Consider the following 56372-nt stretch of genomic DNA (forward strand, 5'->3'; position numbering starts at 1 on the left):
CTCCCGCGTGAACCCGCCCGGCAATACCGCACCGCCGTGCCGGCGGTCGAGGAGTCCTTCTGCCTCCAGTGCGCGCACGTCCCGCCGTACGGTCACTTCGGAGGTCTGGACGACGCGGGCGAGCTCACGGAGCGACACGGCTCCATTTGCTCGCACCATTTCGAGGATCAATTGGCGACGTTCTGCAGCGAACACGAAACTGACAGTAACCCCAACGACCGTCTGCTTTCAGCAGTTTGCGCCGAATAACAGAAGTTGTTCGCATGGCAGGTCGCGGAGTGGTATACGCGCCTAATCACACCGACTATGCCGCACGAATGGGCAATGACTCGGGGTGACCGGAGCCCGCACCGCGGGCCCGGCGCTCCCCGTGACCAGCGGCGAACCGCGGTCGCCCTCAGGCCCCGTCGGCCGTCTTGCGGGTGTGCAGCTGACGCGCCACCTCGGCGATCGAGCCCGACAGGGACGGGTACACGGTGAAGGCGTTCGCGATCTGTTCGACGGTCAGATTGTTGTCGACGGCGAGCGAGATGGGGTGGATGAGCTCCGAGGCACGCGGCGCGACGACGACCCCGCCCACGACGATCCCGGTGCCCGGGCGGCAGAAGATCTTGACGAAGCCGTCACGGATGCCCTGCATCTTGGCGCGCGGGTTGCGCAGCAGGGGCAGTTTCACGACCCGGGCGTCGATGACGCCGCCGTCGACGTCCGACTGCGAGTAACCGACGGTGGCGATCTCGGGGTCGGTGAAGACGTTCGACGACACCGTCTTCAGGTCGAGCGGGGCGACCGCGTCACCGAGGAAGTGGTACATGGCGATCCGGCCCTGCATCGCCGCCACGGAGGCGAGCGCGAAGATCCCGGTGACGTCACCGGCGGCGTACACGCCGGGGGCCGTGGTCCTGGAGACCCTGTCGGTCCAGATGTGCCCGGACTCCCGGACCTTGACCCCGGCCTCCTCCAGACCCATGCCCGCACTGTTCGGGATGGCGCCGACGGCCATCAGACAGTGCGAGCCGGTGATGACACGGCCGTCGGAGAGCGTCACCTCGACGCGGTCCCCGACGCGCTTGGCGGACTGGGCGCGCGACCGCGCCATGACGTTCATGCCGCGCCGCCGGAACACGTCCTCCAGCACGGCCGCCGCGTCCGGGTCCTCGCCCGGCAGCACGCGGTCGCGGCTGGAGACCAGCGTGACCCGCGACCCGAGCGCCTGGTAGGCGCCGGCGAACTCGGCGCCGGTGACGCCGGACCCGACCACGATGAGTTCGTCCGGGAGCTCGTCCAGGTCGTAGACCTGCGTCCAGTTCAGGATCCGCTCGCCGTCCGGCTGCGCGTCGGGCAGCTCGCGGGGGTGTCCGCCGGTGGCGATGAGCACGGCGTCGGCGACGAGGGTCTCCTCGCTGCCGTCCGCGGCCCGCACGACGACCTTGCGCGAACCGTCCGTGTCCTGCTGCCCGTCGAGCCGTCCGCGACCCCGCAGCACCCGTGCCCCGGCACGCGTCACGGAGGCCGTGATGTCGTGGGACTGGGCGAGCGCGAGCCGCTTCACCCGGCGGTTGACCTTGCCGAGGTCGACACCGACGACGCGCGCGGGCTGGTCGATGTGAGGGGTGTCGTCGGCGACGATGATCCCCAGCTCCTCGTACGACGAGTCGAAGGTGGTCATCACCTCGGCCGTCGCGATCAGGGTCTTCGACGGGACGCAGTCGGTGAGCACCGACGCCCCGCCCAGACCGTCGCAGTCGACGACGGTCACCTCCGCGCCGAGCTGGGCGGCCACGAGGGCCGCCTCGTATCCGCCGGGTCCGCCGCCAATGATCACGATCCGAGTCACGTACTCCATTGTCCCGCACGGCTCCCGGTGCTTCCGCCCGGGGGCTCCGTCCGGGGGTCGTGGACACGTGTGACGGGTGTGCGTCGCGGGGCCGCCGACACGGGAGAGGCACACGCGTCGCTGCCGTACCCTCGGTCCCATGTCGCTCTACGCCGCGTACGCCGGCAATCTCGACCCGCGGCTCATGACGCGCCGCGCCCCCCACTCGCCGCTGCGCGCCACGGGGTGGCTCAACGGCTGGCGGCTGACGTTCGGCGGCGAGCACATGGGGTGGGAGGGCGCGCTGGCGACCATCGTCGAGGCCCCGCGGTCGCAGGTCTTCGTGGCCCTGTACGACATCGCGCCCCCGGACGAGGAGTCCATGGACCGCTGGGAGGGTGTCGGCCTCGACGTCTACCGGCGGATGCGCGTACGGGTCCACACGCTGGAGGGCGAGGAGTCGGCGTGGCTGTACGTCCTCAACGGGTACGAAGGAGGGCTCCCCTCGGCCCGCTACCTCGGCGAGCTGGCGGACGCGGCGGAGTCGGCGGGCGCCCCGCACGACTACGTGATGGAACTGCGCAAGCGCCCCTGCTGACCCACGGGACACGCCGGAGGGGAGCGCCGGCGGCACTCCCCGCGGCGGTCCCCGGCGGAAACGACAAGACAACGATCGCCAACCCGTGACCACCGGCATCTACGCGCGTAGGCCCGGACCGGCTACCCTCGTGCGCGTGAACGCATCTCTTCTTCCGGACGACATCCAGGGCGACCCCTACGCCGCCGCCGACGCCGCCGCCGCGCGCCTGCGGGAACTCTCGGGCGCCGATACCCACGACGTCGCCCTGGTGATGGGCTCCGGCTGGGCGCCGGCCGTGGACGCCCTCGGCGCTCCCGAAGCCGAGTTCCAGGTCACCGATCTGCCCGGTTTCCCGCCGCCCGCGGTCCAGGGTCACAGCAGCAAGGTCCGCTCGTACCGGACCGGCGACAAGCGCGCGCTCGTCTTCCTCGGCCGCACCCACTACTACGAGGGCCGCGGGGTCGCCGCCGTCGCGCACGGCGTCCGGACGGCCGTCGCCGCCGGCTGCAAGACCATCGTGCTGACCAACGGCTGCGGTGGTCTGCGCGAGGGCATGCGCCCCGGGCAGCCGGTCCTGATCAGCGACCACATCAACCTGACGGCGACGTCCCCGATCGTCGGCGCGAACTTCGTCGACCTGACGGATCTGTACTCGCCCCGGCTGCGTGCCCTGTGCAAGGAGATCGACCCGACGCTCGAAGAGGGTGTGTACGCGCAGTTCCCCGGCCCGCACTACGAGACGCCGGCGGAGATCCGGATGGCCCGCGTCATCGGGGCGGACCTCGTCGGCATGTCGACCACGCTGGAGGCGATCGCCGCGCGGGAGGCGGGGGCCGAGGTGCTGGGCATCTCCCTCGTCACCAACCTCGCCGCGGGGATGACCGGGGAGCCGCTGAACCACGAGGAGGTGCTCCAGGCGGGCCGGGACTCGGCCACGCACATGGGAGCGCTCCTCACCCGGGTCCTGGACCGGCTGTAGTTTCCTCGCCCCCGCCGCCCCTACCCCTTCCCGTCACTACTCGGGGGCTCCGCCCCCGAACCCCCGGTCCTCAAACTCCCCCAGCTACCGCTGGGAGGTGCCCCCGGACGGGCTGGATTTTCCAGCCCGTCCGGCGTTTGAGGACGAGCGCGAAGCGCGATTGCGGGGGTCTGGGGGCGGCAGCCCCCGGGGTCGGGACGGGAAGGGGCGGCGGGGGCGAAGGAATGGCGGGCCGGGGTACACACACACGTACGACGAACGAAAAGAGGTCGACCCTCGTGCTGCAGGACGAACTCATCGCGCGGGCCAAGGCATGGCTGGCCGAGGACCCCGACACGGACACCCGCGAGGAACTCGCCAAGCTCATCGACGCCGAGGACACCGCGGAGCTCACCGCACGCTTCACCGGCACCCTCCAGTTCGGCACGGCGGGCCTGCGGGGCGAACTGGGCGCCGGCCCGATGCGCATGAACCGCTCGGTCGTCATCCGCGCCGCCGCCGGCCTCGCCGCGTACCTGAAGGCGCGGGGGCAGGCGGACGGCCTCGTCGTCATCGGCTACGACGCCCGCCACAAGTCCGCCGACTTCGCCCGCGACACCGCCGCGGTCATGACGGGCGCCGGGCTGCGGGCCGCCGTACTGCCCCGCCCCCTCCCCACCCCGGTCCTCGCGTACGCCATAAGGCATCTGGGCGCGGTGGCGGGCGTGGAGGTCACGGCCAGCCACAACCCCCCGCGGGACAACGGCTACAAGGTGTACCTCGGTGACGGCTCCCAGATCGTCCCGCCGGCGGACACGGAGATCGCCGCCGAGATCGCCGCGGTCGCGAGCCTGGCGGACGTCCCCCGCCCGGACTCGGGCTGGGAGATCCTCGACGAGGGAGTCCTGGACGCCTACCTGGAGCGCACGGACGCGGTACTGACCGCGGGCTCGCCGCGAACCGCCCGCACGGTCTACACCGCGATGCACGGCGTCGGCAAGGAGACCCTCCTGGCGGCGTTCGCGCGGGCCGGCTTCCCCGCCCCCGAACTCGTCGCCGAGCAGGCCGAACCGGACCCGGACTTCCCCACGGTCGCGTTCCCGAACCCGGAGGAGCCGGGCGCGATGGACCTGGCCTTCGCGAAGGCCCGGGCGACGGACCCCGATCTGATCATCGCGAACGACCCGGACGCGGACCGCTGCGCCGCGGCCGTCAAGGACGGCGGCGACTGGCGCATGCTGCGCGGCGACGAGGTCGGCGCGCTGCTCGCGGCGCACCTGGTCCGCCGGGGCGCGCGCGGCACCTTCGCGGAGTCGATCGTCTCGTCCTCCCTCCTCGGCCGCATCGCCGAGACGGCGGGGCTGCCGTACGAGGAGACCCTGACGGGCTTCAAGTGGATCGCCCGGGTGGAGGGCCTGCGGTACGGGTACGAGGAGGCGCTGGGCTACTGCGTCGACCCGGACGGCGTACGGGACAAGGACGGCATCACGGCCGCCCTCGCCGTCACCGAGCTGGCCTCGGAGCTGAAGGAGGAGGGCCGCACGCTCCCCGACCTGCTGGACGACCTCGCCGTCGAGCACGGCCTGCACGCCACGGACCAGCTCTCCGTCCGGGTGGACGACCTCTCCCTCATCACGGACGCGATGCGCCGGCTGCGCGAGCGGCCCCCGACGCGCCTCGCGGGCCTCGCCGTCACCCGGGCCGAGGACCTGACCCTCGGCACGGACCGGCTGCCGCCCACGGACGGCCTGCGCTACACGCTGGACGGCGCCAGGGTCGTCGTCCGCCCCAGCGGTACGGAGCCGAAGCTGAAGTGCTACCTGGAGGTCGTGGTGCCGGTCGGCACCCACGACGGTCTCCCGGCGGCCCGCGCGACGGCGGCGGAACTGCTGTCGGCGATCAAGCGGGACCTGTCGGCGGCCGCGGGTATCTGAGGGGCCCGGCGATCCCGATGGTCCGGTGGGGCCCGCACGTGTGCGGGCCCCACCGGGCCGCCTCGCCCGATGCGTCCCTCAGCCCCACAGCACCAGCGCCGCCGCCCACGCCAGGGCCAGCACGACGGCCAGGGGCCACAGCGGGCGGCCCCGTTCGGGCGCGGTGCTCTCTCCGGTGGGGCGCAGTGCCGGGTCCTTGCGCATGGCCGACAGTTCGGCCGCCAGGGCGTCGTACGGATGGACCAGGCCACGGCGTCGCTCGAACCAGGCCCAGCGCGGCGCCGCGACCGACCAGTCGTCGTCCCGCCAGCGGAGCTTCAGTTCGAAGGACCGGCGGCGTACGGAGCGGATGTCGTCCCAGGGAACGTGGCGCGGGCCGCGCAGCCCGGTGACCCACAGGCCCGAGCGGTCCGCCGTGATGCGCCAGGCGAGTTTCACGGGGACGCGGACGGCTCCGTAGAGGCCGAGGGCCGTGACCAGGCCCAGTTTCCACAGGGACAGGTCGGACTCGGTGAACCCGGTCCAGGAGAGCCAGACGCCCCACTGCACCAGCAGCGCGGCGGCCAGCCAGTCCAGCCACCCGGCCCGCCAGCGGCGCACCGGGGCGGGGGTACGGTCCACGGCCGACTCCCTCGCCCGGGTCTCCAGTTGGCGGTGCCGTTCCTCGCGGGCCTTTGCCCTGGCGATGCGCCGCACACCGGCGCTCGGCGACAGCGGGCGGACGGGTCCCGCCGACCACTCCGTCAGCGGCGGCTGGTCCGGGTCCTCGTCGGCGCTCAGGACGACGACCTCGGCACCGTCGTAGGGGGCGCCGAAGAGGACGGCCTCGCGGACCGGCCCCGGGGTGTCGTCGTCCACCGCGTCGAGGAGCCGCTCCAGTTCCTCGACGGCCTCCGCACGGTCGGCGTCGGACCCGGTGTCGGACCGGGCATCGTTCCCGGTCCCGGCGGGGTCCGGTTCGTCGTCGTCCCCGTCCGTCTCGGCGTCACCGTCGTACGACGTCAGGTCCACCGTGAACAGCGGCCGCAGCGCCGCGAGGTCGTCCGCCGCGTACACCTCCGTGGTGCCCTGCGCGTCGTCGCGCACGAGGACACGCAGTACGGGTGCCGGGGTGCGGCGCAGCGCGACGGAGCGGCGGCGGCCGAGCCAGGCCGAGACCAGGGCGGTCGCGCCCAGCCCGGCCAGGTAGAAGGCCATGACCCAGGAGCCGCGGTGGTCGTCGGCCGTACCCCACAGCTGCGCGGTGGCACCGGTGAGCACGCCGAGCCCGAGCACCGCGAGGCCGAGCGGGATCAGGAATCGGCCGCGGCGCACCGGGGCGTCCGCGTCCGGGGCCCGTGCCGTGCCGTCCCCGGCGGCCTCCAGCGCCCGCTCCAGCTGGGCGCCGCGAGCCCGCAGGCGGACGGCGACGGCGGCCCAGGAGGCGACCACGACGAGCGCCCCGAAGGCCGTCACGGCCCAGGGCAGCGAGGGCGCCTCCACGGCCAGGCCGAGGAGCAGCGCGGGTGCCCCGGCCCAGACCAGCTCGGGCCGCGCGAGCACCCACAGGACGTACACGGCGAAGCCCGCCGCGACGAACGGCCACAGTCCGCCGAGCATCGCGGCCCAGGCGCCCGCGCAGAACGCGAAGGTGGTCACGGCGCCGGCGATCGACCGGCGCACCCGCAGGAAGGTCCAGCGCGGCGGCAGCACGGCCGACCAGCCCGCGGCCCGTCCGGCCGTCCAGTCCCGGCAGTCGTCGGGTATCGCGGCCGCGGGCAGTCTCAGCGGCTCGTCGTACGACACATGCACTCCTGGATCGCGGGGTGACGCCGGTGCCGGCGCGGGCACCGGTGGTGTCAGCGGAGGCCGGAGCACCCGCCCGGTCCGGCGGGCGCCCCGGCCCCCGGTGACAGGTGCCGCCCACTCGTACGGACCGGCGTGTCCATCGCCTCAAGCGGCGCTCGTACCGAGCCCGGTGGTGGTCGGGGTCCGGCTCAGCCGAAGGACAGCAGGATCGCCAGCAGTACGGCGCCGGCGGCCGCCGGGGCCATGACCTCGTAGGCCCACCGCAGCGAGACCTCACCCTGGGCCCGGGGGTCCTTGCCGCGGGCCTCCAGCAGTTCGCGCAGCTCGTCGATGATCTGGTCGCCCTGGGCACGTACGGGGCCTTCGGCGACCGGGGCGGGGTGCGGTGAGCGGGTACGCCGGGCGCCCGGCGCGTCCGCCCTCGCCTCCTTCGCCTCCTTGCGGGCGGCGCGCTTGCGGGCCCGCAGGGAGACCGGCACGGCCCACACCTGGTACTTGGTGCCGGCTGTGTCGAACACCTCGTTGGAGTAGCCGGACCGGAACGTCTCGACCGTTCCCCAGGGCAGCGTGATCACCCGGAAGGGGTTACGGACGCGCAGCCGTTGTTCGTTCGCGTACACGGCCGGGCGCACGGTGAAGGCGGCGACCAGCGGCACCAGGACGAGCAGCGTGGCGAGCGCCACCCAGGGGGTCCGGCCCTCGCCCGTGACCAGGGCGTCGATACCGAGCCAGCCGACGATCGCCAGCAGTAGCACGCCACCCGCGATACCGGAGGGAGACCGGTAGACCCGGTCCTTGTACGCGGGGTCGGGGGCGGGCGGCTGATGGTCCGGGGTCGTCATACGGCAGATTCTGCCTGACCCCCACGGAAACGCTCCGCTCCGGGGGCTCACACGAAAGCCCAGCCCCCACCGCCCTGAAGGGGCGCGAGGAACTGCGCACCCAGCCCCCACCGCCCTGAAGGGGCGCGGGGAACTGCGCGACCAGCCCCCACGCCCCCGCACCCGACAACGACACCCAAGCGGGCACCCCCCAAGGGGCGCGGGGAACTGCGCGACCAGCCCCCACGCCCCCGCACCCGACAACGACACCCAAGCGGGCACCCCCCAAGGGGCGCGGGGAACTGCGCGACCAGCCCCCACGGCCCCGCACCCGACGACGACACACCCTGCGGGCAAGCGTGGGCTGAGCGCGCAGTTCCCCGCGCCCCTGACGGGGCACCACCCCCGCGCCCTCGTCACCCGCAGGCGCGCATGGGCTGAGCACGCAGCCCTCGCGCCCCTGACGGGGCGCAGCCCTCCCAGGGGTGTACAGCCGCTACGCGCGTAGATATGCTCGTCTGGTGACCATGCCCAAAACCGCACCCCCCGCAGCGCACGCGCTCACGGACGTGACCGCGTCGGACAGCTCGCTGCGCCGCTTCCTCCACGGGTTGCCCGGCGTCGACACGGTCGGCCTGGAGGCGCGCGCCGCCTCCCTCGGCACCCGTTCCATCAAGACGACCGCGAAGGCGTACGCGATCGACCTCGCCATCTCGATGGTCGACCTGACGACGCTGGAAGGCGCGGACACCCCCGGCAAGGTCCGGGCGCTCGGCGTCAAGGCCGTCCACCCGGACCCCACGGACCGGACGGCCCCGACGACCGCCGCCGTCTGCGTCTACCCCGACATGGTGGCCACCGCGAAGCAGGCCGTAGCCGGCTCCGGCGTGAAGGTCGCCTCCGTCGCGACCGCCTTCCCGGCCGGCCGCGCCGCGCTCGACGTGAAGCTGGCCGACGTGCGGGACGCCGTCGCCGCGGGCGCCGACGAGATCGACATGGTCATCGACCGCGGCGCGTTCCTCTCGGGCAGGTACCTGAAGGTGTACGAGGAGATCGTCGCCGTGAAGGAGGCTTCCGGCGCCGCCCGCCTGAAGGTCATCTTCGAGACCGGCGAGCTGTCCACGTACGACAACATCCGGCGCGCGAGCTGGCTCGGCATGCTGGCGGGCGCGGACTTCATCAAGACCTCCACGGGCAAGGTCGCCGTCAACGCGACGCCCGCGAACACCCTCCTGATGCTGGAGGCGGTGCGTGACTTCCGCGCGCAGACCGGGGTCCAGGTCGGTGTGAAGCCCGCCGGCGGCATCCGTACCACGAAGGACGCCGTCAAGTTCCTGGTGCTGGTCAACGAGACCGCGGGCGAGGACTGGCTGGACAACCACTGGTTCCGCTTCGGCGCATCCTCGCTCCTCAACGACCTGCTGATGCAGCGTCAGAAGCTGACCACCGGCCGCTACTCCGGCCCCGACTACGTGACGGTGGACTGATCCATCATGGCTTCCGCATTCGAGTACGCACCGGCGCCCGAGTCCCGCTCCGTCGTCGACGTCGCCCCGTCGTACGGGCTCTTCATCGACGGCGAGTTCACCGAGGCCGCCGACGGCAAGGTCTTCAAGACGGTCAGCCCGAGCACCGAGGAGGTCCTCTCCGAGGTCGCCCGGGCGGGCACCGAGGACGTCGACCGCGCGGTGCGGGCCGCCCGCCGGGCCTTCGCGAAGTGGTCCGCGCTGCCCGGCTCCGAGCGCGCCAAGTACCTCTTCCGCATCGCCCGCATCATCCAGGAGCGCAGCCGCGAACTGGCCGTCCTGGAGACGCTGGACAACGGCAAGCCCATCAAGGAGACCCGCGACGCGGACCTCCCCCTGGTGGCCGCGCACTTCTTCTACTACGCGGGCTGGGCGGACAAGCTCGACCACGCCGGTTTCGGCGCGGATCCGCGCCCGCTGGGTGTCGCCGGCCAGGTCATCCCCTGGAACTTCCCGCTGCTGATGCTGGCGTGGAAGATCGCCCCGGCGCTCGCGACGGGCAACACGGTCGTCCTGAAGCCCGCGGAGACCACCCCCCTGTCGGCCCTGTTCTTCGCGGACATCTGCCGTCAGGCGGGCCTGCCCCGGGGCGTCGTCAACATCCTCCCCGGATACGGCGACGCGGGCGCGGCACTCGTCGAACACCCGGACGTGAACAAGGTGGCCTTCACCGGCTCGACCGCGGTCGGCAAGGCCATCGCGCGCCAGGTCGCGGGCACGAAGAAGAAGGTCACGCTCGAACTGGGCGGCAAGGGCGCGAACATCGTCTTCGACGACGCGCCCATCGACCAGGCCGTCGAGGGCATCGTCACGGGCATCTTCTTCAACCAGGGCCAGGTCTGCTGCGCCGGCTCCCGGCTCCTGGTCCAGGAGTCGGTCCAGGACGAGCTGCTGGACTCCCTGAAGCGCAGGCTCTCGACCCTGCGCCTGGGCGACCCGCTCGACAAGAACACCGACATCGGCGCGATCAACTCCGCCGAGCAGCTCTCGCGCATCACCACGCTCGTCGAGCAGGGCGAGGCCGAGGGCGCCGAGCGGTGGTCCCCGTCCTGCGAGCTGCCGTCCGCCGGCTACTGGTTCGCCCCGACGCTCTTCACGAACGTCACGCAGGCCCACACCGTCGCCCGCGACGAGATCTTCGGCCCGGTCCTGTCCGTCCTCAGCTTCCGCACCCCGGACGAGGCGGTCGCGAAGGCCAACAACAGCCAGTACGGCCTCTCCGCGGGCATCTGGACCGAGAAGGGCTCCCGCATCCTGGCGGTCGCGAGCAAGCTGCGCGCGGGCGTCATCTGGTCCAACACGTTCAACAAGTTCGATCCGACCTCGCCGTTCGGCGGCTACAAGGAGTCGGGTCACGGCCGCGAGGGCGGTCGCCACGGCCTGGAGGCGTACCTCGATGTCTGACAAGCCGAAGAAGAACAAGAAGAGCGAGAAGAACGCCGGGGCGGGGAAGGCCGATCGGATCGAGCAGACCGAGCGGACCGAGCGGCAGCGCCTGCGCGTCTTCAAGACCTACAAGCTGTACGTCGGCGGGAAGTTCCCGCGTTCCGAGAGCGGCCGGGTGTACGAGGTGACCGCAGCACCATCAGCCGCTGACGCGGCGGGCAAGGGCACGTGGCTGGCCAACGCGCCGCGCGCGAGCCGCAAGGACGCCCGCGACGCGGTCGTCGCCGCCCGCAAGGCGTTCGGCGGCTGGTCGGGCGCGACCGCGTACAACCGCGGCCAGGTCCTCTACCGCGTCGCGGAGATGCTGGAGGGCCGCAGGCACCAGTTCGTCCACGAGGTCGCCGACGCCGAGGGCCTGTCGAAGTCGAAGGCCGCCGAGCAGGTCGAGGCGACCATCGACCGCTGGGTCTGGTACGCGGGCTGGACCGACAAGATCGCCCAGGTGGTCGGTGGCGGCAACCCGGTGGCGGGCCCGTTCTTCAACCTCTCGACCCCCGAGCCGACGGGTGTGGTGGCGGTCCTGGCCCCGCAGGAGTCGTCGTTCCTCGGGCTGGTCTCGGTGGTGGCCCCGGTGATCGCGACCGGCAACACGGCGGTCGTGATCGCGAGCGAGCGCTCCCCGCTGCCCGCGCTGTCGCTGGGCGAGGTGCTGGCCACCTCCGACCTGCCGGGCGGTGTGGTCAACATCCTCACCGGCGGGACGGCGGAGATCGCGGCCCCGCTGGCGGCGCACCAGGACGTCAACGCGATCGACCTGGCCGGCGCCGACGAGGCGCTGGCCAAGGAGCTGGAGATCGCGGCCGCCGACAACCTCAAGCGCGTCTTCCGTCCACAGCCTGTGGATCATTTCGCCGCGCCGGGCATCGAGCGCCTCACCGCCTTCCTGGAGACGAAGACGGTCTGGCATCCGACCGGCGCACTGGGCGCATCCGGCTCGTCGTACTAGGGCGTACCGCGCCGGCCAGAAGGACGGTTCGGCCCACCGGAGCGGGAGAGCCGCGCTTCCCCACCGTCCGGGGGAGGCGCGGCTCTCTCTCGTCTCCCGCGAGGGGTCCGTGCGCGCGTCCGTACGTCGGCCGGTTCAGGCTCCCAGCAGTTGGGTCGCCTGGCCCACCACCGGGACGGCGCCCAGCGACTGGGCCTGCGCCACCGGCCCCGTGAGCATGGTCGTCGCCAGCGGCGGGAAGTCCGCCACCTGCGTACCGAGGCCGTTGTCGAGCGGGTCCACGCCCGTGCCCGCCAGCGGGTTGGGCTTCAGCCCCGCGACCGGCCCGGTCACGTACCCCACGATCCCCGTCGTCGCCTGGAGCCCGGCCTTCGGGTCGATGTTGCCCAGCGAGGTCGGACGCGTCTGGACCACGTCCCCCACGGGGTCGATGTCCGCCGCTGCCGCCGAGGCCGCCCCCGCTCCCACCGCGATCCCCGCGGTCGTGAGAGCCAGCAACGCGCGCCGGACGGTCGGGTTCTTCGAGGCCGAGTGTCGTGCCATGGCTGCTGCCGCCTTCTGCTGCGCAAGGTAATGAGGTCGACACGTAGGGTAGTTGACGTGTGACGCACACTCCAAAGACGACCCGCGGGCTCGGCCGGCGGCGGATGATGCCGCACACTGGTGTCTCGTGAGTTCCCATCTCCCGAATTCCGTGACAACCGCGCGCGTCGTCCTGCTGTGCGGTCCCTCCGGCTCCGGCAAGTCCCTCCTCGCGGCCCGCTCCGGTCTCCCGGTACTGCGGCTCGACGACTTCTACAAGGAGGGCGACGACCCGACGCTGCCGCAGGTGGCGGGGAGTTCGGACATCGACTGGGACCACCCGCTGTCCTGGGACGCGGACGCGGCGGTCGCGGCGATCGCGCAGCTGTGCGGGACGGGGCGTACGAGTGTTCCCGTGTACGACATCTCCCTGAGCGCCCGTACGGGTTCCGAGACCGTCGACTTCGGGGGGACGCCGGTGTTCATCGCCGAGGGCATCTTCGCGGCGGAGATCGTGCAGCGGTGCCGGGAGGCGGGAGTGCTGGCCGACGCGCTGTGTCTGAGCCGGGGCGCCGTGACCACGTTCCGGCGGCGGTTCCTGCGGGATCTGCGGGAGGGCCGAAAGTCGGTGCCGTTCCTTCTTCGGCGGGGGTGGCGGCTGATGCGGGACGAGCGGGCGATCGTCACCCGGCAGACGGCTCTCGGCGCGTACGCGTGTGATCGCGACGAGGCGCTGGGACGGCTCGCGGCGGCCGCCGTGCACTCCGTGCCGGAGGTGGTGGACGGCCTGCGGGTGCGTGAGGCGTGAGGGCCGGTCACGCGGCTCGCCCGCGCCCCTGAGAGGGCGCTCGCGCGCGAAGAAGCGGGACCGGATGGGCCCCCCGGCCCTTCCGGTCCCGCTTTTCCGTGCTCCCCCGTGTGTTTCCCCCGTGGTCCCCCGTGACCCCGTTGGTTCCCCCGGTGTGGTGCACCCGAGTGGTCCGCCGCCTCCCCCGAAGTGACGGACTTCCCCGAGCTGTCCGCCGCCTCCCCCCGGAGTGACGAACTTTTCCCCCTTGCTGTCCGTCGCCTCCCCCGAAGTGACGGACTTCCCCGTGCCGTCCGCCACCTCCCCCGAAGTGACGGACCGCTTCCCCCCACAGCCTTCAGGCGACGAGCTCCCCGAAGGACTCCTCCTCGTCACGGCCGAAGCTGAGGACGTCGTCCTCGCGCAGCCGGCGGAGTGACCGCCAGATGCTCGACTTCACCGTGCCGACACTGATGTCGAGGATCTCCGCGATCTCCGGGTCCGTGCGGCCCTCGTAGTAACGGAGGACCAGCATCGTGCGCTGGAGTTCGGGCAGCCGGGCGAGCGCCTGCCACAGGACGGCGCGCAGCTCGGTGCCCCGCATCGCGTCCGTGTCGCCGGCCGTCTCCGGCAGCTCCTCGGTCGGATATTCGTTCAGCTTGCGGCGGCGCCACGCGCTGATGTGCAGATTGGTCATGGTGCGGCGGAGGTAGCCCCCCACCGCGGCCTTGTCGCTGATCCGGTCCCACGCCCGGTACGTCGAGAACAGGGCGCTCTGCAGCAGGTCCTCGGCCTCGAAGCGGTCGCCGGTCAGGTGGTAGGCGGTTGCGTACAGGGAGGCGCGGCGCTCCTGGACGTAGGCGGTGAACTCCGCCTCCGACACCGAGCGGCGCTCCCCCGTGACCTCCCCGTACGCTGCCCCCGTTCCCCCGTGGGCGACCCCCGTACCGCTTCCCCCCGTACGTGCGTCAACCACCGTCATGTACGACCCGGTGTGCTGACGCCCGGTGCCGCGAGCGCACCCCCGCCCGCTCACGGCACCGGACTTCTCGGTGCTCCTCGTGACGTCGTGGAGCCGCGTGACAACTGCGCCAGTACTGGTGCTGTGCAGCGTGTTCATCTCGCGCCCCCCGTCGTGGAGTTCCGGTTCTCCGGTACTTCCGATACTTCGCTGTGGTGCTTCCTTGCCCGTGACCAAAAGCTTGCCGGGGTCACTTCATGACGGTGTCCCCCGACTGTCACAGACCTGTCACAGGGGCTCAGGCCGGCCGGTCCACCGACCGATCACGCAGAAGCGTCGTACGGCTACTCATCCGGCACACCAGGCACGCCCTCGGCAGCCTCTCGTACGCGGGACATGTGTGGGAGCGCTCCAACAGTCGATACCCGCCCACGTCATGGGACAGAATGACGTCCGTGCCTTCCCTGTTGCTGATCGAGGACGACGACGCCATCCGGACGGCCCTGGAGCTCTCACTGACGCGCCAGGGACACCGGGTGGCCACCGCTGCCACCGGCGAGGACGGTCTGAAGCTGTTGCGCGAGCAGCGGCCTGATCTGATCGTTCTCGACGTGATGCTGCCAGGCATCGACGGATTCGAGGTGTGCCGGCGTATCCGGCGGACGGATCAGCTGCCGATCATCCTGCTGACCGCCCGCAGCGACGACATCGACGTCGTGGTGGGACTGGAGTCGGGCGCCGACGACTACGTCGTGAAACCCGTGCAGGGGCGGGTGCTCGACGCCCGCATCCGGGCCGTGCTGCGGCGCGGTGAGCGCGAGGCGAACGACTCGGCGACGTTCGGCTCCCTGGTGATCGACCGTGCCGCGATGACCGTGACGAAGAACGGCGAGGACCTGCAGCTCACCCCCACCGAGCTGCGGCTGCTCCTGGAGCTGAGCCGGCGGCCCGGACAGGCGCTGTCGAGACAGCAGTTGCTGCGCCTGGTGTGGGAGCACGACTACCTCGGTGACTCGCGGCTCGTCGACGCGTGTGTGCAGCGGCTGCGCGCGAAGGTGGAGGACGTGCCGTCCTCGCCGACCCTGATCCGTACCGTGCGCGGCGTCGGCTACCGGCTGGACAATCCTCAGTGACCAAACCGCAGGACAAGCTCCGTGGCTGGGCGGCGGCCCGCCGGACCGTCATGGCGGGGCTCCGCTTCACCAGTCTGCGGCTGCGCCTGGTCGTGGTGTTCGGGCTGGTCGCGCTGACCGCCGCGGTGTCGGCGTCCGGGATCGCGTACTGGCTCAACCGCGAGGCCGTGCTGACACGTACCCAGGACGCGGTGCTCGGCGACTTCCAGCAGGCGATGCAGACCCGTGCTAGCACCCTGCGGCAGCATCCCACGCAGGGTGAACTGCAGCGCGCCGCGGGGCAGATGGCGAACAGCAGCCAGCGCTTCAGCGTGCTGCTGATCGCCGAGGACGAGAACGGGAAGACCGTCCGCGGCAACTCCGACCTGGACACCTTCACGCTGGAGGACGTACCGCAGTCCCTCCAGAAGGCGGTGAACAAGGAGCAGAAGATCTCCGCGAACAACAAGTACGCGTACCACCTGTACTGGCAGCGGACCGTGCAGGGCGACAAGCCGTATCTCGTGGGCGGCGCGAAGGTCATCGGCGGCGGGCCGACCGGGTACATGCTGAAGTCCCTGGAGCCGGAGGCCAAGGACCTCAACTCGCTGGCCTGGTCGCTGGGGATCGCGACCGGGCTGGCGCTGATCGGCTCGGCGCTGCTGGCGCAGGCCGCCGCGACGACCGTGCTGAAGCCGGTGCACCGGCTGGGGACGGCGGCGCGGCGGCTCGGCGAGGGCAAGCTCGACACCCGGCTGCGGGTGTCCGGCACGGACGAACTCGCCGATCTGTCGCGGACGTTCAACCGCACCGCGGAGGCGCTGGAGAAGCGGGTCGAGGACATGAGCGCCCGTGAGCAGGCGTCCCGGCGGTTCGTGGCGGACATGTCGCACGAGCTGCGCACGCCGCTGACCGCGATCACCGCCGTGACCGAGGTGCTGGAGGAGGAGCTCGACGCCGAGACCGGCAGCGTCGACCCGATGATCGAGCCCGCCGTACGGCTCGTCGTCAGCGAGACCCGGCGGCTGAACACCCTCGTGGAGAACCTCATGGAGGTCACCCGCTTCGACGCGGGCACCGCCCGGCTCGTCTCCGACACCGTCGACATCGCCGACCAGATCACCGCCTGCATCGACGCGCGCGCCTGGCTGGACGCGGTGGAGCTGGACGCGCCGCGCGGCATCATGGCGCACGTCGACCCGCGCCGCCTGGACGTCATCCTGGCGAACCTGATCGGCAACGCCCTCAAGCACGGTGGTTCCCCGGTGCGGGTGTGCGTGCGCGAGGAGGGCGCCGACCTGGTGATCGAGGTGCAGGACCACGGTCCCGGCATCCCCGAGGACGTCCTGCCGCACGTCTTCGACCGCTTCTACAAGGCGAGTGCCTCCCGGCCGCGCTCGGAGGGCAGCGGCCTCGGCCTGTCCATCGCCCTGGAGAACGCCCATATCCACGGCGGCGAGATCACCGCCGCGAACTCGCCCAAGGGCGGGGCCGTCTTCACCCTGCGGCTGCCGCTCGACGCCTCGGAGCCGAAGGACCCGGAGCACCCGGACCACCCGGACGACCCCGGGGACGGCGACCCGGACCGGCCCGGCACCGACACGGACACGGGCCGCGACGCCGACCGCACCGAGGGGGGCGTGTGATGTCCGCACCGACCGCACGGGGCGCCCGGAACACCCGCGCCGCGCGGGACACCTGGCTCATACGCGGGGCACGGGCGGTCCGTCCGCTGCTCGCCGTGCCGCTGCTCGCCGTGGTGCTGTCCGGGTGCGGTATCCGGGCCACCGAGGTGCCGACCGACTTCGGGCCCGCGCCCTCCCGGGTGCCGTGCGCGCTGACCGGTCCCGACATCGGTACGCAGTCCTCGCGCGGCATCCTCGTCCAGGTCTTCCTCATCTGCTCCTCGCAGCTCGCACCCGTCGACCGGACCGTGCGGATCGCGGCCGGGCCGGCGGAGACGGACCGGGTGCGCGCCGCGCAGGCCCTCCTCGACGAGCTCTCCGAGTCCCCGTCGGCCGCCGAGGAGCAGGCGAACTACGCGACGAACGTGCCGAAGGACCTGACGGTGACCGGCCCGCAGGGCACCGACCCGGCGGACGCGCTCCGTCTCAGCACGGCGCCGGCGGAGCTGACGCCGTACGCCCTGGCGCAGATCATCTGCACCTTCAGCGACTCGGAGGCCGCCTCCGACGACGCCACGGTGACCCTGGGCGGCCCCGGCACGGACACGGCGCGGCGCTACGAGTGCACGGAGGCCGTACGCACCCGGCCGGGCACGGAGACACCGCCCTCGACCCGGACCGACGACGCCTGACCCGCCTCCGGCGACCCCTTGGCGGGCCCGGCAAGGCCCGTCTGTGGCGCACGCCTCACCCGTGCGGACCAAGCGCCGTCGTCACACGGAACCGATCCTGCCGGTGGCCGCGTCTTGGGGATCGTGCAGCGTCAAGGCTTCAACGGCGAGACCGCCGTGATCCGCGTCCGTGCGACGGGAGGGCTCCTCCTCGTCGCACATCTCGCGCTTGTTGCCTGGGTCACGCTGCGGCCCCTGGACGTGCCCTGGGTGAGCGCCGCGAACCTGCGTCCGTTCGCCAGCATCAGGGCGGATCTCGCGATGGGCCCCGAGGCGGCGGCCCGCGCCATCGGCAAGGGTCTGCTGCTGCTCGCCCCGCTCGGGGTGCTGCTGCCCGTGACCGGCGGCAGACTCGCCGCCTCCCCGCTGCTGTCCCTGGTGCGGACGGTCGCCGCGGGCGCGCTGTTGTCGCTGGCCATCGAACTCCTGCAGACCGGCGTGCCGGGCCAGGTCGTCGACGTCGACTCGCTGCTGCTGAACACCGTGGGCGTGGCACTGGCGCATCTCGCGGTCGTGCCCGCCGCCCGGGCCGCGCTGCGCCGGCGGGCCGACACCCGGAGCAGGGCCGCCGCGCTGCGCCGCGAGGAAGCGGCGGAGCAGCCGGCTCAGGGTCTGACCCCGACGATTCCCAGGGTCGGTGTCGCCCCGTAGAGCGACGTTTCGCCCCCTTCGCGTCCGTAGCGTTGTGGTCGGACGGGGCAGCCGCACAGGAAGCCCCGGGACTGTCCGACGACGCTCACGAAGGAGCCCTCATGACCCGCCTTGCCCGCCCCACCGACGGCCGGATGCTCGGCGGAGTGTGCGCAGCGCTGGCTCGGCGCTTCGGCACCTCCGCGACCACGATGCGGGTGATCTTCCTGGTGTCCTGCCTGCTGCCGGGCCCGCAGTTCCTGCTCTACATAGCGCTGTGGATCCTCTTCCCCTCCGAGGGCAAGGCGGCCCGCACGGCCTGGTGACCACGCGCGAGTACGCCGATGGGCGCACCCCGGGCCGGGGTGCGCCCATCGGCGCGTACGAGGACGGCGGGAGCCGGGATCAGCCCAGCGGGACGCCGTTCACCGGCAGGCCGTGCGTGGGCAGGCCCTGTACGGGCAGACCGCCCAGCAGGCCGGCGGCGGGCGCGGTCGGGCCCGCGGCGAGGAGGTTGGTGAGGGCCGGCTGGGCGGCGGTGACAGCGGTGCCGAGTGCGCCCTGGCTGTGGGTGACGGCGTCGCCCGCCGGCAGGGTCTTGGTGATGCCGTCCGCCGGCAGCGCGCTGGTGACGGTGCCGAGCGCCGGGACGGCGTCCGGGACCGCGGGGGCGGCGTTGGCGGCGCCCGCACCGGCGGCGGCGAAGGCGGCACCGAGAGCGGTGACGCCGAGGGTCTTGGCAGCAGACTGCTTCATCTTCGTCCTTGCATGCTGTGACGGGGATTCGAGCGGTCCGAAACGGTAATCACGTGCGAGGGCGCCCCGCAAACATCGGAAAACGGCCGAGTCGCCCCGACCCGGCCGCTCCTCGTCCTTCTCCTTCAGCCCTCTTCGCGTACAGAACCGCTGGTGGAGGCGGTCTGCTGGAACAGCCATTCGGACTTCAGCTCGGCATATCCGGGCTTGATCACGTCGTTGATCATGGCCAGTCGTTCATCGAAAGGAATGAATGCTGATTTCATCGCATTGACTGTGAACCACTGCATGTCGTCGAGCGAATAGCCGAAGGCGTCGACAAGGTGCTCGAATTCCCGGCTCATGCTGGTGCCGGACATCAGACGGTTGTCGGTGTTCACCGTCGCCCGGAAGTGCAGCCGCCGCAGCAGTCCGATGGGGTGCTCGGCGTACGAGTCGGCGGCGCCCGTCTGGAGGTTGGAACTGGGGCACAGCTCCAGGGGGATCCGCTTGTCGCGCACGTACGAGGCGAGGCGGCCCAGTTCCACCGAGCCGTCCTCCTGCACCTGGATGTCGTCGATGATGCGCACGCCGTGGCCCAGCCGGTCGGCGCCGCACCACTGGAGCGCCTGCCAGATGGACGGGAGTCCGAACGCCTCGCCCGCGTGGATCGTGAAGTGGTTGTTCTCCCGCTTCAGGTACTCGAAGGCGTCCAGGTGGCGGGTGGGCGGGAAGCCGGCCTCGGCGCCGGCGATGTCGAAGCCGACGACGCCCTGGTCCCGGTAGCCGTTGGCGAGTTCGGCGATCTCCAGGGAACGGGCCGCGTGCCGCATGGCGGTGAGCAGGGCGCCGACGCGGATGCGGTGACCGCTCTCGCGGGCCCGCCGCTCCCCCTCCCGGAAGCCCTCGTTGACGGCCTCGACGACCTCTTCGAGGGTGAGCCCGCCTTCGAGGTGCTGCTCGGGCGCGTACCGCACCTCCGCGTAGACGACGCCGTCCTCTGCGAGGTCCTCGGCGCACTCGGCGGCGACGCGGACCAGTGCGTCACGGCTCTGCATGACGGCGCAGGTGTGCGCGAAGGTCTCCAGGTACCGCTCCAGGGAGCCGGAGTCGGCGGCCTCGCGGAACCAGATGCCGAGTTTGTCGGCATCCGTCTCCGGCAGACCGGTGTAGCCCGACGCACGGGCGAGGTCGACGATCGTCCCGGGGCGCAGGCCCCCGTCGAGGTGGTCGTGCAGCAGGGCCTTCGGCGCCCGGCGGATCTGCTCCGAGCTCGGGGTGTTCTTGGTCTGGCGCGTCATCTCCGCACTCTAACGCCTACGCGCGTAGATCTCTCGTCGCGCTGATCCGTCGATATGTAACGGTGACCGTGCGGACGGATGGCGTACACCATTACTTCTGACACTGTTTTGTCATGGCACAGCAAGCGACGCCGGCTCGCACGGCCCGGCTGGGGCGGGCGCTCGGTACGGAGCCGACGGCGGTGAGCGGCGTGGTACTGCTGCTGCCGGCCGGCGAGGAGACCTCTGCCCGCAGACCGTCACCCATGCTGGCGGCCGCGTCCGTACGGGCGTTGGGGCGCCGGCTCACCCGCGCGGGGCGCACGGAGGGGCTGGCCGTGCACGTGGTGCACTACCGGTTCCGCGGCTGGAACGGGAGCGAGGCGCATCTGGCGCAGGACGCCGCGTGGGCCGCGGACGAGGTCGTGCGGCGGTACGGGGACGTGCCCGTGTGTCTCGCCGGGGTGGACATGGGCGGGCGGGCCGCCCTGCACGCGGGAGGCCACACCGCCGTCAACTCCGTGCTGGCGCTGTCCCCCTGGCTGCCCGAGGAGGACGTCGCGGCGCCGCCCGAACCGGTGAAGCAGCTCGCGGGACGGCGGGTGCTGATCGTGCACGGGACCAACGACCAGCGGACCGACCCCGAGTTGTCGTTCCGGCTCGCGGCGCGCGCGAAGAAGGCGAACCGGGACATCTGCCGGTTCGAGGTGCACTCGGACCGGCATGCGCTGCACGCCTACCGGGACGAGGTGCACGCGCTCGCGGAGGACTTCGTGATGGGGGTGCTGTTCGGGCGCCCCTTCGCCCGCCCGGTCGAGGACGCCCTGGCGGCCCCGCCACCACTGGGCCTGCGCATGCCGCTCGCCTCCGGCTTCGGCCGGTCGCTCCGGCGTTAGCGGCCCGGGGAACGCCGTCGTCCGTTCCCGGGTGCGTACGTCATTCCGGCAGCAGTGCGCCCCTCTTCGACAGCAGGAACTTCTTGAAGGCCGCCACCGGGGGTGTGTCCGGGTGGCCGTCCAGCCAGGCCACGCCGATCTCCCGGGCCGCCCTCGGGGCCGTGACCGTCAGTTCCACCACTCCGGGGCGCGGGACCGCCGGCGGGGGCAGGAGGGCCACTCCCAGGCCGGCCGCCACCAGGCCCCGCAGGGTCTCCGCCTCCTCTCCCTCGAAGGCGACCCGGGGACGGAAGCCGGCCTGCCGGCAGAGGTCGTCCGTGATGCGGCGCAGGCCGTAGCCCGGCTCCAGGGTCACGAACGTCTCGTCGGCGGCCTCGGCGAGGCGGATGCGGCGGCGGGAGGCCAGCCGGTGGTCGGCGGGGACGACCAGGCGCAGCTTCTGTTCGTCCAGGCGGCGGCCCACCAGGTCGGGCGCGTCCGGCACCGGGGACGTGAGGCAGAGGTCCAGTTCGCCGGAGCGCAGGCGCTCGATCATCGCCTCGCCGTAGTTCTGGACGAGGCTGAACCGTACGCGGGGGTGGTCGGCGCGGAAGGCCCGGATCAGCGCGGGCACCGTCTCGGAGCCCATGGTGTGCAGGAAGCCGAAGGCGACCTTGCCGGTGGCCGGGTCGGCGTCGGCCCGTACCTCGTCGGCGGCCCGCTCGATCTCGGCGAGGGCGCGTTCGACGGAGCCGAGGAACGTACGGCCCGCGGGGGTGAGGGAGACCGTGCGGCCCCGGCGGGCGAAGAGGTCCACGCCCAGGTCCTGTTCGAGGCGGACCATCGCCCTCGACAGCGTCGACTGCGGGACCTGCATCTCCTGCGCGGCCCGCGTCACATGCTCGGTGCGGGCCACTCCGGCGAAGTACGCCAGGCGTGGGGCGAGCACCGTGACGATGTCTTCTGTGTCACTGGACGGTGACAGGCGGCCCTCTGGCCTCTGCTGATGCATCACGGGAACGATTATGGCCGTTTCGTGCATTGGACGGATGACAGAGGGGACTTTAGGTTCGAAACATGCCTTCTGCCAGTACCGGGGCGTCCACGACCGTGGTCGCCTCCTCCGCCGCCGCCCCCGATACCACTGCCACTGCCCGCGAAGTCGTCCCCGTCGACGACCGGCTGACCCCCGGCGGGCCCGGCTACCGCCGGATGAGCCTCGCGCTCTTCCTCGCGGGTGTCGCGACCTTCGCGCTCCTCTACTCCACGCAGGCTCTCCTCCCCCTGGTCTCCGCCGACTTCGGGGTCACGGCGAGCACCGCGAGCTGGACGGTGTCGGCGGCGACCGGCGCACTGGCCCTGTTCGTCCTGCCGCTCAGCGCGCTCTCGGAGCGCTTCGGGCGGCGTACGTTGATGACGGCGTCCCTGGCGATCGCCGTCACCGTCGGACTGCTCGTGCCGTTCGCCCCGTCGGTCGGCTGGCTGATCGCGCTGCGGGCCGTCCAGGGCGCGGCGCTGGCCGGGCTGCCCGCCTCGGCGACGGCCTACCTGGCGGAGGAGGTGCGTCCGAAGGCACTGATCACCGCCATCGGCCTGTTCGTCGCCGGCAACAGCGTCGGCGGGATGAGCGGCCGGGTCATCACCGGCTGGGTCGCGCAGGAGTGGGGCTGGCGGGTCGCCGTCGCGGCGATCGGCGTGATCGCCGTGGGGTGCGCGGTCGCCTTCCGGCTGCTGCTCCCGGCACCGAAGCACTTCACGGCCGGTTCGCTGCGCCCCGCGGTGCTGGTCCGCACCGTCCGCTCGCACCTCGCGAACCCGCTGCTGCGCAGGCTGTACGCGATCGGCGCGCTGTTCATGACGGTGTTCGGCGCCGTCTACACGGTGATCGGCTACCGCCTCACCGACGCCCCGTTCTCGCTGCCGCAGGGCATCATCGGCTCGATCTTCCTCGTCTACCTGGTCGGTACGGTCTCGGCGTCGGCGGCCGGGAAGCTGGTGGACCGGCTCGGCCGGCGCGGCGCGCTGTACCTGGGCGGCGCCACGACGGCCGCCGGCCTGCTGGTGTCGCTGGCCGACGCGCTGCCGCTCGTGCTGCTCGGCCTGGTGCTGATCACCGCCGGCTTCTTCGCGGGACACGCGGTGGCGTCCTCCTCGGTCAGCCACACCGCGAAGGAGGGCCGCGCCCAAGCCTCGGCGCTGTACCAGTCCGCCTACTACCTGGGTTCCAGCGCGGGCGGCACGCTCGGCGCGGTGGCCTACCACTCCGGCGGCTGGGCCGGAACGGTGGCACTCGGACTGCTGGCGGTCGTCGGCGTCGTGGGGATCACGGTGGCCGGGTCGCACGCGGCCCGGACGCGGCGGCACCCGGTGGCCGTACAGCACTGACACACACCCCGGGCCCTCGGAGCCTCCCGGAAACTCCGGGGCCTCTTGGGACCTCTCGGGGGCAATCGGCGGACACGCGGGTGCAGGTCGACACAGGAAACTGTCCTGACCTGCGCGTTTTCCGTCTCGGGGGGCCATTGTCAGTGGGCTGCGGTAGCTTCCGAAGTGCCGGGCCGCAATGAGGCGGTTCCTGCGCAACGGACAGAGCCACAGGGGTGGGTTGGCCATGAGCGACGGTACGGCGACGATGGAGGACCTCGACGTCCGGCTGGAGAAGCACCGGGTCGAGCTGACGGGGTACTGCTACCGGATGCTCGGCTCGTCCTTCGAGGCCGAGGACGCCGTGCAGGACACGCTGGTGCGCGCCTGGCGCAGCTACGACAAGTTCGAGGGCCGCTCCTCTCTGCGCTCGTGGCTGTACCGGATCGCGACGAACGTCTGCCTCGACATGCTGGCCGCGGGCAACAAGCGGGCCCGGCCCATGGATCTGACGGACTCGACACCGCTCGCGCAGGCCGCTCTGAACCCGCGCCCGGACCACACCTGGCTGGAGCCCATGCCGGACGCGCGCGTGCTGCCGACCGTCGCCGACCCCGCCGAGGCCGCCGTGGCCAAGGAGTCGGTGCGCCTCGCCTTCATGGCGGCGCTGCAGCAACTGCCGCCCAAGCAGCGGGCCGTGCTCATCCTGCGCGAGGTCCTGGCGTGGAAGGCGAGCGAGGTGGCCGAGCTGCTCGGCACCACGGTCGCCTCCGTGAACAGCGCGCTCCAGCGGGCCCGGGCGACGCTCGGCGAGAGCGAGAACGGGAGCGTGGCGGCCCGGGCCGCCACCTCCGACCCGCTCGACGAGGAGCAGCAGAAGCTCCTGGAGCGCTATGTGGCCGCCTTCGAGGGGTACGACATGACGGCGTTGACGGCCCTCCTGCACGAGGACGCCGTGATGACGATGCCGCCGTTCGACCTGTGGCTGACCGGCGCCGACGACATCACGGGCTTCATGACGACGCTCGGCGCGCCCTGTGCGTACTCCCACCTGGTCCCGGTCGCGGTGAACGGCCTGCCGGGCTTCGCCCAGTACAAGCCGGATCCCGAGACCGGGGGCCGCACGGCGTGGGCCGTGCAGGTCCTGGAGATCTCAGAGGGGCGGATCACCGGATTCCACTGCTTCCTCGACACGGAGCGGTGGTTCCCGCTGTTCGGGCTGCCCCTCCACCTCGAAGCGGAGGCCGACCAGGGCGAGCAGTGAGCGCAGGGCGGGGTCGGGGGCGCGGAGCCTGATGCTGCCGCCGGCGCGGCGGGCGGCGAGCTGCATCCTGGCCAGCACGTCGACGGTCGTCAGGCCCGGTGGGCCCAGACCGGCGACGTCGCAGACCACGACGTGGGCTCCGGTGTGCTCCAGTCGTGCGCGCACGGCCTCGCACCACCTCGGCACCTCGTCTCGGGTGACGGGGCCGGGCAGGACGAGTACGGCGGGTGTCATGGGGTCCACGTGCGGTAGACCGGGGGGCGGCGCGGAACTCATCGCGGAGCTTTGGCTTGGGCCACGCTCCCGGGGTGACCTGCGGTCCGCCGGCCTGCGGTCGGCTGTCCGCCTGCGGCCCGGTGAGGGCTGGTCGCGCAGTTCCCCGCGCCCCTGAAGGGGCCGGTTGTCGGGCGCGGGCCGGGTGGGGTTGCTCGCGCCGTTCCCCGCGCCCCTGAAGGGGGCGGTTCTCGGGTGCCGGTCGGTTGGGGGTGCTCGCGCCGTTCCCCGCGCCCCTGGAGAGGTGGTTGTCGGCGGGGAAGGTCACATTGACCTGGGTGTGCCCTGGCCTGGAGGGTTGGGTGTATGCCCCATGAATCAGAGGCCGCCGCACCACACATACCGGTCCGCCGCCGTCCCCGGGGATCCCGGGGGGTGTCGTGCAAGGGGTGCTGAACGGGTTCGCCGTCATCGCCGTCGTCATCGGTGTCGGCTATCTGATCGGGCGGCGGGGGTATCTCGGCGACAACGGCCGGGAGGTGCTGACCAAGCTCGCGTTCCACGTCGCCACGCCCGCGCTGCTCTTCACCACCCTCGCGCGGGCGGACCTGTCGGTGATCCTGTCGAACCGGCTGCTGGTGACGGCGATCAGCACGTTCGCGGTGGCCGGCGTCTTCGTCGCGGTCGGTGCGGTCCGCCGGTGGGGCGTGGGCCGTACGACGATCGGCGCGCTCTGCTCCAGTTACGTCAACGCCGGCAATCTCGGCATCCCGATCGCCGTGTACGTCCTCGGGGACGCCTCACTCGTGGCGCCGGTCCTGCTGTTCCAGCAGATCGTCATGACGCCCGTCGCCCTGACGATCCTGGACCTGTCGGGGCGGGGCGAGAAGCAGTCGCTCTGGCGGCGGGTGACCGTTCCCGTCCGCAACCCCATCGCCATCGGCTCGCTGTCCGGGGTGGCCGTCTCCGCGACCGGCCTGACCGTGCCGGGACCCGTCATGGATCCGCTGACGCTGATCGGGAACATGTCCGTACCGGCCGTGCTGCTCGCCTTCGGCATCTCCCTGTGCGGCAGCACCATGCCGGGCCGCGGGGCCGACCGGGCGCCCGTGCTGCTCTCCGTCGCCCTGAAGTCGGTGGGCCAGCCGCTGGCCGCCTGGGCGCTGGCGGCGGGGGTCTTCGGCCTGCGGGGCGAGCCCCTGCTCGACGTGGTGGTCACCTCGGCGCTGCCGGCCGCGCAGAACCTCTTCACGTACGCCTCGCGCTACCGCGTCGGCGAGGTCCTGGCCCGCGAATCGATCCTGCTGTCCACGATGCTGGCGGTACCGGTACTGGTGGTGATCGCGGCGTTGCTGGGGTGATCCGACATGCCGGACGGGACCGGTGGCCGTCCACCGGTCCCGTCCACCCGGATGAGGAACCCCAGGTCACGTGATACGTCAGGCAATGCGTTCCAGTACCACCGGGGCCGCCGTGAAGGGTGTCCCGGGGGACGCCACGTCGTACGAGCCCCGCACCGCTTCCAGGGCGTACTCGAAGCGCTCGGGGGTGTCCGTGTGCAGGGTCAGGAGCGGCTGGCCCTCCGTCACCGTGTCGCCCGGCTTCGCGTGGAGTTCGACGCCCGCGGCGGCCTGCACCGGGTCCTCCTTGCGGGCGCGGCCCGCGCCCAGGCGCCAGGCGGCGACGCCGATGTCGTACGCGTCCAGGCGGGTCAGGACGCCCGACGCGGAAGCCCTGACCACGTGCTGCTCGCGGGACGTGGGGAGCTCGGCGTCCGGGTCGCCGCCCTGCGCCGCGATCATGCGGCGCCAGGCGTCCATCGCCGAGCCGTCGGCCAGTGCCTTCGCGGGATCGGCGTCCTTGACGCCCGCCGCGTCCAGCATCTCGCGGGCCAGGGCGAGGGTCAGCTCGACGACGTCGGCCGGGCCGCCGCCCGCCAGGACCTCGACGGACTCGCGGACCTCCAGGGCGTTGCCCGCCGTCAGGCCGAGCGGGGTGGACATGTCGGTGAGCAGGGCGACCGTCTTCACGCCGTGGTCCGTGCCCAGGCCGACCATCGTGGCGGCCAGTTCGCGGGCGTCCTCGATCGTCTTCATGAAGGCGCCGGAGCCGACCTTCACGTCCAGGACGAGCGAGCCCGTACCCTCCGCGATCTTCTTCGACATGATCGAGGAGGCGATCAGCGGGATCGCCTCGACGGTGCCGGTCACGTCACGGAGCGCGTACAGCTTCTTGTCCGCGGGCGCAAGGCCGTCGCCCGCCGCGCAGATCACCGCGCCGACCGAGTCCAGGACGGAGAGCATCTCGTCGTTCGACAGGAGGGCGCGCCAGCCGGGGATCGACTCCAGTTTGTCGAGGGTGCCGCCGGTGTGGCCGAGGCCCCGGCCCGACAGCTGCGGGACGGCCGCGCCGCAGGCCGCCACCAGCGGGGCCAGCGGAAGCGTGATCTTGTCGCCGACGCCGCCCGTGGAGTGCTTGTCGGCCGTCGGGCGGGACAGGGACGAGAAGTCCATGCGCTCGCCGGAGGCGATCATCGCGGCCGTCCAGGTGGAGATCTCCCGGCGGTTCATGCCGTTGAGCAGGATCGCCATGTTGAGGGCGGCCATCTGGTAGTCGGCGACCTCACCGCGCGTGTACGCGTCGATGACCCAGTCGATCTGCTCGTCAGTGAACTCGCCGCGGTCCCGCTTGGTGCGGATGACGGAGATGGCGTCCATCGACATCGTCGTGGCTTCCCTTCGAACGAAAAGTGCAGCGGCCCCTCCCGGTGTCCCTCGGGACACACGATACGGAGGGGCCGCCCGTGCATTACCTGGTGAGGTGCTCGGGGCCGAAGGCTTGCGGGAGCATCTCGGAGAGCGGAAGGAGACCGGCCGGGGTCTCCAGGACGAGGTCGGGGCCGCCGAACTCGTACAGCAGCTGGCGGCAGCGGCCGCACGGGACGAGGATCTCGCCGTGGCCGTCGACGCAGGTGAAGTGCGTGAGCCGGCCGCCCCCGGTGTTCTGGAGCTGCGAGACCAGTCCGCACTCGGCGCACAGGCCGAGCCCGTACGAGGCGTTCTCCACGTTGCATCCGGAGACCACCCGGCCGTCGTCGACCAGGGCCGCGACCCCGACCGGGTAGCCCGAGTAGGGGGCGTACGCGCGGGACATCGCCTCGCGCGCCGCCTCCCGCAGGGCCTCCCAGTCGACGGCCGCGGACGCGGTGCCGGCCGGCGTCACTTTCCTTGCCCCCGCCGGTAGGGCATGCCGTCGGCCTTCGGCATCCGCAGGCGCTGCGCGGAGAGCGCGAGGACGAGCAGCGTGACGACGTACGGGGTGGCGGTGACGACCTGGTTCGGGACCTCGTTGGTGCTGGTGTACCAGAGGAACACCAGCACCCCGATGAGGGTGGTGACCGCCGCGTGGACGTAGCGCTTCTTCCATACGAAGTACGCGGCGCCGATGACCAGCAGCAGCGCCAGGAGGAGCAGCAGCGCGTGGACGTTGGTGCCGCCGCCGCGGAGCTTGAGGCTGTCGGTGTAGCCGAACAGGCCGGCGCCGAGGGCGAGCCCGCCCGGCATCCAGTTGCCGAAGATCATCGCGGCGAGGCCGATGTAGCCGCGGCCGCCGGTCTGGCCCTCCAGGTAGATGTTGGAGGCGACCAGGGACAGGAAGGCGCCGCCGAGTCCGGCGAAGCCGCCGGAGATGACGACGGCCAGGTACTTGTACTTGTAGACGTTGACGCCGAGGGACTCGGCGGCCACCGGGTTCTCGCCGCAGGAGCGCAGCCGCAGGCCGAAGGAGGTGCGCCACAGCACCCACCAGGTGACCGGGACGAGCGCGACGGCGACCACGGTGAGCGGCGACAGGTTGGTGAAGATGCCGCCGATCAGGCCGGCCAGGTCGGAGACCAGGAACCAGTGTTTGCCGTTGAGGGTCTGCAGCCAGTCCGAGAGCCCCGGGATGTCGAAGGTGCCGAGCGAGTCGACGGGCGGCGACTGCTTGGACGTACCGCCCTCCTCGCCCTCGAAGGCGAAGGTCGACAGATAGCGGGTGGCGCCGAGGGCCAGGATGTTGATGGCCACACCGGAGACGATGTGGTTGACGTTGAAGGTGACGGTGACGACGGCGTGCAGCAGGCCGCCGAGGGCGCCGCCGATGATGCCGAACGCGACACCGGTCCACGGGCCCCACTGGAAGCCGGCCCAGGCACCGAACCAGGTGCCGAGGATCATCATGCCTTCGAGGCCGATGTTGACGACGCCCGCGCGCTCCGCCCACAGGCCGCCGAGACCGGCGAGGCCGATCGGTACGGCCAGGCGCAGGGCGGTGGACATCTGGCCGGTGGAGGTGATGCCGTTCGCGTCGGTGATCAGCCGGACGGCGGAGACGAGGACCAGCAGGCCCGCGACGGCCAGGAGCAGGACCGGGAGCGAGATACGGCGGCGGCCCCGGGCGGGCTTCGGCGCCTGCGGCTTGGCGACGGTCGAGGTGCTCATCGGGCAGCCACCTCCTTCTTGGAGTTGTCGTTGGCGGCGGCCGCGGCCAGTTCGGCGCCGACGCGCCGCTGCTGGCGGCGCAGGCCCCAGACGCGTACGGCCTCGTAGGAGACGACGACCGCGATCACGATGAGGCCCTGCATGATCACCGCGATCTCCTTGTCGTACGCCACCGGGGTCGCGTAGTCGAGGGCGGGCGAAGCCTTGTCGAGGAAGGCGACGAGCAGGGCGGCGAAGGCGATGCCGACCGGGTTGTTGCGGCCGAGCAGCGCGATGGTGATGCCGGTGAAGCCGAGGCCGGTCGGGAAGGACAGGCTGTAGGTGTGGGCGTCGCCGAGGAGGATCGGCAGGCCCGCGAGGCCGGCCATGCCGCCGGAGATGAGCATCGCGGTGAGGACCATCCGCTTGGCGTCCACGCCGGAGGCGGCCGCCGCGGTCTCGGAGGCGCCGGTGGCGCGCAGGTCGAAGCCGAAGCGGGTGCGGTTGAGGACCAGCCAGTACAGGACGCCCGCGAGGACGGCGATCAGGGTGAAGCCGTAGATCTCGCCCGCGTCGCCCATGTCGAAGCCGGGGAACCAGCCGGACTCCTTCATGACTCCGGTGGTCTGGTTGTTGCCGAGCGGCTGGCCCCAGACCTCGGTGAGGGTGAGGTAGCCGATGAGGCTGGTGGCGATGGCGTTGAGCATGATCGTCGCGACGACCTCGCTCACCCCGCGGGTGACCTTGAGGACGCCCGCGATACCGGCCCAGAAGGCGCCGGTGAGCACCGCGATCAGCATCAGGAACGGGATCTGCAGGGCGGCCGGCAGCGAGACGTGCGCGCCGACGACCGCGGTCATCATGGCGGCGAGGCGGTACTGGCCGTCGACGCCGATGTTGAAGAGGTTCATGCGGAAGCCGACGGCGACCGCGAGGGCGGCGAGGTAGTAGACGCCGGCCTGGTTGATGATCAGGACCTGGACGTCGGCGAACCCGGCCTGCTCGAACATCAGGGTGTACGGCTCGATCGGGTTCTTGCCCGAGGCGATCAGCACGAACGAGGTCAGCAGTACGGCCGCCACGAGCGCGATGACCGGTCCGGCCACCGCGAGGAGCACGCGCTCCTTGTCGAACTTCTTCATCGGGCCTCGTCCTCCGGGGCTTCCACTGCCTGCGCTGTGTGCTCTTCGCGCGCTGCCTGCTCCACGTGCTCCAGGTGGCCGGTCGCGGCGCCTGTCATGGCCGAGCCCAGCTCCTCCGGAGTGATGGTCGCCGGGTCGGCGTCCGCGACGAGCCTGCCGTTGTAGATCACCCGGAGGGTGTCGGAGAGGCCGATCAGCTCGTCCAGGTCGGCGGAGATCAGCAGTACGGCCAGACCTTCCCGGCGGGCCTCGCGGATCTGGTCCCAGATGGCGGCCTGGGCGCCGACGTCCACCCCGCGGGTGGGGTGGGCGGCGATCAGGAAGCGCGGCTTGTGGCTCATCTCGCGGCCGACGATCAGCTTCTGCTGGTTGCCGCCGGACAGCGAGGCCGCGGTGACGTCGATGCCGGGGGTGCGGACGTCGTACTCCTCGACGATGCGGCGGGTGTCGTCCTGGGCGCCCTTGGGGTCCAGCCAGAAGCCCTTGCTGTTGGGCTTCTCGGTGACATGGCCGAGGATGCGGTTCTCCCACAGCGGGGCTTCCAGGAGGAGGCCGTGGCGGTGGCGGTCCTCGGGGATGTAGCCGACGCCCTGCTCGCGGCGCCTGCGGGTGGGCCAGGAGGTGATCTCCTCGCCTTGGAAGCGCAGGGTGCCCGAGTCGGCGTTCTTGAGGCCGATCAGGGCGTCGACCAGTTCGGTCTGGCCGTTGCCCTCGACACCGGCGATGCCCATGACCTCACCGGCGTGGATGGTGAAGGTGACGTCGTCGAGGACACGCTTGGCGTCGCCGCCGGCCGCGGTGTCGGTGAGCAGCCCGCCGACCGCGGTCCCGCCGGCCGGCCCGGTCCCGCCCGCTGCCCCGACCGACCCGGTCTCGCCGAGCGAGGCGCCGTCGGCCGCGTACACGGTGAGGCCCTCGACCTGGACGACGGGCTTGTCGGTGACCGTCGACTCGGCGGTCTCCGGTGTGGGCAGTTCGCTGCCGACCATCATCTCGGCGAGCTGCCGCGAGGTGGTCTCGGCGGGGACGGCCGTGCCGACCGTGGTGCCGCGGCGGATGACGGTGATCTCGTCGGCGACCGACAGGACCTCGCCCAGCTTGTGGGAGATGAAGATGACGGACAGGCCCTCCGCCTTGAGCTCGCGGAGGTTGTCGAAGAGCGCGTCGACCTCCTGCGGCACGAGGACGGCGGTGGGCTCGTCCAGGATGAGGATGCGGGCGCCGCGGTAGAGGACCTTGAGGATCTCCACGCGCTGGCGGTCGGCGACGCCGAGGTCCTCGACGAGGGCGTCCGGGCGTACGCCGAGGCCGTACCGCTCGGAGATCTCCCGGATCTTCTGGCGGGCGGCGGCGCCGATGCCGTACAGCTTCTCGCTGCCCAGGACGACGTTCTCGAGGACGGTGAGGTAGTCGGCCAGCATGAAGTGCTGGTGGACCATGCCGATGCCGCGCGCGATGGCGTCGGCGGGGCTGGCGAAGGTGACCTGCCGGCCGTCGACCGCGATGGTGCCCTCGTCCGGCTTCTGCATGCCGTAGAGGATCTTCATCAGGGTCGACTTGCCGGCGCCGTTCTCGCCGACGAGGGCGTGCACGGTGCCCTTGCGGACGGACAGGTGGATGTCGTGGTTGGCGACGACACCGGGGAACCGTTTGGTGATCCCCGCCAGTTCGACCGACACGGCGGACTGTGGCTGTGACTGTGCGGCGAGCGGGGGGCTGCTGGACGCGTCGATGGCGTACTCCTCGGAAAAGGGGCCATCTACGCGCGTAGCGCCCCTGCTTCAACTGCTACTGCGGAGGTCGAGCGTTCCGGGCATACACCCACTTCCCGGACGGACCCGGATCATCCGCCGCGCGAACGGGGCGCGGGAAGGCCATCCTTCCCACACCCCGTTTTCGCGACCGTAACGCTGCCATTACAGCGCCCGATTGACCATGGTTACCACGAACGGTTGCTACGAGGTCTTGACCTTGATGGTGCCGTCGTTGATGCCTTCGGTGGCCTTCTTCAGGGCCTCCTGCAGCTTGGCGTTGCCCTTGAACTCGGGGTTCGAGTCCGCGAGACCCACACCGCCGGTCTTGAGGGAGGCACGCACGACACCGGTCGCGGGCTTGCCGTCCTGGACCGACTTGGCGAGGTTGTAGACCGCGCCCGCGACGTCCTTGGTGGCCGAGGTGAGGATGTACTGCTTGTACGCCTTGAGGGCGTCCTGGCTGTACTGGTCGGAGTCGACGCCGATCGCGTACACCTTCGCGGCGGCGGCGGCCTCGATGACGCCCTGACCGGACAGGCCCGCGGCGTGGTAGACCACGTCGGCGCCGTCCTCGATCTGGCCCTCGGCGGCGGTCTTGCCCTTGTCGGGGCTGGCGAAGCCGCCGTCCTCGGCCTTCTCGGTCAGGAACTGCGAGACGACCTTGACCTTCGGGTTCGTGTCCGCGACGCCCTGCTTGTATCCCGCCTCGAACTTGTGGATCAGCGGGATGTCCACGCCGCCGACGAAACCGACCGTCCTGGACTTGGTGGTCAGGGCCGCCGTGACGCCCGCGAGGTAGGAAGCCTGCTCCTCGTGGAAGACCATGTCGGCGACGTTCTTCTTGTCGATCGTCTCGTCGTCGACGATGCCGAAGGTCGTCTTCGGGAACTTGTCCGCGGCCTCGGCGACGGCCGGCGCGTAGGCGTAGCCGACGCCGATCACCGGGTTGTAGCCGGCCTTGGCCAGCGTCTCCAGGCGCTGCACCTTGTCGGCGTCCGACTCGCCGTCGGTCGGCTCGACGGCCTTGGAGCCGTACTTGAACTCCGCGGCGGCCTTCTCCATGCCGGCGGTGGCGGCGTCGTTGAAGGACTGGTCGCCCTTGCCGCCGACGTCGTACGCGATGGCGAGGCCCTTGGTCTTGCCGTCGCCGCTGTCGGCGGCGTCGTTGGAAGTGCCGCCGCAGGCGGCGAGGGCGGCGGTGAGGGTAGCGGTCGCAACGCCCGCGACAGCGATTCGGGACACCCGGCGCATGGTGCGTGACTCCTTAGTGCATGCGCCTGTACAGGCGCTGGTTCCGCCGCAGCGTAACGCGCGTAGACCAGACGGAAAACCCCTTCTGTCCGGTCCGTTACCGAGCTGTGGCCACAGATGAACCACAGACTACGGAACGTCGCACGCCCCTTGCGGGAGGCGGCTGCCTTCTACCGGCCGGAGGTGTGTCGTCGACTGCGGGCCGGTGGGGGCGGGCCGCGCAGTTCCCCGCGCCCCTTACGGGGCGCGACTGACGACACCCCCCGGCCACCGCCCTGAAGGGGCGCGGGGAACTGCGCGATCAGCCCCCACCGGCCCGCAGCCGTGGACGCACCACCGCGGCCGGGGCGGCGCAGCCCCGTCCGTCAGGGGCGCGGGGAACTGCGCGGCCGGCCCCCACCGGCCCGCAGCCGACGGGCTGCCCCGCCGCTTATCCGCACCCGCCGGAGGCGCTAGTCAGTCTTGACCGTCACCTTGCCGCTGATGATGTCTTCCTTGGCCTTGTCGACGGCCGCGACGACATCGGTCATCGCCTTGTACTTCGGGTTGGAGTCGGCGAAGCCCACCCCGCCCGACTTCAGGTCCCCGCGGTGCTCGCCGGAGAGCGGCTTCCCCTCCACGACGGACTTGGTGACCTCGTACACGGCGCCGCCGACGTCCTTCAGGGCGGAGCCGAGGATCCAGTCCTTGGACGCGGCGAGGGCCTTCTGCTTGTACTGGTCCGAGTCGACGCCGATCGCCCAGACCTTCTCGGCCGCGGCCTCCTGGATGACGCCCTGGCCCGACAGACCGGCCGCGTGGTAGATCACGTCGGCGCCGGCCTCGATCTGGCCGCTGGCGGCCTCCTTGCCCATGCTCGGGTTGGCGAACCCGCCGTCCTCGGGCTTCTCGGTGAGGTACCGCTTCTCGACCTTGATCTTCGGGTCGACCGAGGCGACGCCCTGGACGAAGCCCGCCTCGAACTTGTGGATCAGCGGGATGTCCACGCCGCCGATGAAGCCGACGTGGTCCTTCTTGCTGGCCTTGGCGGCGGCGACTCCGGCGAGGTAGGACGCCTGCTCCTCGGCGAACACCATGTCCGCCACGTTCTCCGCCTTCACCTGGGCGTCGTCGATGACGGCGAAGGTCACCTTCGGGTACTTGGCGGAGACCTCCTTCACGGCGGGGGCGTAGATGTAGCCGACGCCGATGATGGGGTTGTAGCCGGCCTTCGCCATCTGGGTCAGGCGCTGCACCTTGTCGGCGTCCGACTCGCCGTCGCTCGGCTCGATGTCGTTGCCGCCGACCTTGAACTCCTTGCGGGCCTTCTCGAACCCGGAGAACGCGGCGTCGTTGAAGGACTGGTCGCCGCGCCCGCCGATGTCGTAGGCGAGCCCGATGCCCTTGCCCTGGTAGCCGGAGCCCGACTCGGTGTCGCTGCCCGACGACTCGTCGCTGGTCTCACCGCAGCCGGCGGCCGCGAGGACGACGACCGCGGCGGCGGCAGCGGCCCGGGTGAGCCTTGTCCTCCGAGAAATCCGAGAGATCCGACGCATGAGAGAGCACCCCTTACATTCCCCAAAGGCGCCGTTGCCGACGCTGACTGCGGCGAACGGTAACGCGCGTAGAAGGGGAGGGGAACGGGGTTGTTCCCGGCCGTTATCGATTCGTGCCGACGACCGGTTACGAACGCCCGCCGCCGGTTACGTACGAGTGACACAAGGGGACGAAGGGGTGCCGACCGGGGCACCCCTCGCCCCCGCGCCCTCACCGCGCGCGGGCTCCGGGTCAGCCGCGGGCCGTCAGCAGGGCGGCGGCGGTGAAGAGCTCGACGCCCACCGTGATGGCCGACTCGTCGGCGTCGAAGTCGCCCTGGTGCAGGTCGCGCACGGTCCGCTCGCCCGGCGTGCGCACCCCGAGGCGGGCCATGGCGCCGGGCACGTGCTCCAGGTACCAGGAGAAGTCCTCCCCGCCCAGGCTCTGCTCGGTGCTCTCCACGGAGCCGGCGCCGAGCCGGGCGGTCATCGCGTCGCGCAGCAGATCGCTCACGCCGGGATCGTTGACGACCGGCGGCACCCCGCGTACGTAGTTGATCTCGGACTTGGCGCGGTGGAGCGTCGCGACCTCGTCGATCGCGGCGTGCACCAGGTCGGGTGCGGTCCGCCATGCCTCCAGGTCCAGGCACCGTACGGTCCCGGAGAGTTCGGCGTGCTGCGGGATCACGTTGCAGGCGTGGCCCGACTCGATGCGCCCCCAGGTCAGGGAGAGCCCGGAGCGCGCGTCGGCCCGGCGGGCGACGACGGCCGGCACGTCGACGGCGACCCGGGCGGCGGCGGTGACGAGATCGGTGGTGAGGTGCGGCCGCGCGGTGTGCCCGCCGGGGCCGTCCAGCGCGACCTCGATCCGGTCGCAGGCGGAGGTGATGGGCCCGTGCCGCAGTCCGATGCGGCCGGCGTCGACCCTCGGGTCGCAGTGGACGGCGACGATCCGGCCGACGCCGTCCAGCCCGCCGCACTTGATGACGTCGGTGGCGCCGCCGGGCAGCACCTCCTCCGCGGGCTGGAAGATCAGGCGTACGGCCCGGTCGAGGAGACCCTTCTCATACAGGTCCGCGAGGACGAGGGCGGCGCCCAGCACGACGGTCGTGTGCACGTCGTGCCCGCAGGCGTGGGCCCGGTCCGGCACGGTCGACCGGTACGCGCAGCCGGTCTTCGTGTCCGGGATGGGCAGTCCGTCGATGTCCGCGCGCAGGGCGAGCATCGGCAGGGCCGGGTCCGGTACGCCGATGTCACAGATGAGCCCGGTGCCCGTGTCGAGCACACGGGGCCGCAACCCCGCCCGCTCCAGCCGCTCCTTGATCGCGGCGGTGGTACGGAACTCCTGGTTGCCCAGCTCCGGGTGCATGTGCAGGTCTCGTCGGAACGCGACGAGTTCGGCGCGCAGCGCTTCGGACAGCGCGCCGGGAAGCGACGCCTCCCCGGACGAATCGGCCTCGGACTCTTGCGACATCAGTTGGTTCACCCTCTGAAGGGTAGGGCGACGCGACGGCCAACCGACCTGCGATCAACAAAACTTCAACTCGTTCTGGGCAGAAAATGTGACCGTGCGACGCATAGATATTGACTGGCTTGGGTAAGCTCGCCCGGCTTTCCGGGAGCTCGTTCCCGGGTCCCCGGGAACCGGCCCTCTACGCATACCACGCATACGTCCCCCCGAACGGTTCTGTTCAGCTGCCGGACAGCGCCGCGGTGGAGTCCGCCTGGAGTCTCAGGTGGCGGTGACCGCCGACAGCCGGTGGACGTCGCGGGCCGTGCCGGTGACGCCGGACAGGAATCCCTGGGCGCGGGGCGAGGCGCTCTCCGTGAGCCAGGCGGGGTCGATGTCGAAGACGGCGACCTTGACCTCCGTACCGGCCAGCGCGAGCGGCAGGGTGTGCACCACCGTCGAGGGGAAGCTCAGGATCGTCCGGCCGATGGGTCCGCGCCGGGCGATCAGTTCGAGGGGGAGGTCCGGGCGGACGATCTCCAGGCCGGCCTCGGTGGCGAGCCGGTGCAGCTTCTCGGGACTCTCCCTGCGGTGGGCGAAGTAGCGGGTGGCCCCGTAGGTGCCGGCCAGCCCCTTCACCGCCTCCAGGTAGCGGTCGGGGTCCACGACCCCCGTCTCCACCAGGGACGTGCCGACCAGGTCCGCGCCCTTGGTGATGCGGGGCGGGCCGAACCGGGCGCGGGTCCAGGCGAAGTCGTTGGCCGTGATGTCGACGCCCTCGGGCGTCTCGGTGATCGGCATGGAGGAGAAGACCTCGACCCGCCGTCCCGTTCCGGGGGTGAGCCGGCGGCGGGCCCGGGCCGAGACCGGTGCGAAGACCAGGTCCCGGGCCCCGGGGCGTCCGCCGCGCCGGTGCCAGCGCACCAGGCGTTCACCGCGCGCGAGCTGGGAGACGAACTCCATGGTCGCGGTCCCGTCGTCCACGACGACGAGGTCGCGGGCGCGGGTGATGTTCAGCAGCAGTTGCACGTACCGCGAGAAGGGGTCGCCCATCACGATCCGCCGTGCCCGCCGCAGCAGGGGCGCGAGTCCGCCGACCGTGTGGAAGGGCGCGGACGTGCCGCCCCTCGCCTCCTCCCACCGCACCTCGTAGCCCTCGTCGCGGGCCAGCTCGGCCATGCGCCGCAGCTGTCCGCGGGTCATCGGGTCGGTCGGCGACAGGACGACGAGGGTGAGCCCGGTACCGGCCTCGCCGGGCCTGGCGTCACCGGACCTGCCGGGCCTGCCCGACCCGCCGGGCCTCCCGGACCGGCCGAACCTGCCGGTTCCGCCGGGCCGGCCGGCCCCCAGCTCCGGACCCGGGGGCCCGGAGGTCTCGCCGGTGCTCCTGGCGGCGGCGGCCTTGAGGGCGTGCGCGTGCGCCCACTCCAGGACGTTCAGGAGCTGCACCGGGCTTTCGACGAAAGCCAGCGTGGCGGGTGGCTGGGGGCCGGTGGACCCGGCGCGGGGACTCATCGACGTAAGACCGTCGCTTCCCTGGAATCGGAAGGGGTGGGAGTGACTCAGACCGAGACGGGCTCGCCGGCGGCCGCGGCGATCTCGGCCTCGGCGACGACGCCGGAGACGCGGCGCAGCTTCTTCATCGGGCCCAGCTCGGACTCGTAGACCTTCTTGACGCCGTCGCCGAGGGACGCCTCGATGGTGCGGATGTCGCGCACCAGGCGGGTCAGGCCCTGCGGCTCGACGGAGGCGGCCTGGTCGGAGCCCCACATCGCGCGGTCCAGGGTGATGTGACGCTCGACGAAGGTGGCGCCGAGGGCGACCGCGGCGAGCGTGGTCTGCAGGCCGGTCTCGTGGCCGGAGTAGCCGATCGGGACGTTCGGGTACTCGGCCTGGAGGGTGTTGATGACGCGGAGGTTGAGCTCCTCGGCCTGCGCCGGGTACGTCGAGGTGGCGTGGCACATCAGGATGTTGTCGCTGCCGAGGACCTCGACCGCGTGGCGGATCTGCTTCGGCGTCGACATGCCGGTGGAGAGGATGACCGTGCGGCCGGTGGCACGCAGGGCGCGCAGCAGCTCGTCGTCGGTGAGGGAGGCGGAGGCGACCTTGTGGGCCGGGACGTCGAACTTCTCCAGGAACGCGACGGCCTCGGTGTCCCACGGGGAGGCGAACCAGTCGATGTTCTTCGACTTGGCGTACTCGTCGATCTGGCGGTACTCGTCCTCGCCGAACTCCACGCGGTGGCGGTAGTCGATGTAGGTCATGCGGCCCCAGGGGGTGTCGCGCTCGATGTCCCACTGGTCGCGCGGGGTGCAGATCTCCGGGGTGCGCTTCTGGAACTTCACGGCGTCGCAGCCGGCCTCGGCGGCCGCGTCGATCAGCTTGAAGGCGTTCTCGAGCTCGCCGTTGTGGTTGATGCCGATCTCGCCGACGACGTAGACGGGGTGGCCGGGGCCGGCGGTCTTCGAACCGAACTTGCGCAGGCGGGAGTTGGTGCTCATGGTGGAGACGTTCCTTACTTGTCGAGGGAATCGAGAGAAGGGCCGAGGATCCAGCTGGCGATCTCTCGGATCGCGCCGTCGCCACCGGGGACGGTGGTGACCGCGCGCGCGGCGCCGCGTACGACGTCGTGGGCGCTCGCGACCGCCACGGGCCAGCCCACGAGGGCGAAGCACGGGAGGTCGTTGACGTCGTTGCCGACGTAGAGCACGCGCTCGGGCGCGATGCCCTGTTCCTCGCACCACTGCTTCAGCGCGAGGTCTTTCCGGTCGATGCCGTGCAGCACGGGGATCTTGAGCTTCCGTGCGCGGGCGGCGACGACCGGGTTCTGCTCCGTGGAGAGGATCAGCATCGTCAGGCCGCTCCTGCGGAGGGCCGCGATGCCGAGTCCGTCCCCGCGGTGCACGGAGACGAACTCCTTTCCGTCGGAGTCGATCAGCACCCTGTCGTCGGTCTGGGTGCCGTCGAAGTCGAGGACGACCGCGTCGATGTCTTCGGCGGTCGGGAGGGTGCCGGGCCGGTTCGCGTCGAAGAGCGGCGCGAGGGCCCGGGCGCGGGCGAGGTCGTGCGGGTCGTCGATCTCCAGGACCCGCGCGGGGTCGGTGCGGACGAGTTCGGTCCGCCCGAAGAAGCGGTGCTTGTGCTCCCGCAGGCCCGCCGCGTTCATGCAGTACGCGGCGCCGGTCTCCAGGAGGTCCTGGGGCCGGTCCTGGCGGCGGGGGCGGAACGATTTGTCATGGTTGACGCCGTAACCGCCGTCCGTAAGGGTGGCGTCGACCACTGCCGTACCGCCGCCCACGGAACGGGTCGCCCCGGTGTCGACCGCGGCCGGGTCGTCGTCGGCGTCGCGCCAGATGAACCCGTGGAAGGGCGCCACGGTCAGCGCGGTGTCCGCGCCGTTCTCCACGACCGCGCCCGCCACCCCGTCGATGTCCTCGCGGATGATGAAGGGGCTGGTGCACTGTACGAGGAGTACGGCGTCCACCGGGGAGCCGTGCAGCGCCTCGTGGGCGTCCATGGCGTGCAGGACGGCCGCCTCGGAGGTCGCCGTGTCGCCGGCGATGGCGGCGGGCCGCAGCACGACCTCGGCGCCGGCCTGGCGGGCGGCGGCGGCGATCGCCTGGTCGTCGGTGGAGACCACGACGTCCGTGACGAGCCGGGCCGCACGGCACTCGCGCACGGCGCGGGCGACCAGCGGGACACCGCCGACGGGCAGCAGGTTCTTGGCGGGAACGCCCTTGGACCCGCCCCGCGCGGGAATCACCGCGAGCACACGCGGCACCGACTTGAGCCGTCCCGCTTCCGAGTTGGTCATGCGCTGTACTCCTTGATGAGGGGCTGGCGTATGGCGCCCCGGAAGGGGCGCGGGGAACTGCGCGACCAGCCACGACGGACCCGCAGATTCGGGACGGCGTCCGCCGCGGAGCGAGCCGTCACAGCTCCCCCATCCGCCGGATGACGGGCGCCACCCGCTGCACCCCGTGCCGATAGGCCCCGCGGGCGGCCCTGCGCACGATCTGCCGGACGGGCCCCGGCTCCCGGTCGGCGTCGGGCGCCCCCGGCAGCGGACTGCCGTCCGGCGCGAGGTGGTGACGGGCGAGGATGCCGGGCAGGTAACCGGGCGCGGTGGCAGGCGTGTAGTAGGGGGCGAGGCCGGGCAGCGGCCCGCCCGCGAGCAGTCCGGCGATCCGTTCGCGCGCCGCGTCGAAGGCCGTCTCGTACGAGCCGCCCTCCGTGGCGGAACCGCCGGCGGCGACTCCCTGCCGGGCGACCCAGCGTTCGTCGGGCGACGGTGTGTGCCCGTCGTCGAGCTGGTCCCAGGAGGCGAGGCAGCCGGAGCCCACGAAGTGGTGGTTGCCGAGCGACTCGCGCACTCCGAGGTCGGTGAGGACGACGGTGGGGATGCGGCGGTGCAGGGACTCGAGGGCCGCCGTGGAGCTGACGGTGACCAGCAGGTCCGTACGGTCGAGGACCTCGCCCATGTGCCCGTACACGAGGCGGAAGTTGGCGGGCAGGCCGCCCGGGATCCGCTCCGCGAGTCGCTGGTAGGGCTGCTCCTCGATGTGCGTGGTGTGCTCGCCCGGCTTGGAGCGCAGCTTCAGCAGGACTTCGCGCTCCGGGTGCAGCCTGGCGTGCTGGACGAGCCGGTTCAGCAGGTACGTACGGTCCTTGCGGCTCTCCGGTACGGAGGGCTGCGCGGCGAAGACGACCGTGTACGGGTCGTGCTTCTCGTACGGGTCGCCGCCGAGGAACGGCAGCGCGACCTCGGTCACCGAGGAGGCGTCGGCGCCCACTCCCTCGTACACGGCGCGGAAACGGTCCGCGTCCTGGCGGGAGTTGGCGAGGACGAGGTCCGCGCCGTGCCGCAGCAGCAGCCCGTCGGCGAGTTTCTCGTAGACGACGCCGACATAGCCGGTGACGACCACGGGCCGCTTCACGCTGCCCGTCGCCGCGCGTTCGCGCCACTGGTGGGAGAGCCCGTGCAGCATCGCCTGCACGCCGCCCCCCACGAGGGACAGCACGAGGACGTCGTACGCCGGCTCCTCGCGGGCCATCTCCCGGAGGAACTCCACGGCGGTGACCTCCCGCAGGGAGTCCGCGCGGACGCCGACCTCTTCGAGCTGACGGGCGGTGGGGGTCGCACGGCCCCTCAGGAGGTAGCCGTCGAGCCTGATGTCCGAATCGGCCGGTGCGATACGGTTCGCGGTGAGCGCGCCCCATTTCCACCGGGTGTCGGAATCGGCGAGGACGGCTGCTCGCAGGGACTTCGGGGTACTTGCTGGCACACCGAAGACGCTAGGAAGCGATGGAGATCCCTGGCCCAACCGAAATACAACAAAGGGTTAACAGCACATCGCCGAATGGCGAATCAGGCCCGGATCGGCCCGCTATAAGACCCGGTTCACCATTCCGCCACGTGTCGTTCACCTGACATCTCACCACTGGTCAAGACGAATGCCGGGCCGCCGCCTAACGTCACGTGGGTGGTCAAGCTCTCCGTCATCGTGCCGTTCTACAACGTGCAGCAATATGCGCCCGACACCCTGAAGAGCCTGCGTGCCAACGCACGCGAGGACTTCGAGTTCATTCTCGTCGACGACTGCTCCCGCGACGAGACACCGGACATCCTCGCGCGCGCGGAGCGCGAGCTCCCGGGCGCGGTGCATGTCAGACACGAGAAGAACGGAGGACTGGCCACCGCGCGCAACACAGGGATCGACGCGGCGCGTGGCGAGTACCTCACGTTCCTCGACGGGGACGACTGGCTCGCCCCCGGTTACTACGAGCAACTCCTCGCCGCCATCGAGGGATTGGGATGCGACTTCGTGCGCACGGACCATGTCCAGTGCACCGCGCGGGCCCGCACCATCCACCGCGTGCCGCACGGCAGGCGCGGTGTCGTCCTGGATCCGCGCGAGGCGATCCTGCCCGCCGACCGCTCCACGTCCGTCGACTACGCGTACGCGTGGGCCGGCATCTACCACCGGCGGCTGGCCGACCGGGGCCTGCTGCACTTCACCGACGGGCTGCGCACGGCCGAGGACCGGCCGTGGATCTGGAAACTGCACAGGGAGGCGGAGTCGTTCGCCACGGTGGGGCTGCTCGGTGTGTTCTACCGGCGTGGGGTCGCCTCCTCGCTGACACAGATCGGTGACGTACGGCAGCTCGACTTCATTCGCGCGTTCGACCAGGTGATAAGTGAAACGGCCCAGGACCGGGAGGCGGATAAACTCCTGCCGAAGGCCGTGCGGACCTACTGTGCGATTATTTCCCATCACCTGGGATCCATCGAAAGGTTCGAGCCGGCCGTGGCACGGAAACTGAAGTCGATGAGTGCGGTCGCATTGCGGCGTATGCCGCAGGACGTCCTCGACGACGCCCTCGACTCCATGGACATACAGCGCGCGACGCGACTGCGTCGGCTGCGCCGCCGTCCGGCGGCCACGGGGGTGTCCGCGTGACGACCCAGATCTTCATGGCGTCGACGCTGTACGGCACGGCGACGCTCGCCGCGGCCGTCGACTCCGGCTGCTTCGGCCCCGCGGACCGTCGCATCCTGCTCGTCTCCAACAACTCCGCGACGCCCGAGACGACACCCGGCGTCGACGAGATGCCCGGCTTCGGGCAGCTGCGCGCCCGGTTCGACGACGTCATCTCGTGGAACGAGACCATCTCCCCGTTCCACCCGGGCGGCTGGGCCCCGCGGCTCGACGACGTACCCCTGTGGGAGCGGCATCTGCGGCTCGCCTGGGGTCTGGGCGACGACGACGTGGAGCTGACCGTCGAGTCGATCCAGGTGAACCCGGCGCTCGGCATGACGCAGATCTTCACGGGCGCCCCCGTCACCGTCTACGCGGACGGCCTGATGAGCTACGGCCCGACCCGCAGCAAGATCGACCCGCTGGTCGGCACCCGCATCGACCGGCTGCTCCACCTGGACCTGGTGCCGGGCCTCACCCCGCTGCTGCTCACGGAGTTCGGCGTCGAGCCGGAGATCGTGCCGACGGCCGCCTTCACGGACGTCCTCGCCGAGCTGGTGAAGACGGGCGACGAACTGCCCGCCATCGACCAGCCGGCCCTGCTGCTCGGCCAGTACCTGTCGGCCCTCGGCATCCTCACCGCCGAGGAGGAGGAGGACCTGCACGTCCGGATGCTCAGGGGCGCCGTCGCGCTCGGCCACGAGCGCGTGGTGTTCAAGCCGCACCCGAGCGCACCGGCCCGCTGGTCGCGTGCCCTGGAGAAGGAGGCCGAACGGATCGGCGCCGACCTCTCGGTGCTCGACACCCCGGTCCTCGCCGAGGTGCTCTACCAGCGGATGCGGCCCGCGCTGGTCGTCGGCTGCTTCTCCACCGCCCTGCTCACCGCCTCCGCGCTGTACGGCCTCCCCGTCGCGCGCATCGGCACCGAGCCGCTCCTCGAACGCCTCACCCCGTACGAGAACAGCAACCGCGTTCCGGTCACCATCGTGGACGCCATACTGCCCGAACTGACGGACCGCGAGGCGGTCACCCAGCAGCGCCCGGGCATGGGCCCGGACGATCTGGGCGAGCTGGTACGGGCCGTGGGCTTCGCCATGCAGCCCAAGATCTACCCCTCCACGCGGCCGGACGCCGAGCGCTATCTGGCACGGCATCTGGACGACCACACCTGGCGCTACTTCAAGCGGCGGCGCCTCACCTCGCTGGGGCTGCCCGGCGCGGTACCCGCGCAGCTCGCCTTCATCCCGCGCAACGCGACCGTACGACGTGTGGCCAAGCGCGCCCGATCCCTGAAGAGGGCAACGCTCGGATGAGCACGATGAACTCCTCGCCCGCCCCGGCGTCCACGCTGGAGGCCGAGGCGGGCGATCGGCCGCCTGTCCCGCCCCGGATAGTTCCGCAGAAGCGCGTGCCCCGGCTGCGCGCGCTGGACGGGCTCCGGCTGATCGCCGCGCTGATGGTCGCCGCGTACCACTACGGCGGCCGGGGCGGCGAGGTGACCGGGGCCTGGGGCAGCTCGGCGCAGCTCCAGTTCCCCACGCTGCACACCTGGTTCGCGTACGGCTGCCTGGGTGTGCAGATCTTCTTCGTGATCAGCGGCTTCGTGATCTGCATGAGCGGCTGGGGGCGGAGCCTGCGCTCGTTCTTCGCCTCCCGGGCCTCACGACTGCTGCCGTCGTACTGGGCGGCGGTCGTCCTCGTCACGGCGGTCTTCGCGCTGCCCGCGGTCGCCTACGAAGCCGTCTCGCCCAGCGACGCGCTGGTGAACCTGACTCTGATGCAGCAGCCGCTCGGCGCCGACCGGGTGCTCGGGGTCTGCTGGACGCTGTGGGCGGAGGTCCGCTTCTACGCGCTGTTCGCGCTCTGCATCGTCCTGCCGGGGGCGACCAGGCAGCGCGTGATCCTGTTCTGCGCGGGCTGGACGCTCGCCGCGGCGATCGCGCAGGCCGCACGGGAACCGCTGCTCGACCTGATCCTGATGCCCGAGTACGCGCCTTTCTTCATCGGCGGCATCGGCCTGTACCTCGTCCACCGCGACCGGCGTGACGCGTACGCCTGGGGCATCGTGGGCGTGAGCTGGCTGATCGGCCAGCACTACGCGGTGGCGGGGCTGTGGCACGCGCCCGACCCGTCGCACTTCTCCTACCGGACCTCGACCGGGATCATCCTGGTCGTCACCCTCGGCTTCCTGGCGGTCGCCGCGATCGCGCTGGGGTGGCTGAACCGGGCCAACTGGCCGTGGCTGACCGTGGCCGGGGCGCTGACGTACCCCTTCTACCTGGTCCACGAGCACCTGGGCTGGGTCGCCATCAAGGCGTACCACCAGAGCCTGGGCATCCCGTCGTACGCGACGGCGCTGCTCACCGTCGTGACGATGCTGGTCCTGGCGTGGCTGCTGAACCACTACGTCGAGGACCGGTTGGCCCCTCGGCTGCGCTCGGCGCTGTCCCGGCCGCGCTGAACGTTCTCGAGAATCTCGCCGAGCACGTCGCCGGCCTCGTCGAGGAGGCCGGCGAGCTCGGACATCCGCCGGGCCAGTTCGGCCCGGGCGGCGGGATCGGGGACGAAGCCGGCCAGCGGGTCGGGCCGCCCGTCCGGTGCCTCGTCCGACCCCCCACCCGGTGTCCCGGCCGGCGTCACCGGCGGCCCGGTCGGTGCCGGTTCAGCTGCTTCCACGGCGGGCCTCGATCCCTGTCAGCAGCAGCATGAGCCCTTCCTCGAAACCCTCGTCGTAGTTCTCGAAGATCGCCGGGCCCGCGGCCGCCGACAGGGGGAAGTCGGCGAGCAGTTCGGCGCGCGCGGTCATGTCGTAGCCCTCCCGGCGCTCCCCCGGCAGGGGGTACACGCCCTGCTCCTCGGTGACGAAGCCCAGCGTGAACAGGTACGCGGTGTTGGTGGCGCGTACCGCCTGCCGGAGGGTGAACCCGGCGTCCACGAAGGCGCGCAGGTTCTCCTCCATCGGGGCGGCGTGCACGATGCCGGTGAACCGGGAGCCGCTGAAGACCCTGGCCCCGTCGCGGTAGCTCAGCAGCGCCGCGCGCAGGCCGCGGCTCGACGCCAGCAGCCGCTCGCGCCAGTCCGCGCCGGCCGGGATCCGCGTACCGGCGGTCATCCGCCGGTACATCTCCGTGGCCATCTCGTCCAGCAGCGCCTGCTTGTCCTTGAAGTGCCAGTAGAGCGCGGGCGCCTTGACGTCCAGTTCCTTGGCGATGGCGCGCAGGCTCAGGCCGTCGAGCCCGACGTCGTTCAGCAGACGCAGCGCCGTGTCGGCAACCAGCCCTCGGTCGATCTTCCCCACTGCCACGCTCCGCACCCTATCCGGAGCTCCCCCCTTGACAACTTAACGGCGTTAAGGAGATCCTCGCCCCATGGAACTTAACAACGTTAAGGACGTGCTGATTGTCGGTGCCGGACCCACCGGTCTCGCGCTCGCACTCGATCTCGCCCGGCACGGCGTGCGCGCCCTCGTCGTGGAACGCTCCGCCGCCCTCTTCCCGGGCTCCCGGGGCAAGGGCCTCCAGCCGCGCACCCTGGAGGTCTTCGACGACCTGGGCGTACTGGACGCGATCCGGGCGGGAGGCGGCCGGTACCCCGTCGGCATGATCTGGCGGGACGGACAACGCCAGGGCGAGCACCGGATGTTCGACGAGACGGAGTCGACGGAGGCCGAACCGTACGCGGGCGAAGCCTGGATGGTCCCGCAGTGGCGCACCCAGGAGATCCTCCTCGCCCGTCTGCGGGAGCTGGGCGGCGACGTCGCCTTCGGCCGCGAACTGGTGGGGCTCGCGCAGGACGGCGACGGCGTGACGGCGAGCTTCGCCTCCGGCCCGCCGGTGCGCGCCCGCCACGCCGTCGCCGCGGACGGCGGCCGCTCGGCCGTGCGGCGCGCACTGGGCATCGCCCTGACCGGGGAGACGGTGGACCCGGCGCCGGCCCTGGTCGCGGACATCCGGGTCACCGGCCTCGACCGCGACAACTGGCACTTCTTCCCGCCCGCCGACGGCGAGGGCGTCCTGGCGATCTGCCCCCTGCCGCACACCGAGGACTTCCAGCTGATGGCCGGCTTCGCGGATCCGTCCGCCGCGCCGGACCTGTCCCTGGCCGGCATCCGCAAGCTGGTGGCCACGCGGACGCACCTCTTGCCGGACGACGTGACCGAGGTCCGCTGGGTCTCCGACTTCCGGCCGCGTGCCGCACTGGCGGACCGCTTCCGGCAGGGCCGGGTCTTCCTGGCGGGCGACGCGGCCCACGTCCACTCCCCCGCGGGCGGCCAGGGCCTCAACACCAGTGTCCAGGACGCCTACAACCTGGGCTGGAAGCTCGCCGCCGTACTGCGCCGGGACGCCCCGGCCGCCCTCCTCGACAGCTACGAGGAGGAGCGGCGGCCGGTCGCCGCGCAGATGCTGGGCCTGTCCACCGGCGTCCACCGCGGCGAGGTCCGGCGGGGCGCCGCCACCCAGCAGCTCGGCCTCGGCTACCGGGGCTCCTCGCTCGCCGTGGAGACGCGCGCGGACCTGCCCGAGGACGCCCTGCGCGCGGGCGACCGCGCACCGGACGGCACCCGCGCCGGGGTGCGCCTCTTCGACGCCTTCCGTGGCCCGCACTGGACGCTGCTCACGGTCGGCACGGACACCGGTGTACCGGACCTCCCCGGCACCCCCACGGTCCGTGTCCCGGAGTACGAGGCGTACGGGACCGGGGTGTTCCTCGTCCGCCCCGACGGTTACGTGGGCTGGGCGGGCAGCTCGGCGCGCGGCCTCGACGAGTACACCGCCCGGGTCGGTCTCGCCCGGCGCGCCTGAGTTCTAGACCGAACTGGCCAGGGACAGCTTGACGGCGAAGCCCAGGAAGAGGGCACCGGCGGCGGAGGTGGCTCCCGCGGAGAGCCGCCTGCGCCGCCGGAAGGCCGCCGCCAGCTTCGTCCCGCCGAAGATCAGCGCGCTGAGGTACAGGAAGCTCGCCAGTTGCGCGAAGGCACCGAGCACGACGAAGGAGACGGCCGGATACGCGTACCCCGGGTCCACGAACTGGACGAAGAAGGCGACGAAGAACAGGATCGCCTTCGGGTTGAACAGACTGATGACGAGCGCCCGCCGGAAGGGCCGCTCCTCGGCGACCGGCGCGACGGCCTCCTCGCTCCCGCCCCGGTCGCGCCGGGTCCGCCACATCTGCCAGGCGGCCCGCAGCATCCCGAACGCCAGCCAGGTCAGATATCCGGCGCCCGCGTACTTGACGATCGAGAAGAGCAGGGCGTTGGCCTGCAGCAGCGACGCGACACCGGCCGCCGAGAGCGTCATCAGCACGGCGTCACCGCACCAGACACCGGCGGCGGCCCGGTAGCCGTTCCGGATGCCCCGCCGCGCGGCGACGGACAGCACATAGAGCGAGTTCGGTCCCGGCAACAGCACAATCAGCACAAGACCCACGAGATAGGTGGGGAGATCGGTCACACCAAGCATGAGAGGCAGTCTCGCACCCCGGTACGACACAATGCTGCCTGGTTCGCAACGAAGGACGCGCGGGAACCCTCTCAGGTGTCGCCACGGCACATCGAGGACGGTTCGATGAGCAGCGGGGGGTTCGGATGCGTACGAAGGGCATGTGGAGATCGGTCGCGGCGGTGACGGTGGCGGCGGGGCTCGCGGTGGGCGGATGCACCATCCAGACCGTCGACCCGAAGACGGGCAGACCGGTGACGGGCACACCGGCGGCGGGCGCACCGGCGGCCGGAGCCTCGGGCGGCCAGGGATCGGCGGGCGCCGCGTCCGCACCGGCCGACCCGCCCTCGCCCGGCGACGCCGAGCCCGCGCAACCCGCGCCGAAGGTCCTGTGGGCCCCCGGCGACCGCGGCGGGGACGTACGGGAGCTGCAGGCCAGGCTGCGCGAGGTGCTGTGGCTCTACGAGGGGCCGACGGGGACGTACGACACCGCGACGGCCGAGGCGGTGCGGGGCTTCCAGGGCAAGCGGGGCCTGCCGATGACCGGGACGACGGACTCGGTGACCTGGCGGCGCCTCCTGCGGATGACCCACGCGCCGGGCAAGTGGGACCTGTACGCGTCGGGCGGCCAGCCGGCCGCGAAGCCGGACCCGCGCTGTATGACGGGCCGGGTGCTGTGCATCAGCAAGACCAGCCGCACCCTTCGCTGGATGATCGACGGCCGTACGCTCTCGACGATGGAGGTGCGCTTCGGTACGGAGTACACACCCACCCGCGAAGGGGTCTTCGACGTCTACTTCAAGTCGCGTGATCATGTGTCGACGATCTACGACTCGCCCATGCCGTACGCGATGTTCTTCAGCGGCGGCCAGGCGGTCCACTACTCCGCGAACTTCGCGGCGACGGGCTACTACGGCGGCTCGCACGGCTGTGTGAACGTACGGGACGAGGGGAAGATCTCGGCGCTGTTCTCGCAGGTGAGGAATGGCGACAAGGTCGTCGTCTACTGGTGAGGACCGGGTGGCGGAGAGAGTGAGCGGGCGCGGGCGGGACCGGGGGAACGTGTCCCGCCCGCGCCTTGTGCACCGAGCCGTGGGTACGGGGGGAACCCCGGCTCGTGCGACAGCCGATGACCAGTCGGCTCGCTTACTACTGCGTCGGCGCGGCTGAAAACGTCACACCGACACCGCCGGGGCGCGGAAGGTGCCCGGACCTGTGTGACCGCGGTCGTCGCGGGCACGGTCGCGGTCCTTGCCGCCGTTGCCGTTGCCGTTGCCGTTGCCGTTGCCACGGTCGTCACCGTCGTCGCCGTTGCGACCGTGGTCGCCCTTGCCGCCGCCGTCGCCCTGACCGCCGTCGCTGTCGCTGTCGCCCTTGCCGCCGTTCCCGTTGCCGTTGCCGTTGCCGTTGCGTGGAGCGTTCTGCCCGGATCCGGGGTCGCTCCAGTCGCGGCCGGAGTCGTGACGGTCCCCGTTCCCGAGGACGCCCCTGCAGTACTTCTGCACCTGCCCGGCGCCGTGCGCCGCGTTCTCCAGAGCGCGCCTGCGCCCCGCGTCGAGTTCCTTTCCGTCGCGGTGGTCACGGCAGGCCGAGGCGATCCCGGCCCACCCGCGGCCCGGCCGGTGTTCGCGTCCGCTGTCGTCGGAGCCTGGCTGTGCGTCCGGGCCCGTACCCGTGTCCGTGTCGCCGCGCGCCTCACCGCGCGGGACGGAGTTCTCCCCGGACGGTGCGCCGGCACCGCCGTCGGGCCGCGGCTCGTCGGCGCCGCCACGGCTCTTCCCGGGGGACGGCGTGCGGAGCGGCCGGTCCGGAGTGACGGCGACCGTCGCGGAGGCGCCGGGTTCCGGTTCGTCGCCGCCGAAGGCCAGGACACCGGCGGTCGCGGCCATGGCGACTCCGCCGATCATCCCGGCGGCCAGCGCGGCGGCCAGGCCGTGGCGCACCGGCCGACCCCAGACCGAGGGGGCGCGGCGGTCCGTGCCGGCCCGGCCGAGCCGGACGAGGCCGGCGTCCAGAGAGGTGTCCGCAGCCACCGAGGAATTCAGGCGGGCGTACGTGCCGGTCCCGGCCGGCCCGGTCCGCTCGCGGGTCCCGGTGGTGCGCACGGCACGGAACGCGGCCAACGCGGCGGCCTCACCAGGGAGTTCACTGCCGTCCTGCCCGGTCACGGCGGTCATCGCGCCCAGGACACCGAGTGCTTCGGCGAGCCGGGCGGCCTCGGCACGGCTGTCGGCGTCGACGGTTTCGAGCCGCTCTCCGCGCAGCAGCCGCTCCGCCGCGTCACGGTCAAGCCACCGGCCGGGGGTCCGGGAACCGTCTCCCGGAAAGACACAGCGCTCGTCGGCCATCACATGTCCTTCTGCGTCCGCGACGGCGTATGCGTCACACCGGCGGACGTGACCGCGCGGGTACGCGGCTCTGCGTGCGGGGGCCGTTGCGGGGGTACCGAGCTCAGCGAGCCGGCCGATTCCGCATCCGCTGATTCCTGCTCGGCGCCGAGCAGTTCGGCGAGGCGCTTCAGACCGCGGTGCGCCGCGGTGCGGACGGCTCCCGGGCGTTTGCCGAGGGTGTCCGCGGCGGTCTTCGCGTCGAGGCCGACCACGACGCGCAGCACGACGGCTTCCGCCTGGTCCTGCGGGAGCCGGGCGATGAGGGAGAGGGTGTCGTCCGTGGAGAGGGCCTCGATGGCCTCCCCCGCGGTGTCGGACTCGGCCGCCTTGCCGGTGAGTTCGGTCTCGTCGCCGACTGTCGCGGGACGCCGGCCGCGCATGCGTATGTGATCGAGCGCGCGGTTGCGCGCTATCCGGGCCGCCCAGCCGCGGAACCGGTCGGCGTCACCGCTGAACCGTTCCAGATCCCGCGCGATCTGCAGCCACGCCTCGGACGTGACGTCCTCGGCGTCCGGGTCACCGACCAGCGTGCGTACGTATCCCAGGAGCCGTGGATGCACGGCTCGGTACACAGTCCGGAACGCGGTCTCGTCCCCGTACTGTGCGGCAAGCACCGCGGCGGTCAGCTCCGCGTCGTCCCCCAGCACCGCGCCCCTTATCGCGCCCGGCCGGCGCCGCTCTCGCGGACCGGGTTCTCTCCGTCGTGGTCTCTCGGTCGATGGTTGCGGTCCTGCCCCGCATCCGGCGCGAAATGCACGTTACGGCTTGAAACGGGGGTGCGTCCACGCCCGTACAACTTGCAACTAACTCGTTGCCGGACGGGGTGTGACACAAAACGCACCGTCGGCGCTGAGGAGAGTACGGGCCGCCGCGCGGCCCGTGCCGCGCGACGGCCGGGGCCTCTCCTGTGGGGGGTGGCGGCCCCGGTCGTTGCCATCGGCTCAGCGACCTTTGCCCTTCGCGGGCTTCTCCCTCTTCGCGCTCTTGGTGCTCTTGGCAGTCTTGTCGGGTTTCGCGCTTTTCTCGCCCTTCGCACTTTTCGTGCTCTCCGGGCCTTTTGTGGGTTTCTTGGCGTCCTCGTCGGCGCTCGCGCCCGTGTCTTCGCCCTTGTTCTTGCCCTTGCCCTTGCTCTTGTCTTTCTTTTTGTCCTTGTTCTTGTTCTTGTTTTTGTCCTTGTTCTCGCTCTTGTCGTTCTTGCTGTCCTGGGTGCCGGAGGGGCGGTCGGAAGGCCCGGCGAAACCGTCGGTCCGCCCGGGCTCCGGCGGGCCGGACGGACCAGGCGTGCCCGCCGGGGCGCTCTCCGGCGGCCGGGGCCGGTCCCGCCCACCCCCTCCGTCACCCGCCCCCACGCCCGAGCCGATCCCCGCGACCGCCACCCCGCCGAGCGTCACGCTCGCCGCCAGGGCGACCAGCGTCGCCCGCACGGACCATCCGCGCCGCCGCTCACCCGCGGGCCGCCAGTCGTCCCGCCGCCGGGTGCGCGCCTCCCCGTGCGCCCCCTCGTCCCGCGCCTCCCGGAACGCGGCGAGCGCCCGTTTCTCGGCATCGGGGTCCACCGCCGCGTCGAGCACGGCGGCGGTGAGCAGGGCAGCGAGGTCGGGTTCGGGCCCGGGAGCACCGCTCGGACCGTGGTGGTGCGGGCGGGGGTCGCCGCCCTCTCGTTCACCCATGTCCGGATCACCCTCGCCGCCCGTGCGCCGCTCGCCGTTCATTCCGACTCCCCCAGCGTCCGGGGACCGACATCCGTCACACCCTCGTCGCCGAGCCGGCGGGCCAGCCGCTTCAGGCCCCGGTGCGCGGCGGTGCGTACCGCGCCGGGGCGTTTGCCGAGGACACGAGCCGCCGCGGGACCGTCGAGGCCGACGACGACCCGCAGCAGCACGGCCTCGGCCTGGTCGCGCGGCAGACCCGCGAGCAGTTCGAGGGCGTACTGCGTACCGAGGGACTCCAGTGCCTGGTCGTCCGTGCTGTGCGCGGCGGGCAGGTCGAGCAGGTCCTGTTCGACCTCGGACGCCCGCGGCCGCACCTTCTGGCGCCGCAGGTGATCGAGAGCCCGGTGCCGGGCGATGGTCGCGGTCCAGCCGCGGAACCCCGCCCCGTCCCCCCGGAAGCGCCCCAGGTCCCGGGCGATCTCCAGCCACGCGTCCGACGCCACGTCCTCCGCCTCGGCGCCGACCAGTCCCCGCAGATACCCGAGCAGTCCGGGCTGCACGATCCGGTACGCGACCGCGAAGGCGGCCTCGTCCCCCTGCTGCGCCCGCGCGACGGCCGCACCCAGGTCCCCGTCGGACGATCGCACGCGGCGGGATTCCCCTCCCTGGCCCAACACTGTCCTCGTTCACACCGAGCTCGTACCGGCCGGTGTCCGCACCGCACGGCACGCAGCGCGTGATCACACGTGATCACACGCCCTCAAGGTCATCTGCGCCGTGCGGCACGGAAACGTCACAGTCCGTCAGCCGCGCCGCCCATCGCCCCGTGCCCGGGGCCACCGGCCCGCACCCGCCCGTGCAACTGCAGATAGAAGGTGTGCAGGGACTCCCGCTCCCCCGCCTCGAACCGCTTCACGACCTTGCCCAGCGGATTCCACACGCGCCCGTCCCGCATCCGTACGCCCACCTGCTGGCCGAACAGCTCCCGCTGTCCCTGGTCGAACTCGATCCACGCGGCACCGGCGCGCCGCACCAGCACCTCTCCGGCGTACACCCCGAGTCCGAACAGCACATGGCCCACGGCCGTGCGGTCCCGGCCGCTCTTGCGCAGTCCGTCGACGATGAAGTCGACGACACGCAGGCTCGCGACGGAGTAGTCCAGCGGCAGCCGGCTGCTCGCGGTGATCTCCCGTACGAACTGCGCCGCGTGCTGCCGCATCCGCAGGTCGGCCGAGAGCCCCCGGGGCGCGCGCGGGCGCTCCCCCGACTCCGTGCCCGTCCTTCCCATCGTTCGCGCCCCCTTGTCCGGTGACGTCCGGCCGCGAGAGCCACGCCCGGTCCGCAACACCAAGCGAGGAGAACGCCCCGAACATCACACGTCATCACCGTGACAAACATCACGCGTCAATTCACCCGAACCCGTACAACCATCTGCCGCTCTCGATCGTCGGTGCGGCGCTCCCGCGGCCGTCCAGTGACGTACCGCACACACCTGTTGGGTGATGTTTGGCCCGGAGTTGGCGCTGAATTAAGGAACCATCTGCGTGACGGGTGGGTTTTTTGTGAGGCTTTCTAGGGGTGGGGTATTTGAGTCGCCGGACGACCCATGCGTACAAACCGCTGAGCATGAAGCGGAGAGCGTGGCTGACGATCGGAGCCGTGGCGCTGGGCGGGGCGGGGGCCGTGACGTACGCCGTCGCGAATCCGGGTGACGACCCCGCGACGGATGCCGCGCGCACCAAGCGGCCCGTGCGGGTGCACGAGCTCACGATGGAGAGCGACGGCTCGGGCCGGCGCGAGGTCGAGCGGACGAGCACCCGGCAGTTCTCGCTGCTCGGTGTCTCCTGGACCGGCGCGGCGGCCGGACTCGACGGCACCGCCCAGGTGCGGACCCGGTCCCTCGACACGGGCGAGTGGACCGGCTGGCGGAACCTGGCGCTGGAGCCGCACCCGGCCGACGGGGCGGAGCCCGGCGACGGGAAGGCGCGCGGCGCGTCCGATCCACTGTGGGTCGGTCCGAGCGACGGCGTCGAGGCACGTGTCGTCGCCGCCGGGGGCACCTCCCGGGCGACGTCCGGGGGAGGTTCGGCGGACTCCGGTCTGCCCGAAGGACTCGAACTCAGCCTCGTCGACCCGGGCGTGACCCCGGCCGAGGCGAAGAACGGGGCACTGGGCACATCGACCGGCACGTCCGCGGGCGCGTCCCTGGACAACGCCGCCTTCGTCGCCGAGGACCCGACCGGCCCCGCGGCCCCGGCCGACGCGGCCGCGGACTCCCCGGACCCGGACCCCACGGAGTCCACGGGCACCGGCACGGGCACCGGGCCCGCGACAGGTGCCGCGGCGGCACCCGCCGAGAGCACCCCGGAAGACGCGTCGGAGAGCGCCTCCGCTTCCCCGACGCCCGATCCGGTCCCGTCCCCGCCGCCGTCCACCGTGACGCAGCCGCCGATCGTCCCGCGCGCGCAGTGGGGCGCCGCCGAGTCGACGGTGCCGGACCCGCCGCAGTACATCGAGAAGGTCAGCGCGGTCTTCGTCCACCACACGGCCGGCACGAACGACTACAGCTGCGCCGAGTCCCCGGCGCTGGTGCGCGGCATCATGGCGTACCAGGTGCGGACCGAGAAGCTGAGCGACCTCGGTTACAACTTCCTGGTCGACAAGTGCGGCCGGATCTTCGAGGGCCGGGCGGGCGGCACCGACCTGCCGGTGCGCGGCTCCCACACGTACGGCTTCGACGGCGACTCGGCGGGCATCGCCGTCCTCGGTGACTACGAGGGCGCCGCGGCGACCGCCACCACCCCGGCGAAGCCCGCGGGCAGGCCGACCCGCGCCGCCCTGGAGTCCGTGGCGCGTGTCGCCGCGTGGAAGCTCGGCCAGTACGGCGGCGACCCGAGTGGGCGGGTCACCCTGACCGCCGCCGAGGACACGGGCGTGTGGAAGGCCGGCGAGCAGGCCACGCTGAACACGGTCGCCGGCCGAAGCGACGCCCTCACCACCGAGAACCCCGGCAAGAACCTGTACGCGAAGCTGGGCGAGATCCGCCGGTACGCCTCCGGCCCCGGCCGGAACGCCGCGGTCCCGACGGCCGACGTCAACCGCGACGGCATCAGCGACCTCGTCGCCGCCACGCCCAAGCAGGGCAGCGGCTGGCTCACGCTCGTGCCCGGCGGTCTGAACGGCCCCGTCTCCGCCGCGAAGGTGAAGCTCAACCAGGGCACCGCGAACGTCCCGGGCGCCGCCGAGTCGGGCGACCAGTGGGGCGCGGCCACGGCCCTCGGCGACATCAACGCCGACGGCTACGCGGACCTCGCGATCGGCGCTCCCGGCGAGGACGACACGACCGGTCACGCGGACCGCGGCGCGGTGACGATCCTGTACGGCCCGAAGTTCGACACCGGCGCCGACACCATGGCGCTGGGCGACGACTACGAGCCGGTGGGCGCGCGGTTCGGCGCGACGGTCGCGGTCGGCGACTTCAACGCCGACGGCAGGGCGGACGTCTTCACGGCGGCCACCGGCACGGGCGGCAACTGGGCCGCGCGGTTCAACGACGGCCACGAGGTCGCCGGCGACCTCACCACCGCCTCCGGCGCCCTCGCCTACGCGGACGCCGCCAGCGGCGACTTCAACCGGGACGGTTACGCGGACGTGGCGCTCACCTACCGCGACGCGGCCGGTGCCGGCAAGGTCACCTGGTTCAAGGGGTCCAGGTCGCTGGGCCTGTCGAAGGTGTCCACGCTCACCGTCAAGGGCGGGCGTTCCCTCGTCGCGGGCGACGTGAACGGCAACGGCTACGACGACATCGTGATCGGCCAGCCGTCCGCCACCGAGTCCGGCGCGGTCTCCGGCGGCCAGGTCACGATGGTTCCCGGCACGTCCACCGGTTTCACCACCACGGGCATGACGAAGATCACCCAGAGCACCG

Annotated in this window: 52 protein-coding genes (2 of these 52 cut by a window edge); 22 read left to right on the plus strand and 30 right to left on the minus strand. The window is 71.9% G+C overall.

Annotated features, from left to right (window positions below; all coding sequences use genetic code 11):
• Positions 1-195 carry the beginning of a DeoR/GlpR family DNA-binding transcription regulator gene (locus ACFYXC_RS10530; protein ID WP_389549262.1) on the minus strand. Its footprint begins 768 nt before the window's first position, so the window shows 195 of its 963 coding nt (coding positions 1-195); the start codon lies at positions 193-195; the stop codon falls past the left edge of the window.
• Positions 196-397: 202 nt separating this feature from the next.
• Positions 398-1846 (minus strand): NAD(P)H-quinone dehydrogenase, encoded by a 1449-nt coding sequence (locus ACFYXC_RS10535; protein WP_388914581.1) that lies wholly within the window; start codon positions 1844-1846, stop codon positions 398-400.
• Positions 1847-1976: 130 nt separating this feature from the next.
• On the opposite strand from ACFYXC_RS10535, the gene ACFYXC_RS10540 reads away from it, so the two are divergent.
• The 3 genes from ACFYXC_RS10540 (at position 1977) to ACFYXC_RS10550 (ending at position 5288) form a co-directional block, all read left to right on the plus strand.
• A complete protein-coding gene (locus tag ACFYXC_RS10540; RefSeq protein ID WP_388914577.1) occupies positions 1977-2414 on the plus strand; it encodes a gamma-glutamylcyclotransferase in 438 nt (145 codons plus the stop codon).
• A 136-nt stretch (positions 2415-2550) separates the two neighbouring features.
• Positions 2551-3375 carry a purine-nucleoside phosphorylase gene (locus tag ACFYXC_RS10545; RefSeq protein WP_388914574.1) on the plus strand — a complete coding sequence of 275 codons (825 nt, stop codon included), beginning with the start codon at positions 2551-2553 and terminating at the stop codon, positions 3373-3375.
• Between the two features lie 281 nt (positions 3376-3656).
• Complete coding sequence (locus tag ACFYXC_RS10550) at positions 3657-5288, plus strand: phospho-sugar mutase (RefSeq protein WP_389550000.1); 1632 nt, start codon at positions 3657-3659, stop codon at positions 5286-5288.
• A 78-nt stretch (positions 5289-5366) separates the two neighbouring features.
• On the opposite strand, the gene ACFYXC_RS10555 is transcribed toward ACFYXC_RS10550, so the two are convergent.
• The gene (locus ACFYXC_RS10555; protein ID WP_389549267.1) at positions 5367-7073 is read right to left on the minus strand and encodes a hypothetical protein; all 1707 of its coding nucleotides are present in this window, start codon (positions 7071-7073) and stop codon (positions 5367-5369) included.
• Positions 7074-7264: 191 nt separating this feature from the next.
• Complete coding sequence (locus ACFYXC_RS10560) at positions 7265-7918, minus strand: PH domain-containing protein (RefSeq protein WP_389549270.1); 654 nt, start codon at positions 7916-7918, stop codon at positions 7265-7267.
• A 506-nt stretch (positions 7919-8424) separates the two neighbouring features.
• On the opposite strand from ACFYXC_RS10560, the gene deoC reads away from it, so the two are divergent.
• The 3 genes from deoC to ACFYXC_RS10575 are packed head-to-tail and all read left to right on the plus strand — an operon-like array spanning position 8425 to position 11815.
• Positions 8425-9384, plus strand: a complete 960-nt coding sequence (gene deoC / locus ACFYXC_RS10565) for a deoxyribose-phosphate aldolase (protein WP_388914900.1) — start codon at positions 8425-8427, stop codon at positions 9382-9384.
• Positions 9385-9390: 6 nt separating this feature from the next.
• Positions 9391-10827, plus strand: coding sequence for an aldehyde dehydrogenase family protein (locus ACFYXC_RS10570; RefSeq protein WP_389549273.1), 1437 nt, complete (start codon positions 9391-9393; stop codon positions 10825-10827).
• Positions 10820-11815 carry an aldehyde dehydrogenase family protein gene (locus tag ACFYXC_RS10575; protein WP_389549276.1) on the plus strand — a complete coding sequence of 332 codons (996 nt, stop codon included), beginning with the start codon at positions 10820-10822 and terminating at the stop codon, positions 11813-11815. Before ACFYXC_RS10570 ends, ACFYXC_RS10575 begins: the two co-directional genes overlap by 8 nt.
• A gap of 135 nt (positions 11816-11950) precedes the next feature.
• On the opposite strand, the gene ACFYXC_RS10580 is transcribed toward ACFYXC_RS10575, so the two are convergent.
• A complete protein-coding gene (locus tag ACFYXC_RS10580; protein WP_388914559.1) occupies positions 11951-12358 on the minus strand; it encodes a hypothetical protein in 408 nt (135 codons plus the stop codon).
• A 127-nt stretch (positions 12359-12485) separates the two neighbouring features.
• Between ACFYXC_RS10580 and ACFYXC_RS10585 the strand changes: the two genes are divergently transcribed.
• Positions 12486-13145: a uridine kinase gene (locus ACFYXC_RS10585; protein ID WP_389549280.1), complete on the plus strand. Its 660-nt coding sequence runs from the start codon at positions 12486-12488 to the stop codon at positions 13143-13145.
• Between the two features lie 337 nt (positions 13146-13482).
• Here the strand turns inward: ACFYXC_RS10585 and ACFYXC_RS10590 are convergent, their stop codons facing one another.
• Entirely contained in the window at positions 13483-14244 is a 762-nt protein-coding gene (locus tag ACFYXC_RS10590) for a SigE family RNA polymerase sigma factor (protein ID WP_388914553.1), read from the minus strand.
• A 296-nt stretch (positions 14245-14540) separates the two neighbouring features.
• Between ACFYXC_RS10590 and afsQ1 the strand changes: the two genes are divergently transcribed.
• From afsQ1 to ACFYXC_RS10615, 5 genes are all read left to right on the plus strand, one after another.
• Positions 14541-15218 carry a two-component system response regulator AfsQ1 gene (afsQ1, locus tag ACFYXC_RS10595; protein WP_099505496.1) on the plus strand — a complete coding sequence of 226 codons (678 nt, stop codon included), beginning with the start codon at positions 14541-14543 and terminating at the stop codon, positions 15216-15218.
• Between the two features lie 50 nt (positions 15219-15268).
• On the plus strand, positions 15269-16843 hold the full coding sequence (locus ACFYXC_RS10600) for an ATP-binding protein (protein ID WP_389550004.1): 1575 nt from the start codon (positions 15269-15271) through the stop codon (positions 16841-16843).
• Entirely contained in the window at positions 16843-17514 is a 672-nt protein-coding gene (locus tag ACFYXC_RS10605) for a hypothetical protein (RefSeq protein WP_389549283.1), read from the plus strand. The genes ACFYXC_RS10600 and ACFYXC_RS10605 overlap by 1 nt, the downstream gene beginning before the upstream one ends.
• Before the next feature lie 123 nt (positions 17515-17637).
• Positions 17638-18204 carry a VanZ family protein gene (locus ACFYXC_RS10610; protein ID WP_388914547.1) on the plus strand — a complete coding sequence of 189 codons (567 nt, stop codon included), beginning with the start codon at positions 17638-17640 and terminating at the stop codon, positions 18202-18204.
• Between the two features lie 101 nt (positions 18205-18305).
• On the plus strand, positions 18306-18509 hold the full coding sequence (locus ACFYXC_RS10615) for a PspC domain-containing protein (RefSeq protein WP_389549285.1): 204 nt from the start codon (positions 18306-18308) through the stop codon (positions 18507-18509).
• 79 nt (positions 18510-18588) lie between these two features.
• On the opposite strand, the gene ACFYXC_RS10620 is transcribed toward ACFYXC_RS10615, so the two are convergent.
• Together ACFYXC_RS10620 and ACFYXC_RS10625 are read right to left on the minus strand one after the other, a co-directional pair.
• Positions 18589-18939 (minus strand): ATP-binding protein, encoded by a 351-nt coding sequence (locus ACFYXC_RS10620; protein ID WP_388914541.1) that lies wholly within the window; start codon positions 18937-18939, stop codon positions 18589-18591.
• A gap of 125 nt (positions 18940-19064) precedes the next feature.
• Positions 19065-20219, minus strand: a complete 1155-nt coding sequence (locus ACFYXC_RS10625; RefSeq protein ID WP_388914538.1) for an adenosine deaminase — start codon at positions 20217-20219, stop codon at positions 19065-19067.
• A gap of 113 nt (positions 20220-20332) precedes the next feature.
• Between ACFYXC_RS10625 and ACFYXC_RS10630 the strand changes: the two genes are divergently transcribed.
• Entirely contained in the window at positions 20333-21094 is a 762-nt protein-coding gene (locus ACFYXC_RS10630) for an alpha/beta hydrolase (RefSeq protein ID WP_389549289.1), read from the plus strand.
• 40 nt (positions 21095-21134) lie between these two features.
• On the opposite strand, the gene ACFYXC_RS10635 is transcribed toward ACFYXC_RS10630, so the two are convergent.
• Positions 21135-22085 (minus strand): LysR substrate-binding domain-containing protein, encoded by a 951-nt coding sequence (locus ACFYXC_RS10635; RefSeq protein ID WP_388914894.1) that lies wholly within the window; start codon positions 22083-22085, stop codon positions 21135-21137.
• A gap of 65 nt (positions 22086-22150) precedes the next feature.
• Here ACFYXC_RS10635 and ACFYXC_RS10640 point away from each other — a divergent pair, with 65 nt between their 5' ends.
• Positions 22151-23458 carry an MFS transporter gene (locus tag ACFYXC_RS10640; RefSeq protein ID WP_389549292.1) on the plus strand — a complete coding sequence of 436 codons (1308 nt, stop codon included), beginning with the start codon at positions 22151-22153 and terminating at the stop codon, positions 23456-23458.
• A gap of 226 nt (positions 23459-23684) precedes the next feature.
• Entirely contained in the window at positions 23685-24701 is a 1017-nt protein-coding gene (locus ACFYXC_RS10645; RefSeq protein WP_389549294.1) for a sigma-70 family RNA polymerase sigma factor, read from the plus strand.
• Here ACFYXC_RS10645 and ACFYXC_RS10650 read toward each other — a convergent pair.
• The gene (locus ACFYXC_RS10650; protein WP_388914526.1) at positions 24591-24977 is read right to left on the minus strand and encodes an STAS domain-containing protein; all 387 of its coding nucleotides are present in this window, start codon (positions 24975-24977) and stop codon (positions 24591-24593) included. The two genes, ACFYXC_RS10645 and ACFYXC_RS10650, sit on opposite strands and share 111 nt — an antisense overlap.
• Positions 24978-25354: 377 nt before the next feature.
• Between ACFYXC_RS10650 and ACFYXC_RS10655 the strand changes: the two genes are divergently transcribed.
• Positions 25355-26275, plus strand: coding sequence for an AEC family transporter (locus ACFYXC_RS10655; RefSeq protein WP_389549298.1), 921 nt, complete (start codon positions 25355-25357; stop codon positions 26273-26275).
• 78 nt (positions 26276-26353) lie between these two features.
• Here ACFYXC_RS10655 and ACFYXC_RS10660 read toward each other — a convergent pair whose 3' ends face one another.
• The 12 genes from ACFYXC_RS10660 to ACFYXC_RS10715 form a co-directional block, all read right to left on the minus strand.
• On the minus strand, positions 26354-27631 hold the full coding sequence (locus ACFYXC_RS10660) for a thymidine phosphorylase (protein ID WP_388914891.1): 1278 nt from the start codon (positions 27629-27631) through the stop codon (positions 26354-26356).
• A gap of 91 nt (positions 27632-27722) precedes the next feature.
• Positions 27723-28136: a cytidine deaminase gene (locus tag ACFYXC_RS10665; protein WP_389549301.1), complete on the minus strand. Its 414-nt coding sequence runs from the start codon at positions 28134-28136 to the stop codon at positions 27723-27725.
• Positions 28133-29395, minus strand: coding sequence for an ABC transporter permease (locus tag ACFYXC_RS10670; protein ID WP_389549304.1), 1263 nt, complete (start codon positions 29393-29395; stop codon positions 28133-28135). Before ACFYXC_RS10670 ends, ACFYXC_RS10665 begins: the two co-directional genes overlap by 4 nt.
• The gene (locus ACFYXC_RS10675) at positions 29392-30516 is read right to left on the minus strand and encodes an ABC transporter permease (protein WP_388914514.1); all 1125 of its coding nucleotides are present in this window, start codon (positions 30514-30516) and stop codon (positions 29392-29394) included. Before ACFYXC_RS10675 ends, ACFYXC_RS10670 begins: the two co-directional genes overlap by 4 nt.
• Positions 30513-32249, minus strand: a complete 1737-nt coding sequence (locus tag ACFYXC_RS10680; RefSeq protein ID WP_389550009.1) for an ABC transporter ATP-binding protein — start codon at positions 32247-32249, stop codon at positions 30513-30515. Before ACFYXC_RS10680 ends, ACFYXC_RS10675 begins: the two co-directional genes overlap by 4 nt.
• 222 nt (positions 32250-32471) lie before the next feature.
• Entirely contained in the window at positions 32472-33521 is a 1050-nt protein-coding gene (locus ACFYXC_RS10685) for a BMP family protein (RefSeq protein ID WP_388914511.1), read from the minus strand.
• A gap of 452 nt (positions 33522-33973) precedes the next feature.
• Positions 33974-35056, minus strand: a complete 1083-nt coding sequence (locus tag ACFYXC_RS10690; RefSeq protein WP_388914508.1) for a BMP family protein — start codon at positions 35054-35056, stop codon at positions 33974-33976.
• A gap of 232 nt (positions 35057-35288) precedes the next feature.
• Entirely contained in the window at positions 35289-36509 is a 1221-nt protein-coding gene (locus ACFYXC_RS10695; protein ID WP_388914505.1) for an amidohydrolase, read from the minus strand.
• 258 nt (positions 36510-36767) lie between these two features.
• A complete protein-coding gene (locus ACFYXC_RS10700) occupies positions 36768-38000 on the minus strand; it encodes a hypothetical protein (RefSeq protein ID WP_389549310.1) in 1233 nt (410 codons plus the stop codon).
• A 47-nt stretch (positions 38001-38047) separates the two neighbouring features.
• A complete protein-coding gene (locus ACFYXC_RS10705; RefSeq protein WP_388914499.1) occupies positions 38048-38986 on the minus strand; it encodes an N-acetylneuraminate synthase family protein in 939 nt (312 codons plus the stop codon).
• A 14-nt stretch (positions 38987-39000) separates the two neighbouring features.
• Positions 39001-40299, minus strand: coding sequence for a cytidylyltransferase domain-containing protein (locus ACFYXC_RS10710; protein ID WP_389549314.1), 1299 nt, complete (start codon positions 40297-40299; stop codon positions 39001-39003).
• A gap of 118 nt (positions 40300-40417) precedes the next feature.
• On the minus strand, positions 40418-41770 hold the full coding sequence (locus ACFYXC_RS10715; protein WP_388914492.1) for a DUF6716 putative glycosyltransferase: 1353 nt from the start codon (positions 41768-41770) through the stop codon (positions 40418-40420).
• 198 nt (positions 41771-41968) lie between these two features.
• On the opposite strand from ACFYXC_RS10715, the gene ACFYXC_RS10720 reads away from it, so the two are divergent.
• The 3 genes from ACFYXC_RS10720 to ACFYXC_RS10730 are packed head-to-tail and all read left to right on the plus strand — an operon-like array spanning position 41969 to position 45425.
• Positions 41969-42946, plus strand: coding sequence for a glycosyltransferase family 2 protein (locus ACFYXC_RS10720; protein WP_388914489.1), 978 nt, complete (start codon positions 41969-41971; stop codon positions 42944-42946).
• On the plus strand, positions 42943-44277 hold the full coding sequence (locus ACFYXC_RS10725) for an alpha-2,8-polysialyltransferase family protein (protein WP_389549319.1): 1335 nt from the start codon (positions 42943-42945) through the stop codon (positions 44275-44277). The genes ACFYXC_RS10720 and ACFYXC_RS10725 overlap by 4 nt, the downstream gene beginning before the upstream one ends.
• Positions 44274-45425: an acyltransferase family protein gene (locus ACFYXC_RS10730; RefSeq protein ID WP_388914483.1), complete on the plus strand. Its 1152-nt coding sequence runs from the start codon at positions 44274-44276 to the stop codon at positions 45423-45425. Before ACFYXC_RS10725 ends, ACFYXC_RS10730 begins: the two co-directional genes overlap by 4 nt.
• Here the strand turns inward: ACFYXC_RS10730 and ACFYXC_RS10735 are convergent.
• Both ACFYXC_RS10735 and ACFYXC_RS10740 read right to left on the minus strand, forming a co-directional pair.
• The gene (locus tag ACFYXC_RS10735; protein ID WP_389549322.1) at positions 45368-45640 is read right to left on the minus strand and encodes a hypothetical protein; all 273 of its coding nucleotides are present in this window, start codon (positions 45638-45640) and stop codon (positions 45368-45370) included. The two genes, ACFYXC_RS10730 and ACFYXC_RS10735, sit on opposite strands and share 58 nt — an antisense overlap.
• The gene (locus ACFYXC_RS10740; protein ID WP_389549325.1) at positions 45627-46268 is read right to left on the minus strand and encodes a TetR/AcrR family transcriptional regulator; all 642 of its coding nucleotides are present in this window, start codon (positions 46266-46268) and stop codon (positions 45627-45629) included. The genes ACFYXC_RS10735 and ACFYXC_RS10740 overlap by 14 nt, the downstream gene beginning before the upstream one ends.
• Before the next feature lie 64 nt (positions 46269-46332).
• Between ACFYXC_RS10740 and ACFYXC_RS10745 the strand changes: the two genes are divergently transcribed.
• Positions 46333-47766 carry an FAD-dependent oxidoreductase gene (locus ACFYXC_RS10745; protein ID WP_389549328.1) on the plus strand — a complete coding sequence of 478 codons (1434 nt, stop codon included), beginning with the start codon at positions 46333-46335 and terminating at the stop codon, positions 47764-47766.
• A 3-nt stretch (positions 47767-47769) separates the two neighbouring features.
• Here the strand turns inward: ACFYXC_RS10745 and leuE are convergent, their stop codons facing one another.
• Positions 47770-48423, minus strand: coding sequence for a leucine efflux protein LeuE (leuE, locus tag ACFYXC_RS10750; protein ID WP_389549330.1), 654 nt, complete (start codon positions 48421-48423; stop codon positions 47770-47772).
• A gap of 125 nt (positions 48424-48548) precedes the next feature.
• Here leuE and ACFYXC_RS10755 point away from each other — a divergent pair, with 125 nt between their 5' ends.
• The gene (locus tag ACFYXC_RS10755) at positions 48549-49415 is read left to right on the plus strand and encodes a L,D-transpeptidase family protein (RefSeq protein WP_389549333.1); all 867 of its coding nucleotides are present in this window, start codon (positions 48549-48551) and stop codon (positions 49413-49415) included.
• 162 nt (positions 49416-49577) lie between these two features.
• On the opposite strand, the gene ACFYXC_RS10760 is transcribed toward ACFYXC_RS10755, so the two are convergent.
• The 5 genes from ACFYXC_RS10760 to ACFYXC_RS10780 all read right to left on the minus strand — a co-directional run bounded on the left by ACFYXC_RS10760 (position 49578) and on the right by ACFYXC_RS10780 (position 53663).
• A complete protein-coding gene (locus ACFYXC_RS10760) occupies positions 49578-50750 on the minus strand; it encodes a hypothetical protein (RefSeq protein ID WP_389549336.1) in 1173 nt (390 codons plus the stop codon).
• The gene (locus ACFYXC_RS10765) at positions 50750-51439 is read right to left on the minus strand and encodes an RNA polymerase sigma factor (RefSeq protein ID WP_389549338.1); all 690 of its coding nucleotides are present in this window, start codon (positions 51437-51439) and stop codon (positions 50750-50752) included. The genes ACFYXC_RS10760 and ACFYXC_RS10765 overlap by 1 nt, the downstream gene beginning before the upstream one ends.
• A gap of 294 nt (positions 51440-51733) precedes the next feature.
• Positions 51734-52462: a hypothetical protein gene (locus tag ACFYXC_RS10770; RefSeq protein ID WP_389549341.1), complete on the minus strand. Its 729-nt coding sequence runs from the start codon at positions 52460-52462 to the stop codon at positions 51734-51736.
• 38 nt (positions 52463-52500) lie between these two features.
• Positions 52501-53118: an RNA polymerase sigma factor gene (locus ACFYXC_RS10775; RefSeq protein ID WP_389549344.1), complete on the minus strand. Its 618-nt coding sequence runs from the start codon at positions 53116-53118 to the stop codon at positions 52501-52503.
• Positions 53119-53237: 119 nt separating this feature from the next.
• Positions 53238-53663 carry a hypothetical protein gene (locus ACFYXC_RS10780; protein WP_388914885.1) on the minus strand — a complete coding sequence of 142 codons (426 nt, stop codon included), beginning with the start codon at positions 53661-53663 and terminating at the stop codon, positions 53238-53240.
• Positions 53664-54070: 407 nt separating this feature from the next.
• Here ACFYXC_RS10780 and ACFYXC_RS10785 point away from each other — a divergent pair, with 407 nt between their 5' ends.
• Positions 54071-56372, plus strand: partial view of an FG-GAP-like repeat-containing protein gene (locus ACFYXC_RS10785; RefSeq protein ID WP_389549347.1) — the 5' portion only. Its footprint extends 467 nt past the window's final position; the window shows 2302 of its 2769 coding nt (coding positions 1-2302); it begins with the start codon at positions 54071-54073; its stop codon lies off the right edge, out of view.

Origin of the sequence: Streptomyces sp. NPDC002701, assembly GCF_042889045.1 — a bacterium.
In the GTDB taxonomy this organism is placed as follows: Bacteria; Actinomycetota; Actinomycetes; order Streptomycetales; family Streptomycetaceae; genus Streptomyces.

Excerpts from the sequence above, each read along its gene's own strand:
- ACFYXC_RS10535 (WP_388914581.1), bottom strand. The coding sequence starts at position 1,846 with ATGGAGTACGTGACTCGGATCGTGATCATTGGCGGCGGACCCGGCGGA.
- ACFYXC_RS10540 (WP_388914577.1), top strand. The coding sequence starts at position 1,977 with ATGTCGCTCTACGCCGCGTACGCCGGCAATCTCGACCCGCGGCTCATG.
- ACFYXC_RS10560 (WP_389549270.1), bottom strand. The coding sequence starts at position 7,918 with ATGACGACCCCGGACCATCAGCCGCCCGCCCCCGACCCCGCGTACAAG.
- deoC (WP_388914900.1), top strand. The coding sequence starts at position 8,425 with ATGCCCAAAACCGCACCCCCCGCAGCGCACGCGCTCACGGACGTGACC.
- ACFYXC_RS10570 (WP_389549273.1), top strand. The coding sequence starts at position 9,391 with ATGGCTTCCGCATTCGAGTACGCACCGGCGCCCGAGTCCCGCTCCGTC.
- ACFYXC_RS10575 (WP_389549276.1), top strand. The coding sequence starts at position 10,820 with ATGTCTGACAAGCCGAAGAAGAACAAGAAGAGCGAGAAGAACGCCGGG.
- ACFYXC_RS10580 (WP_388914559.1), bottom strand. The coding sequence starts at position 12,358 with ATGGCACGACACTCGGCCTCGAAGAACCCGACCGTCCGGCGCGCGTTG.
- ACFYXC_RS10590 (WP_388914553.1), bottom strand. The coding sequence starts at position 14,244 with ATGAACACGCTGCACAGCACCAGTACTGGCGCAGTTGTCACGCGGCTC.
- ACFYXC_RS10600 (WP_389550004.1), top strand. The coding sequence starts at position 15,269 with ATGGCGGGGCTCCGCTTCACCAGTCTGCGGCTGCGCCTGGTCGTGGTG.
- ACFYXC_RS10605 (WP_389549283.1), top strand. The coding sequence starts at position 16,843 with ATGTCCGCACCGACCGCACGGGGCGCCCGGAACACCCGCGCCGCGCGG.
- ACFYXC_RS10615 (WP_389549285.1), top strand. The coding sequence starts at position 18,306 with ATGACCCGCCTTGCCCGCCCCACCGACGGCCGGATGCTCGGCGGAGTG.
- ACFYXC_RS10620 (WP_388914541.1), bottom strand. The coding sequence starts at position 18,939 with ATGAAGCAGTCTGCTGCCAAGACCCTCGGCGTCACCGCTCTCGGTGCC.
- ACFYXC_RS10625 (WP_388914538.1), bottom strand. The coding sequence starts at position 20,219 with ATGACGCGCCAGACCAAGAACACCCCGAGCTCGGAGCAGATCCGCCGG.
- ACFYXC_RS10630 (WP_389549289.1), top strand. The coding sequence starts at position 20,333 with ATGGCACAGCAAGCGACGCCGGCTCGCACGGCCCGGCTGGGGCGGGCG.
- ACFYXC_RS10635 (WP_388914894.1), bottom strand. The coding sequence starts at position 22,085 with ATGCATCAGCAGAGGCCAGAGGGCCGCCTGTCACCGTCCAGTGACACA.
- ACFYXC_RS10640 (WP_389549292.1), top strand. The coding sequence starts at position 22,151 with ATGCCTTCTGCCAGTACCGGGGCGTCCACGACCGTGGTCGCCTCCTCC.
- ACFYXC_RS10645 (WP_389549294.1), top strand. The coding sequence starts at position 23,685 with ATGAGCGACGGTACGGCGACGATGGAGGACCTCGACGTCCGGCTGGAG.
- ACFYXC_RS10650 (WP_388914526.1), bottom strand. The coding sequence starts at position 24,977 with ATGAGTTCCGCGCCGCCCCCCGGTCTACCGCACGTGGACCCCATGACA.
- ACFYXC_RS10660 (WP_388914891.1), bottom strand. The coding sequence starts at position 27,631 with ATGGACGCCATCTCCGTCATCCGCACCAAGCGGGACCGCGGCGAGTTC.
- ACFYXC_RS10670 (WP_389549304.1), bottom strand. The coding sequence starts at position 29,395 with ATGAGCACCTCGACCGTCGCCAAGCCGCAGGCGCCGAAGCCCGCCCGG.
- ACFYXC_RS10675 (WP_388914514.1), bottom strand. The coding sequence starts at position 30,516 with ATGAAGAAGTTCGACAAGGAGCGCGTGCTCCTCGCGGTGGCCGGACCG.
- ACFYXC_RS10685 (WP_388914511.1), bottom strand. The coding sequence starts at position 33,521 with ATGCGCCGGGTGTCCCGAATCGCTGTCGCGGGCGTTGCGACCGCTACC.
- ACFYXC_RS10690 (WP_388914508.1), bottom strand. The coding sequence starts at position 35,056 with ATGCGTCGGATCTCTCGGATTTCTCGGAGGACAAGGCTCACCCGGGCC.
- ACFYXC_RS10695 (WP_388914505.1), bottom strand. The coding sequence starts at position 36,509 with ATGTCGCAAGAGTCCGAGGCCGATTCGTCCGGGGAGGCGTCGCTTCCC.
- ACFYXC_RS10700 (WP_389549310.1), bottom strand. The coding sequence starts at position 38,000 with ATGAGTCCCCGCGCCGGGTCCACCGGCCCCCAGCCACCCGCCACGCTG.
- ACFYXC_RS10705 (WP_388914499.1), bottom strand. The coding sequence starts at position 38,986 with ATGAGCACCAACTCCCGCCTGCGCAAGTTCGGTTCGAAGACCGCCGGC.
- ACFYXC_RS10710 (WP_389549314.1), bottom strand. The coding sequence starts at position 40,299 with ATGACCAACTCGGAAGCGGGACGGCTCAAGTCGGTGCCGCGTGTGCTC.
- ACFYXC_RS10730 (WP_388914483.1), top strand. The coding sequence starts at position 44,274 with ATGAGCACGATGAACTCCTCGCCCGCCCCGGCGTCCACGCTGGAGGCC.
- ACFYXC_RS10745 (WP_389549328.1), top strand. The coding sequence starts at position 46,333 with ATGGAACTTAACAACGTTAAGGACGTGCTGATTGTCGGTGCCGGACCC.
- leuE (WP_389549330.1), bottom strand. The coding sequence starts at position 48,423 with ATGCTTGGTGTGACCGATCTCCCCACCTATCTCGTGGGTCTTGTGCTG.
- ACFYXC_RS10755 (WP_389549333.1), top strand. The coding sequence starts at position 48,549 with ATGCGTACGAAGGGCATGTGGAGATCGGTCGCGGCGGTGACGGTGGCG.
- ACFYXC_RS10760 (WP_389549336.1), bottom strand. The coding sequence starts at position 50,750 with ATGGCCGACGAGCGCTGTGTCTTTCCGGGAGACGGTTCCCGGACCCCC.
- ACFYXC_RS10770 (WP_389549341.1), bottom strand. The coding sequence starts at position 52,462 with ATGGGTGAACGAGAGGGCGGCGACCCCCGCCCGCACCACCACGGTCCG.
- ACFYXC_RS10780 (WP_388914885.1), bottom strand. The coding sequence starts at position 53,663 with ATGCGGCAGCACGCGGCGCAGTTCGTACGGGAGATCACCGCGAGCAGC.